The organism is Streptomyces sp. NPDC052396 (assembly GCF_044593195.1).
Classification (GTDB): Bacteria; Actinomycetota; Actinomycetes; order Streptomycetales; family Streptomycetaceae; genus Streptomyces.
This window is the reverse complement of record NZ_JBIUAW010000008.1, coordinates 113,349-169,277: the sequence shown is the minus strand read 5'-3', so window position 1 is coordinate 169,277 and position 55,929 is coordinate 113,349. Positions and strand designations below refer to the sequence as shown.

50 protein-coding genes, 8 tRNA genes and 2 pseudogenes (2 of these 60 running past the window's edge) are annotated in these 55,929 nt (G+C 71.3%); 43 read left to right on the top strand and 17 right to left on the bottom strand.

The features are described 5' to 3' along the window. From cobT to ACIHFE_RS22245, 3 genes are all read left to right on the top strand, one after another. Nucleotides 1-3,519, top strand: partial view of a nicotinate-nucleotide--dimethylbenzimidazole phosphoribosyltransferase gene (gene cobT / locus ACIHFE_RS22255; protein ID WP_400108926.1) — the 3' portion only. The gene continues 66 nt to the left of window position 1, outside the view; the window shows 3,519 of its 3,585 coding nt (coding positions 67-3,585); its start codon lies off the left edge, out of view; its stop codon occupies nucleotides 3,517-3,519. Nucleotides 3,520-3,724: 205 nt separating this feature from the next. Beyond that, complete coding sequence (gene cobA / locus ACIHFE_RS22250; RefSeq protein WP_400109288.1) at nucleotides 3,725-4,981, top strand: uroporphyrinogen-III C-methyltransferase; 1,257 nt, start codon at nucleotides 3,725-3,727, stop codon at nucleotides 4,979-4,981. Nucleotides 4,982-5,019: 38 nt separating this feature from the next. Continuing rightward, the gene (locus ACIHFE_RS22245) at nucleotides 5,020-5,838 is read left to right on the top strand and encodes a TrmH family RNA methyltransferase (RefSeq protein ID WP_400108925.1); all 819 of its coding nucleotides are present in this window, start codon (nucleotides 5,020-5,022) and stop codon (nucleotides 5,836-5,838) included. Here the strand turns inward: ACIHFE_RS22245 and ACIHFE_RS22240 are convergent. Next, complete coding sequence (locus tag ACIHFE_RS22240; RefSeq protein ID WP_400109286.1) at nucleotides 5,805-7,052, bottom strand: protein kinase; 1,248 nt, start codon at nucleotides 7,050-7,052, stop codon at nucleotides 5,805-5,807. The genes ACIHFE_RS22245 and ACIHFE_RS22240 overlap by 34 nt on opposite strands. Nucleotides 7,053-7,253: 201 nt before the next feature. On the opposite strand from ACIHFE_RS22240, the pseudogene ACIHFE_RS22235 reads away from it, so the two are divergent. Both ACIHFE_RS22235 and ACIHFE_RS22230 read left to right on the top strand, forming a co-directional pair. Continuing rightward, nucleotides 7,254-7,505: pseudogene (locus ACIHFE_RS22235) on the top strand (hypothetical protein); the annotation flags it as partial. A gap of 254 nt (nucleotides 7,506-7,759) precedes the next feature. Next, nucleotides 7,760-7,972, top strand: coding sequence for a hypothetical protein (locus ACIHFE_RS22230; RefSeq protein WP_400108924.1), 213 nt, complete (start codon nucleotides 7,760-7,762; stop codon nucleotides 7,970-7,972). A 210-nt stretch (nucleotides 7,973-8,182) separates the two neighbouring features. On the opposite strand, the gene ACIHFE_RS22225 is transcribed toward ACIHFE_RS22230, so the two are convergent. The 6 genes from ACIHFE_RS22225 to ACIHFE_RS22200 form a co-directional block, all read right to left on the bottom strand. Further along, a tRNA-Val gene (locus ACIHFE_RS22225) sits at nucleotides 8,183-8,254 on the bottom strand. 20 nt (nucleotides 8,255-8,274) lie between these two features. Next, nucleotides 8,275-8,349: transfer RNA gene (locus ACIHFE_RS22220), tRNA-Val, on the bottom strand. Nucleotides 8,350-8,360: 11 nt separating this feature from the next. Then, nucleotides 8,361-8,432, bottom strand: a tRNA-Val gene (locus ACIHFE_RS22215). Nucleotides 8,433-8,452: 20 nt separating this feature from the next. Further along, nucleotides 8,453-8,527, bottom strand: a tRNA-Val gene (locus ACIHFE_RS22210). 1 nt (nucleotide 8,528) lies between these two features. Continuing rightward, nucleotides 8,529-8,602, bottom strand: a tRNA-Cys gene (locus ACIHFE_RS22205). A 33-nt stretch (nucleotides 8,603-8,635) separates the two neighbouring features. Next, nucleotides 8,636-8,708, bottom strand: a tRNA-Gly gene (locus ACIHFE_RS22200). Nucleotides 8,709-8,879: 171 nt separating this feature from the next. On the opposite strand from ACIHFE_RS22200, the gene ACIHFE_RS22195 reads away from it, so the two are divergent. The 3 genes from ACIHFE_RS22195 to ACIHFE_RS22185 all read left to right on the top strand — a co-directional run bounded on the left by ACIHFE_RS22195 (nucleotide 8,880) and on the right by ACIHFE_RS22185 (nucleotide 11,675). Continuing rightward, a complete protein-coding gene (locus ACIHFE_RS22195) occupies nucleotides 8,880-9,947 on the top strand; it encodes a chorismate-binding protein (RefSeq protein WP_400108923.1) in 1,068 nt (355 codons plus the stop codon). Beyond that, nucleotides 9,944-10,771 (top strand): aminotransferase class IV, encoded by an 828-nt coding sequence (locus tag ACIHFE_RS22190; RefSeq protein ID WP_400108922.1) that lies wholly within the window; start codon nucleotides 9,944-9,946, stop codon nucleotides 10,769-10,771. The genes ACIHFE_RS22195 and ACIHFE_RS22190 overlap by 4 nt, the downstream gene beginning before the upstream one ends. 79 nt (nucleotides 10,772-10,850) lie before the next feature. After that, nucleotides 10,851-11,675 (top strand): GNAT family N-acetyltransferase, encoded by an 825-nt coding sequence (locus ACIHFE_RS22185; protein WP_400108921.1) that lies wholly within the window; start codon nucleotides 10,851-10,853, stop codon nucleotides 11,673-11,675. Here ACIHFE_RS22185 and ACIHFE_RS22180 read toward each other — a convergent pair. Beyond that, nucleotides 11,672-12,178 carry a DsbA family protein gene (locus ACIHFE_RS22180; protein ID WP_400108920.1) on the bottom strand — a complete coding sequence of 169 codons (507 nt, stop codon included), beginning with the start codon at nucleotides 12,176-12,178 and terminating at the stop codon, nucleotides 11,672-11,674. The two genes, ACIHFE_RS22185 and ACIHFE_RS22180, sit on opposite strands and share 4 nt — an antisense overlap. A 166-nt stretch (nucleotides 12,179-12,344) precedes the next feature. Between ACIHFE_RS22180 and ACIHFE_RS22175 the strand changes: the two genes are divergently transcribed. After that, complete coding sequence (locus ACIHFE_RS22175; protein ID WP_400108919.1) at nucleotides 12,345-12,785, top strand: hypothetical protein; 441 nt, start codon at nucleotides 12,345-12,347, stop codon at nucleotides 12,783-12,785. Nucleotides 12,786-13,010: 225 nt separating this feature from the next. Here ACIHFE_RS22175 and ACIHFE_RS22170 read toward each other — a convergent pair. Next, nucleotides 13,011-13,577 (bottom strand): annotated as a pseudogene (locus tag ACIHFE_RS22170) (CGNR zinc finger domain-containing protein); the annotation flags it as partial. 220 nt (nucleotides 13,578-13,797) lie between these two features. Continuing rightward, entirely contained in the window at nucleotides 13,798-14,211 is a 414-nt protein-coding gene (locus ACIHFE_RS22165; RefSeq protein WP_004942301.1) for an SsgA family sporulation/cell division regulator, read from the bottom strand. A 279-nt stretch (nucleotides 14,212-14,490) separates the two neighbouring features. Between ACIHFE_RS22165 and ACIHFE_RS22160 the strand changes: the two genes are divergently transcribed. From ACIHFE_RS22160 to ACIHFE_RS22150, 3 genes are all read left to right on the top strand, one after another. Beyond that, nucleotides 14,491-14,565, top strand: a tRNA-Val gene (locus tag ACIHFE_RS22160). 64 nt (nucleotides 14,566-14,629) lie between these two features. After that, nucleotides 14,630-15,094 (top strand): SRPBCC family protein, encoded by a 465-nt coding sequence (locus tag ACIHFE_RS22155; protein WP_400108918.1) that lies wholly within the window; start codon nucleotides 14,630-14,632, stop codon nucleotides 15,092-15,094. Nucleotides 15,095-15,157: 63 nt separating this feature from the next. Beyond that, nucleotides 15,158-15,229: transfer RNA gene (locus ACIHFE_RS22150), tRNA-Val, on the top strand. Between the two features lie 54 nt (nucleotides 15,230-15,283). On the opposite strand, the gene ACIHFE_RS22145 is transcribed toward ACIHFE_RS22150, so the two are convergent. After that, complete coding sequence (locus tag ACIHFE_RS22145; protein ID WP_400108917.1) at nucleotides 15,284-16,009, bottom strand: exonuclease domain-containing protein; 726 nt, start codon at nucleotides 16,007-16,009, stop codon at nucleotides 15,284-15,286. A gap of 166 nt (nucleotides 16,010-16,175) precedes the next feature. Here ACIHFE_RS22145 and ACIHFE_RS22140 point away from each other — a divergent pair, with 166 nt between their 5' ends. The 6 genes from ACIHFE_RS22140 (at nucleotide 16,176) to ACIHFE_RS22115 (ending at nucleotide 22,695) form a co-directional block, all read left to right on the top strand. Then, nucleotides 16,176-16,769 (top strand): DUF4365 domain-containing protein, encoded by a 594-nt coding sequence (locus ACIHFE_RS22140; protein WP_400108916.1) that lies wholly within the window; start codon nucleotides 16,176-16,178, stop codon nucleotides 16,767-16,769. After that, nucleotides 16,769-17,917, top strand: a complete 1,149-nt coding sequence (locus tag ACIHFE_RS22135) for a hypothetical protein (RefSeq protein WP_400108915.1) — start codon at nucleotides 16,769-16,771, stop codon at nucleotides 17,915-17,917. Before ACIHFE_RS22140 ends, ACIHFE_RS22135 begins: the two co-directional genes overlap by 1 nt. 83 nt (nucleotides 17,918-18,000) lie before the next feature. Continuing rightward, nucleotides 18,001-19,977 (top strand): threonine--tRNA ligase, encoded by a 1,977-nt coding sequence (gene thrS, locus ACIHFE_RS22130; protein ID WP_400108914.1) that lies wholly within the window; start codon nucleotides 18,001-18,003, stop codon nucleotides 19,975-19,977. A gap of 73 nt (nucleotides 19,978-20,050) precedes the next feature. Beyond that, nucleotides 20,051-20,611, top strand: coding sequence for an HIT family protein (locus ACIHFE_RS22125; protein ID WP_400108913.1), 561 nt, complete (start codon nucleotides 20,051-20,053; stop codon nucleotides 20,609-20,611). A gap of 75 nt (nucleotides 20,612-20,686) precedes the next feature. Continuing rightward, entirely contained in the window at nucleotides 20,687-21,484 is a 798-nt protein-coding gene (locus ACIHFE_RS22120; protein WP_400108912.1) for a polysaccharide deacetylase family protein, read from the top strand. Further along, on the top strand, nucleotides 21,481-22,695 hold the full coding sequence (locus tag ACIHFE_RS22115) for a hypothetical protein (protein ID WP_400108911.1): 1,215 nt from the start codon (nucleotides 21,481-21,483) through the stop codon (nucleotides 22,693-22,695). The genes ACIHFE_RS22120 and ACIHFE_RS22115 overlap by 4 nt, the downstream gene beginning before the upstream one ends. A gap of 25 nt (nucleotides 22,696-22,720) precedes the next feature. On the opposite strand, the gene ACIHFE_RS22110 is transcribed toward ACIHFE_RS22115, so the two are convergent. Together ACIHFE_RS22110 and ACIHFE_RS22105 are read right to left on the bottom strand one after the other, a co-directional pair. Then, nucleotides 22,721-24,370, bottom strand: coding sequence for a hypothetical protein (locus ACIHFE_RS22110; RefSeq protein ID WP_400108910.1), 1,650 nt, complete (start codon nucleotides 24,368-24,370; stop codon nucleotides 22,721-22,723). A gap of 120 nt (nucleotides 24,371-24,490) precedes the next feature. Further along, nucleotides 24,491-26,698 carry an elongation factor G-like protein EF-G2 gene (locus ACIHFE_RS22105; RefSeq protein WP_400108909.1) on the bottom strand — a complete coding sequence of 736 codons (2,208 nt, stop codon included), beginning with the start codon at nucleotides 26,696-26,698 and terminating at the stop codon, nucleotides 24,491-24,493. A 300-nt stretch (nucleotides 26,699-26,998) separates the two neighbouring features. Between ACIHFE_RS22105 and pgsA the strand changes: the two genes are divergently transcribed. From pgsA to ACIHFE_RS22090, 3 genes are read left to right on the top strand one after another with little or no spacing between them, the layout of a single operon-like run. Further along, complete coding sequence (gene pgsA, locus ACIHFE_RS22100) at nucleotides 26,999-27,661, top strand: phosphatidylinositol phosphate synthase (RefSeq protein WP_400108908.1); 663 nt, start codon at nucleotides 26,999-27,001, stop codon at nucleotides 27,659-27,661. A gap of 11 nt (nucleotides 27,662-27,672) precedes the next feature. Next, nucleotides 27,673-28,608, top strand: coding sequence for a phosphatidylinositol mannoside acyltransferase (locus ACIHFE_RS22095; RefSeq protein ID WP_400109285.1), 936 nt, complete (start codon nucleotides 27,673-27,675; stop codon nucleotides 28,606-28,608). Continuing rightward, nucleotides 28,605-29,804 carry a glycosyltransferase family 4 protein gene (locus ACIHFE_RS22090; protein ID WP_400108907.1) on the top strand — a complete coding sequence of 400 codons (1,200 nt, stop codon included), beginning with the start codon at nucleotides 28,605-28,607 and terminating at the stop codon, nucleotides 29,802-29,804. Before ACIHFE_RS22095 ends, ACIHFE_RS22090 begins: the two co-directional genes overlap by 4 nt. A 203-nt stretch (nucleotides 29,805-30,007) precedes the next feature. Here ACIHFE_RS22090 and ACIHFE_RS22085 read toward each other — a convergent pair whose 3' ends face one another. Next, a complete protein-coding gene (locus ACIHFE_RS22085) occupies nucleotides 30,008-30,712 on the bottom strand; it encodes a VC0807 family protein (protein WP_400108906.1) in 705 nt (234 codons plus the stop codon). A 170-nt stretch (nucleotides 30,713-30,882) separates the two neighbouring features. On the opposite strand from ACIHFE_RS22085, the gene ACIHFE_RS22080 reads away from it, so the two are divergent. From ACIHFE_RS22080 to ACIHFE_RS22025, 12 genes are all read left to right on the top strand, one after another. Then, nucleotides 30,883-31,437, top strand: coding sequence for a hypothetical protein (locus tag ACIHFE_RS22080; RefSeq protein ID WP_400108905.1), 555 nt, complete (start codon nucleotides 30,883-30,885; stop codon nucleotides 31,435-31,437). Between the two features lie 103 nt (nucleotides 31,438-31,540). After that, on the top strand, nucleotides 31,541-32,446 hold the full coding sequence (gene pdxS, locus ACIHFE_RS22075; protein ID WP_400108904.1) for a pyridoxal 5'-phosphate synthase lyase subunit PdxS: 906 nt from the start codon (nucleotides 31,541-31,543) through the stop codon (nucleotides 32,444-32,446). A 75-nt stretch (nucleotides 32,447-32,521) separates the two neighbouring features. Then, nucleotides 32,522-33,127: a pyridoxal 5'-phosphate synthase glutaminase subunit PdxT gene (gene pdxT, locus ACIHFE_RS22070; protein WP_400108903.1), complete on the top strand. Its 606-nt coding sequence runs from the start codon at nucleotides 32,522-32,524 to the stop codon at nucleotides 33,125-33,127. A 49-nt stretch (nucleotides 33,128-33,176) separates the two neighbouring features. Next, entirely contained in the window at nucleotides 33,177-33,929 is a 753-nt protein-coding gene (locus ACIHFE_RS22065) for a YebC/PmpR family DNA-binding transcriptional regulator (protein ID WP_400108902.1), read from the top strand. 121 nt (nucleotides 33,930-34,050) lie between these two features. After that, entirely contained in the window at nucleotides 34,051-34,599 is a 549-nt protein-coding gene (gene ruvC, locus ACIHFE_RS22060) for a crossover junction endodeoxyribonuclease RuvC (RefSeq protein ID WP_400109283.1), read from the top strand. Further along, the gene (gene ruvA, locus ACIHFE_RS22055; protein WP_400108901.1) at nucleotides 34,596-35,213 is read left to right on the top strand and encodes a Holliday junction branch migration protein RuvA; all 618 of its coding nucleotides are present in this window, start codon (nucleotides 34,596-34,598) and stop codon (nucleotides 35,211-35,213) included. Before ruvC ends, ruvA begins: the two co-directional genes overlap by 4 nt. Nucleotides 35,214-35,271: 58 nt before the next feature. Next, nucleotides 35,272-36,348 (top strand): Holliday junction branch migration DNA helicase RuvB, encoded by a 1,077-nt coding sequence (gene ruvB, locus ACIHFE_RS22050; RefSeq protein ID WP_400108900.1) that lies wholly within the window; start codon nucleotides 35,272-35,274, stop codon nucleotides 36,346-36,348. A 165-nt stretch (nucleotides 36,349-36,513) separates the two neighbouring features. Beyond that, nucleotides 36,514-37,005, top strand: coding sequence for a preprotein translocase subunit YajC (yajC, locus tag ACIHFE_RS22045; RefSeq protein ID WP_400108899.1), 492 nt, complete (start codon nucleotides 36,514-36,516; stop codon nucleotides 37,003-37,005). 148 nt (nucleotides 37,006-37,153) lie between these two features. Further along, on the top strand, nucleotides 37,154-38,857 hold the full coding sequence (gene secD, locus ACIHFE_RS22040) for a protein translocase subunit SecD (protein ID WP_400108898.1): 1,704 nt from the start codon (nucleotides 37,154-37,156) through the stop codon (nucleotides 38,855-38,857). A gap of 1 nt (nucleotide 38,858) precedes the next feature. Beyond that, nucleotides 38,859-39,989: a protein translocase subunit SecF gene (secF, locus tag ACIHFE_RS22035; RefSeq protein WP_400108897.1), complete on the top strand. Its 1,131-nt coding sequence runs from the start codon at nucleotides 38,859-38,861 to the stop codon at nucleotides 39,987-39,989. Beyond that, nucleotides 39,986-40,534, top strand: a complete 549-nt coding sequence (locus ACIHFE_RS22030) for an adenine phosphoribosyltransferase (RefSeq protein WP_400108896.1) — start codon at nucleotides 39,986-39,988, stop codon at nucleotides 40,532-40,534. Before secF ends, ACIHFE_RS22030 begins: the two co-directional genes overlap by 4 nt. 159 nt (nucleotides 40,535-40,693) lie before the next feature. After that, nucleotides 40,694-43,174: a RelA/SpoT family protein gene (locus tag ACIHFE_RS22025; RefSeq protein ID WP_400108895.1), complete on the top strand. Its 2,481-nt coding sequence runs from the start codon at nucleotides 40,694-40,696 to the stop codon at nucleotides 43,172-43,174. A gap of 61 nt (nucleotides 43,175-43,235) precedes the next feature. On the opposite strand, the gene ACIHFE_RS22020 is transcribed toward ACIHFE_RS22025, so the two are convergent. Together ACIHFE_RS22020 and ACIHFE_RS22015 are read right to left on the bottom strand one after the other, a co-directional pair. After that, the gene (locus ACIHFE_RS22020; protein ID WP_400108894.1) at nucleotides 43,236-44,465 is read right to left on the bottom strand and encodes a DUF349 domain-containing protein; all 1,230 of its coding nucleotides are present in this window, start codon (nucleotides 44,463-44,465) and stop codon (nucleotides 43,236-43,238) included. Between the two features lie 249 nt (nucleotides 44,466-44,714). Further along, nucleotides 44,715-45,560: a peptidylprolyl isomerase gene (locus tag ACIHFE_RS22015; protein WP_400109281.1), complete on the bottom strand. Its 846-nt coding sequence runs from the start codon at nucleotides 45,558-45,560 to the stop codon at nucleotides 44,715-44,717. A 140-nt stretch (nucleotides 45,561-45,700) separates the two neighbouring features. Between ACIHFE_RS22015 and ACIHFE_RS22010 the strand changes: the two genes are divergently transcribed. From ACIHFE_RS22010 to ACIHFE_RS21995, 4 genes are read left to right on the top strand one after another with little or no spacing between them, the layout of a single operon-like run. Next, complete coding sequence (locus ACIHFE_RS22010; protein ID WP_400108893.1) at nucleotides 45,701-46,420, top strand: MBL fold metallo-hydrolase; 720 nt, start codon at nucleotides 45,701-45,703, stop codon at nucleotides 46,418-46,420. A 13-nt stretch (nucleotides 46,421-46,433) separates the two neighbouring features. Next, a complete protein-coding gene (gene hisS / locus ACIHFE_RS22005; protein ID WP_400108892.1) occupies nucleotides 46,434-47,696 on the top strand; it encodes a histidine--tRNA ligase in 1,263 nt (420 codons plus the stop codon). A gap of 56 nt (nucleotides 47,697-47,752) precedes the next feature. Next, a complete protein-coding gene (locus ACIHFE_RS22000; RefSeq protein WP_400108891.1) occupies nucleotides 47,753-48,415 on the top strand; it encodes a vitamin K epoxide reductase family protein in 663 nt (220 codons plus the stop codon). A gap of 47 nt (nucleotides 48,416-48,462) precedes the next feature. Beyond that, complete coding sequence (locus ACIHFE_RS21995) at nucleotides 48,463-49,824, top strand: replication-associated recombination protein A (protein WP_400108890.1); 1,362 nt, start codon at nucleotides 48,463-48,465, stop codon at nucleotides 49,822-49,824. A gap of 124 nt (nucleotides 49,825-49,948) precedes the next feature. On the opposite strand, the gene ACIHFE_RS21990 is transcribed toward ACIHFE_RS21995, so the two are convergent. Next, complete coding sequence (locus ACIHFE_RS21990) at nucleotides 49,949-50,644, bottom strand: DUF2470 domain-containing protein (RefSeq protein ID WP_400108889.1); 696 nt, start codon at nucleotides 50,642-50,644, stop codon at nucleotides 49,949-49,951. Nucleotides 50,645-50,832: 188 nt separating this feature from the next. Here ACIHFE_RS21990 and rpsD point away from each other — a divergent pair, with 188 nt between their 5' ends. The 6 genes from rpsD to mltG all read left to right on the top strand — a co-directional run. Further along, a complete protein-coding gene (rpsD, locus tag ACIHFE_RS21985; protein WP_400108888.1) occupies nucleotides 50,833-51,447 on the top strand; it encodes a 30S ribosomal protein S4 in 615 nt (204 codons plus the stop codon). A gap of 199 nt (nucleotides 51,448-51,646) precedes the next feature. After that, nucleotides 51,647-52,078 (top strand): DUF948 domain-containing protein, encoded by a 432-nt coding sequence (locus ACIHFE_RS21980; RefSeq protein WP_400108887.1) that lies wholly within the window; start codon nucleotides 51,647-51,649, stop codon nucleotides 52,076-52,078. 8 nt (nucleotides 52,079-52,086) lie between these two features. Beyond that, nucleotides 52,087-52,413, top strand: coding sequence for a DUF6167 family protein (locus tag ACIHFE_RS21975; RefSeq protein ID WP_400108886.1), 327 nt, complete (start codon nucleotides 52,087-52,089; stop codon nucleotides 52,411-52,413). Continuing rightward, the gene (alaS, locus tag ACIHFE_RS21970; RefSeq protein ID WP_400108885.1) at nucleotides 52,413-55,079 is read left to right on the top strand and encodes an alanine--tRNA ligase; all 2,667 of its coding nucleotides are present in this window, start codon (nucleotides 52,413-52,415) and stop codon (nucleotides 55,077-55,079) included. Before ACIHFE_RS21975 ends, alaS begins: the two co-directional genes overlap by 1 nt. Before the next feature lie 3 nt (nucleotides 55,080-55,082). Then, nucleotides 55,083-55,547 (top strand): Holliday junction resolvase RuvX, encoded by a 465-nt coding sequence (gene ruvX / locus ACIHFE_RS21965; RefSeq protein WP_400108884.1) that lies wholly within the window; start codon nucleotides 55,083-55,085, stop codon nucleotides 55,545-55,547. A 126-nt stretch (nucleotides 55,548-55,673) separates the two neighbouring features. Next, nucleotides 55,674-55,929, top strand: partial view of an endolytic transglycosylase MltG gene (gene mltG / locus ACIHFE_RS21960; RefSeq protein WP_400108883.1) — the 5' portion only. It continues 1,433 nt past the right edge of the window; 256 of the gene's 1,689 nt are visible here — the first part of the coding sequence; it begins with the start codon at nucleotides 55,674-55,676; its stop codon lies beyond the right edge, outside the window.

Sequence of the window (55,929 nt, the reverse complement as noted above, 5' to 3'; positions counted from 1 at the left end):
CCGGACTCCGGAGACGCCGCGACTCCTGCCAGAACCGGACTTCCTTCCACCTACAGCTTTCTTGACTCCGGGGACTCCACGGACGATGACGACCTGCTGCTGATGCCGGGCGCCCAGGGTGCCTGGATCGAGCAGCCCCAGGCCGGCACGCAGGAGACGGGCGGCCAGGACGAGCCGCATACGCCGCCCGCCGCGCCCCGGCGCCCGCTGCACATGGGTCCGCCGGTGCCGGACAACTCGGGTGGCGTGGTGCGCTCCCTCGCCGACCGTGGCCCCGCCACCTCGCCGCAGCCGGTCGGCTCTCCCGTTCCGCAGCCCACGGTGCAGGCTCCGGCCGCCGAATACCCGGAGGTTCCGGGCCCCGAGGCACAGCCGGTGCCGCCGGCCCCCGCCGCCGAGACTCCGGCGCAGCCCGGCATATGGGACGCCCAGCCGCAGCAACCGGTGCCCGCCGAGGCCCCCGCTCCCGTACCCGCCGCCCGGACCGAGGCGCCCGCGCCGGCGCCCGCCGAGCCGGCGGAAGCCTTCGTTCCGGCCCAGAACGCCGGCGACGCCGTTGCCGCCGAGCAGCCAACCGCCGCCGCCGCGGCGCCCGCTGACGCCCCGCAGGAGGCGGCGGCCCAGGCTGTGGCCCAGGACATTGCCCCGGTACCCGGACAGCCGGGACCGGCCGAGCCGCCGGCGGCGCCCGCCGCGGGCGGCCCCGAGAGCGCGCCGCAGGCGGTCGCGCCGGAGCAGCCCACGCAGGCCGTGGTGGAGCAGGCCGTCGCCGCGCCGGCACCGGCGAGCCCCGCCGCGCCGGCCCAGGAACCTGTTGTTGCCGCCGAGGCCGCGCCGGAGCCCGTCACGGTCCCGGCCGCCGAGACCCCGGAGCCCGTCGCCGAGCCCGTGGCCGTCACCGCCGAGCCGGTCATGACGCCCGCCGAAATCCCCGCCGGCATCGACGAGTCCGCCGCCGCGCGGCAGCCGGCCGTGGACGGCGCGGCCCCGGCACCGTCTCCCGCCGTCGAGGCGGCCGGTGATGTGCCGCAGCACGCACCCGTGGCGCCGTCGCCGGCCGTCGCCGAACCGCAGCCGGCCGTGCCCGCGCCGGTGGCGGAGGCCGCCCAGGCCCAACTCGCCGCTCCCGCCGAGGAGATCGCCGAGCCCGCCCCGGCCGTTGTGGAGCCGGTGGCGCAGCCGGCCCCCGAGGCCGTCGCTCCGCAGGTCCAGCCGGTTCCGCCGGTCGCCGAGGACGCCTTGGCGGAACAGGCGGTGCCGCAGGCCCCCGAGACCGTCAGCGCGGAACCGGCCCCGCCGGTTCCGGACGTCGCCGCCCAGCCCGTCACCGTCCCGGCCGCCGGTCCGGAAGCAGTGGTTCCGGCACCCTCGGCCGTCGCTGAGCAGCAGGCCGCCGCGCCTGCCGCCATCGAGCACACCAGGGCCGCGGACGCCGCCCCGGCCGCCGAACCGGTCATCGCCCCGGAGCCGGTCGCCACCCCGGAACCGGCCGCGGCCGCCATGCCGGCCGCCGTCGCCGAACCGGCTGCCGCCACCGTTCCCGACGCCGAACCGGTTCCCGCCGTCGAGCAGGCCCCGGCCGCCGCCGAGCCCGCACCGGTGGCCGCGCAGCCGGAGCCGGCCGAGGCCCCCGCGCCGCAGCCGGCCGAGCCGGAAGCCGCCCCGGCCGCCGAGCCCGCCGCGCCCGTCGTCGAGACCACCCAGCCGGAGACCCAGGACGAGCCGCAGCAGCCGGCCGCCCCGGACACCGCCGAGCAGGAGGCGGCCGAACCGGTGGCCACCGAACCCCCGGCTCCGGCCTACGACGACACCGAACGGGCCGCCGTCCACCGGGTCATCCGCGAACGCCGGGACATCCGCAACGGCTTCCGCACCGACGCCATCCCGCACGATGTGCTGCTGCGCGTCCTGGAGGCCGCGCACACCGCGCCCAGCGTCGGGCACTCCCAGCCCTGGGACTTCGTGGTCATCCGCTCCGCCGAGACCCGCAAGGCGGTACACGAACTCGCCACGCGACAGCGGCAGGCGTACGCGCAGTCGCTGCCCAAGGCCCGGGCCAAGCAGTTCAAGGAACTGAAGATCGAGGCCATCCTCGAGACCCCGGTCAACATCGTGGTCACCGCCGACCCGACCCGGGGCGGCCGCCACACCCTCGGCCGGCACACCCAGCCGCAGATGGCTCCGTACTCCTCCGCGCTCGCGGTCGAGAACCTCTGGCTCGCGGCCCGCGCCGAGGGGCTCGGCGTCGGCTGGGTCAGCTTCTTCGACGAGCGCGAACTGGTCCGCGAACTCGAGCTGCCCGACCACCTCGAGATCGTGGCCTACCTGTGCATCGGCTATGTGGACGAGTTCCCCGACGAGCCCGAGCTGATGCAGGCGGGCTGGGCCAAGCGCCGCCCGCTGTCCTGGGTCGTCCACGAGGAGACCTACGGCCGGCGCGCCCTGCCCGGCGAGGACCCGCACGACCTGCTCGCCGAAACCCTGCGCGGCATCCGCCCGCTGGACGCCAAGGCGCTCGGCGAGGCGTGGGAGCGGCAGAAGCGGATGACCAAGCCGTCCGGCGCGCTGGGCATGCTGGAGATCATCTCCGCCCAGCTGTGCGGCCTGTCCCGCAAGTGCCCGCCGCCCATCCCCGAGCCCGCCGCGGTCGCCATCTTCGCCGGGGACCACGGGGTGCACGCCCAGGGCGTCACGGCCTGGCCGCAGGAGGTCACCTCACAGATGGTGGCCAACTTCCTGGGCGGCGGGGCGGTCTGCAACGCCTTCGCCAACCAGGTCGGTGCCGAGGTGTGCATCGTGGATGTCGGCGTGGCCGCCGAACTCCCCGCCACCACCGGCCTGCTGCCCCGCAAGGTCCGGGCTGGCACGGCGGACTTCACCACCGGCCCCGCGATGACCCGCGAAGAGGCGCTGCGCGCCATCGAGGTGGGCATCGAAACCGCCCGGGACCTGGTCACCGCGGGCAACAAGGCACTGCTGACCGGTGAGATGGGCATCGCCAACACCACGGTGTCAGCCGCCCTGATCTCCGTCTACACCGGCACCGACCCGGCCGAGGTCACCGGCCGCGGCACCGGTATCAACGACGAGATGCACGCCCGCAAGATCGACGTGGTCCGGCGCGCGCTGGAACTGCACCAGCCCGACCTCAAGGACCCGATCGGGGTGCTGGCGGCCGTCGGCGGACTGGAGCACGCCGCCCTGGTGGGCCTGATCCTGGGCGGCGCCTCCCTGCGCACCCCGGTGATCCTGGACGGCGTCAGCGCCGGAGCCGCCGCGCTGGTCGCCCGGGCCATCGCCCCCGAGGCGCTGGCCGCCTGTATCGCGGGCCACCGTAGCGCCGAACCCGGCCATGTCGCGGCGCTCACCAAACTGGGGCTACGCCCGCTGGTCGACCTGGACCTGCGGCTGGGCGAGGGCACCGGTGCCTTGCTGGCCCTGCCGGTGGTGCAGAGCGCGGCCCGCGCCATGCATGAGGTCGCCACTTTCGACACCGCCGGCGTCACCGAGAAGAGCTGACGGCGGCAGAGCGTCCGCCGGCCGCCCGAACCGGCGGCAGGAGAAGGGGCGGTACGAGCCCGGCCGGGCCCGTACCGCCCCGTCCCCTACCCACCCGACCGGCACCGCCCCATAGGGTGTCCCCGGGGGCCGTGCCCCATCCCACCGCCGCTCCACTGTCGCAGCGGCGAGCGCAGCGCACATGTACGAGGAGAGCCGCACCGCCATGGCCGAGCATGCCGAGCACGCCCCATCCGCTGCGCCCGCCTACCCGGTTGGACTGCGCCTGGCCGGACGGCGGGTGGTCGTCCTGGGCGCGGGCCAGGTCGCCCAGCGCCGGCTGCCCGCCCTGCTGGCCGCCGGCGCCGACGTCCTGCTGATCTCGCCGTCCGCCACCCCCTCGGTGGAGGCGATGGCCGAGACCGGCGAACTGCGCTGGGAACGCCGCCGCTACCGCGAGGGCGATCTCGAAGGCGCCTGGTACGCGCTGATCACCACCGATGACGACAAGGCCAACCAGGCCGCGTCCGCCGAGGCCGAGGCCCGCCGGGTCTGGGCGGTACGCAGCGACGACGCGGCGGCCGCCTCCGCCTGGACCCCTGCCACCGGCCGCAGCGAGGGCGTCACCGTGGCGGTGCTGACCGGACAGGACCCCCGCCGCTCCGCCGCCGTACGGGATGCCATCGTCGAGAGCCTGCGCGACGGCTCGCTGACCGCACCGCACTACCGGGCTCGTCCCGGCGCCGGAACCGGGCATGTCGCCCTGGTCGGCGGCGGACCCGGCGACCCCGATCTGATCACTGTGCGCGGCCGCCGCCTGCTCGCCGAGGCCGATGTGGTCATCGCCGACCGGCTCGGCCCCCGCGACCTGCTCGATGAACTCCCCCCGCATGTCCAGGTGATCGACGCGGCGAAGATCCCCTACGGCCGGTTCATGGCCCAGGAGGCCATCAACAACGCGCTCATCGAACACGCCAGAGCGGGCAAGACGGTGGTCCGGCTCAAGGGCGGCGACCCCTATGTCTTCGGCCGCGGCATGGAGGAGGCGCAGGCCCTGGCCGAACACGGCATCCCCTGCACCGTGGTGCCCGGCATCTCCAGCTCCATCAGCGTGCCCGGCGCGGCCGGCATCCCCGTCACCCACCGGGGCGTATCCCATGAGTTCACCGTCGTCAGCGGCCATGTGGCCCCCGACGACCCCCGCTCACTGGTCGACTGGCAGGCACTCGCCGCGCTCCGTGGCACCCTGGTGCTGCTGATGTCGGTGGCCAACATCGGCGCCATCGCCGCCACCCTGATCCGGCACGGACGCCCCGTCGGCACCCCCGTCGCGGTGATCCAGGAGGGCACCACGGCCGCCCAGCGCCGTCTTGACGCCACCCTGGAGAACGTGGGGGAGCGGGTCGGCACCGAGGGCATACGCCCGCCCGCCGTGATCGTGATCGGCGACGTCGTCACCGTCGGCCCGGAAACCGGCCGCTAGCAGCACCGTTCGCATCCACCAAGGCAAGGCAGTAACCCGTGGCCGACCTCATCACCATCGACGACCCCGACGACCCGCGCCTGCACGACTACACCGGGCTCACCGACGTCGAACTGCGGCGCCGCCGCGAGCCCGCCGAGGGCCTGTTCATCGCCGAGGGCGAAAAGGTCATCCGCCGTGCCCGGCACGCCGGATACGCGATGCGGTCGATGCTGCTGACCCCCAAGTGGGTCGATGTGATGCGCGATGTCATCGAGGAGAGCCCGACCCCGGTCTACACCGTGACCCCCGACCTCGCCGAGCGGGTGACCGGCTATCACGTGCACCGCGGGGCCCTGGCCTCCATGGCCCGCAAGCCCCTGCCCCAGGCCGCCGAACTGCTGCGCACCGCCCGGCGCGTGGCGGTCATGGAAGCGGTGAACGACCACACCAACATCGGAGCGATCTTCCGCAGCGCTGCCGCCCTGGGCATGGACGCCGTGCTGCTCTCCCCGGACTGCGCCGACCCGCTCTACCGGCGGTCGGTCAAGGTCTCCATGGGCGCCGTCTTCTCGGTGCCCTACGCCCGGCTGGAGAGCTGGCCGCAGGACCTCGAGACGGTACGCGCGGCCGGTTTCCGGGTACTCGCCCTCACCCCCGACGCCAAGGCCGTCCCCATGGACGTCGCGGCCCCGCACCGGCTGGAACGGGTAGCCCTGATGCTGGGCGCGGAAGGCGACGGACTGTCGACGCGGGCCCTGCGGGCGGCGGACGAATGGGTCCGCATCCCCATGGCCCACGGCGTCGACTCGCTCAATGTGGGCGCGGCGGCGGCCGTCGCCTTCTACGCGGTGGCCTCCGGGCGCCCGCAGGACTGAGCCACCGCGGGGCAGGAACGCCCCGTGCCGGACTGCTTCTTGGGGCCCTGGCAGCCCTGCGCCGCCGCGATGCCCAAGGCCACCAGCAGCGTCACCACCACAAAGACGATCAGCCGCTGCCGCAGCAGCCGCCGGTCGGGCCCCCGCCGGGGCGCGGCCGCGCCGGAACGGGAGCCGGTACGCGCCGCCGGCCGTGCCCCGCCGCGCCCCGCGGGCCGTTTGGGTCCCTGTGGCCCCTGCGGACGGGATGCGGGACGAGGAACCGCGGGGCGCGGCACGGTGGCCTCGGCCGGCTGCGGTTCGGTGCGCTGCTCCGCGTACTCCTCGGCTCGCCGGCCGGCCGGCCGTTCCGGCGTCCGGCGCACCGGTGACCGGCGGCCCTCCGGCAGGCCGTGCGCCTCACGGGCCGCGATCTCCTTCAGCCGCAAGGACAGTTGGAGGGTGCTGGGCCGCTCCTCCGGATCCTTGGCCAGACAGGCGTGCACCAGCGGGGCCAGTGCGTCCGGCACGCCCAGCAGCTGCGGTTCCTCGTGCACCACGCGGTAGAGCATGACCTCCGAACTGCCTTGTCCGAAGGGCGAGTCCGCGGTGCAGGCATAGGCCAGAGTGGCGCCCAGCGCGAAGACGTCGGTGGCCGGCGTGACCGTGGCGCCGCGCACCTGCTCGGGCGCCAGGAAGCCGGGCGAGCCGACGGCCGTGCCCACATGCGTCAGGGTGCTGGCACCGGTCGCCCAGGCGATGCCGAAGTCAATGATCCGGGGGCCCTTGGGGGAGAGCAGGATGTTCGACGGCTTCAGATCGCGGTGCACCACCCCGGCGTCGTGCACCGCCAGCAGTCCCTCCGCCAACGCGGCCCCGATGGAGGCCGTCTGAGCCGCCGACAGCGGCCCTTCCTCGTTGACCTTGTCGTGCAGTGAGGGGCCGGGCACATACTGGGTGGCGAACCACGGCCGCTCCGCGTCCAGATCCGCAGCCACCAGCCGTGCCGTACAGCCGCCCCGGATCCGCCGCGCGGCCGACACCTCGCGCGCGAACCGCGAACGGAACTCCTGGTCCTCGGCGAGATCCGGCCGGATCACCTTCAGCGCCACCCGCTGGCCGCGCCGGTCCGAGCCCAGGTACACCACGCCCATGCCGCCCGCTCCCAGCCGGCGGTGAAGCCGGAACGAGCCGACGACTCGCGGGTCCTCGCGCCGGAGCCGCATCATCGTCATCTTCATCCCCGCTGCCGGTCCGTCTGACGAGCCACAGCTTACGGACTGACGGCCAGGCGTGCTGAGAGGCGGCGCATGCGTCGGCAAGGGGATTGTCAGTGGGCCGTGGGAACCTCGGAGAGCGGTCATGGAGCGGGAGCTACGCGGCCGGGGGGATGAGGCATGTCCTCAAACAGCAGACAGTAAAGGGGGATTGATGCCATGAAGGGCGACCGGGTGGAGATCGTGGTGGACGCCGGAGCCACGACTCGAACGTATGAAATGGTGGCCAGCAAGGCGGGCCGCAAAGTGAAGATCACCACCCATGGCGATGTCATGGAGGTGAGCGAACTCACTAGGGGTGGCACGGTCGTTCGCGTTGCGCGCTTTATGACCGCCCGGGTGGTGGCTCTGGTGGAACGGCCGGCCGGCAGAACGCGCCGGACCAGCGCTCGCGGGCCGGCGCGCGCTCCTTCGGCGACCCCCCAGGGGGCGAACGCGCCGATCTCCACCCAGGGGAGTAGCCCGGCCGAGGCCGCGTCATCCTCCGGGAGGCCGTGCAAGGGGTACGCGGGCATGACGCCCTCGCCCGCGGCGGCACCTAGTGTGGGATTCAAGCGGCGGGCGTATCACTCGTCCCCCGAGGTCAGACGCCCGTCGCTGCCGGACTTCACCACTTGGGGCACGGCAGGGGCACACCAGGGGCCGAGCACGTCGGGAGAGGGACGATGGCGCAGAAGGGGCCACGGTCGGTCCGCACGCCCGGCCGGGCGTACGGAGCGGAGGCCGCGGACGCCTTTGGGCAGCCGTCGGAGACTCGCCATCCACTGGTCGCCCTGGTGATGGTGCTGCCGTTCGCGGTGCTCCTCGCCGTGCTCTTCGGCGGCTGGGATGCCGTCGTCACTCAAGCGTCGTCCGTGGTCGGCCTGCTGGGGCGCTGAGCGCTCCGGACCCGGGAGAGCGGCCCGGGTCGGGGACGAGCCGGCCATAACCCCGTGGGGACGGGGGTGCGGCGGACGGCACCGCCGGCCGGGTACCTGGGGAGGTACCCGGCCGGTCCTCAACTCCCGGGCAGGGCAGGCCGGACGTGCAACCGGACATGCAAAAGGCCGCGGACCGGAGCTCAACGCCCCGGCCCACGGCCGATGATGTGCGCGATACTGGGATTGAACCAGTGACCTCTTCCGTGTCAGGGAAGCGCTCTCCCGCTGAGCTAATCGCGCGGAAAGGTCGGTGAAGACCCTGGTGGACGATACTGGGATTGAACCAGTGACCTCTTCCGTGTCAGGGAAGCGCTCTCCCGCTGAGCTAATCGTCCGGGATGTCGCGTGCGCGATACTGGGATTGAACCAGTGACCTCTTCCGTGTCAGGGAAGCGCTCTCCCGCTGAGCTAATCGCGCAGAAGGGTCGGTGAAGACCCTGGTGGACGATACTGGGATTGAACCAGTGACCTCTTCCGTGTCAGGGAAGCGCTCTCCCGCTGAGCTAATCGTCCTTGGAGGTGGAGACGGGATTTGAACCCGTGTAGACGGCTTTGCAGGCCGTTGCCTCGCCTCTCGGCCACTCCACCAACAGAGCGGGGGGTCGGGAAGATCCCCCACAGAGCGGACGACGAGATTCGAACTCGCGACCCTCACCTTGGCAAGGTGATGCTCTACCAACTGAGCCACGTCCGCATGCCTCCCCCGGACCAGGTCCGAGAGCTGCTCTCGCCGTTTCGCTTCCGCGTCCCGGCGACGTGTTGAACTCTAGCGGATTCCAGCGCCAGCTCAAATTCCGTTTCCGCAGCGTGCTGCCCTGTTCGCCGGCCCGCCCGGCCCCGGTGACCGCGCCATAGACTCGTTGACGTGCACCACCTGCCTCCGATGGCCCGCTTCGGCGGCCTCCTCGCCACCGATCTGCGCGATGTCACCAGCGACCCCGAAGCCCTGGAATCCACGGGCTGGTGGGCGGTGGTCGCCGACTTCGAAGGCGGCCTGAGCTGTGCCCGCTTCGCGGACGTACGGCCGGACCCGGCACCCGGACCCACGTCCGGCCGGTGGCTCGGCCCGTACCAGGAGAGCTGGACCACCTCGCTGGACCGCGCCGCCTATACCGCGGGCGTACGGCGCATCCGTGAACACATAGCGGCGGGCGAGGTCTACCAGGCCAACCTCTGCCGGGTACTGAGTGCTCCGCTGCCCGACCCGGGCGCCGCAGATGTGGATGCCCTCACCGCCCTGCTGGCGCACGGGAACCCCGCGCCGTTCGCAGGAACGATTCGGCTGCCCGCCCACGGCCTGGAGGTGGCCACCGCCTCGCCCGAGCTCTTCCTGCGCAGGCAAGGACGCACCATCGAGTCCGGGCCGATCAAGGGCACCGGCCGCACCGCCGCCGACCTGCTGGAGAAGGACTACGCCGAGAACGTGATGATCGTGGACCTGGTCCGCAACGATCTCGGCCGGGTCTGCGCCACCGGATCGGTCAGCGTGCCCGGCCTCTGCGTCACCGAACCCCATCCCGGCCTGGTGCACCTGGTTTCCACCGTGCGCGGCGAGCTGGCGGACGGGGCGGGCTGGGCCGAGCTGCTGGCCGCCACCTTCCCGCCCGGCTCGGTCACCGGCGCACCCAAGGCCAGCGCGCTGCGGATCATCGACTCCTTGGAGACCTCGCCGCGCGGGCCCTACTGTGGAGGAATCGGCTGGGTGGACGCCGACCGGGGCACCGGTGAGCTGGCCGTCGGCATCCGCACCTTCTGGATCGACCGCACCGCACCCGGCGGCGCGGCACTGAAGTTCGGTACCGGAGCCGGCATCACCTGGGGCTCCGACCCGGAGCTGGAATGGGCCGAGACCGAACTCAAGGCAGCCCGCCTGCTCGCGATAGCTTCACAGGCTTCCCAGGCACATCGGCCGCTCGGAGGGACGAAACGGTGACCATTTGGCTCAATGGCGCACTCCGCGACGAGAGCAGCGCCTTTGTCTCGGTCTTCGATCACGGTCTCACGGTCGGCGACGGGGTCTTCGAGACCGTCAAGACCGTTCACGGGCGCCCCTTCGCCCTGACCCGCCACCTCATCAGACTCGCCACATCCGCCCGTGGTCTCGGTCTGCCCGAGCCGGATCCGGAGGAGGTGCGCCGGGCCTGCGCCGCCGTGCTGGAAGCCAACCCCATGCCGCTGGGCCGGCTGCGCATCACCTACACCGGCGGAATCTCCCCACTGGGTTCCGACCGCGGCAGCACCGGCCCCACTCTGCTGGTCGCCCTGGGCGAGACCCTGCGGCGGCCGGACACCACGGGCGTGATCACCGTTCCCTGGACGCGCAATGAGCGCGGTGCCCTGGCCGGCCTGAAGTCCACCTCGTACGCCGAGAATGTGATCGCGCTCGCCAGGGCCCAGCAGCAGGGCGCCAGCGAGGCCCTGTTCGCCAACACCGCCGGAGCCCTGTGCGAGGGCACCGGCTCCAATGTCTTCGTCGTCCTGGACGGCGAGCTGCACACCCCGCCGGTCAGCTCCGGCTGTCTGGCCGGCATCACCTGCGCCCTGGTCGTGGAGTGGGCCGGCGCCAGGGAGACCGACCTGCCCATGGACGCCCTGGACCGGGCCGAGGAAGTCTTCCTGACCTCCAGCCTGCGGGACGTCCAGGCCGTGCACGCTGTCGACGGCCGCCGGCTGCCCGGCGCCCCGGGCCCGGTGACCGTCAAGGCCATGCGGATCTTCGAGGAGCGCTCCGCCGCCGACATCGATCCCCTGCCCTGACCCGGCAAGGCCCGACCGGACAGGACCTGATCCGACAAAGCCCGTGACGCGGCCCGGGCGGGCCCGGTACAACATCACCGTGACCACCACCCTGCGCCCCACCACGCCCGAGCAGCGCACCGAGGACGGCGGCAGGTCCCGCTCGTACGACGTCTGTGTGAACGGCAGGCCCGTCGGCGGAGTGGACCTGTCCACACACCCCGGTTTCGGGCCGGCAATCGGCCGGATAGCCGGACTGGCCATCGACGAACGGGACCGGCACCGAGGACGCGGTACGGTCGCCGCCCTCGCCGCCGAGGAAGTGCTGCGCGGCTGGGGCTGCGAACGGGTCCAGGTCAGCGTCCCGGCCACCGCCAGGGCGGCCCTGGCCCTGGCCACAGCCCTCGGCTACACCGAGGACAGTCGGCGGCTGTCCAAAACGCTCACCACCGCACCCGCATTGCCCGCCGGCGCCGTGACCCGGCCCATGAGCCAGGAGGAGTTCCCCGCCTGGCAGGCGGCGGAGCTGGCGCACTACACCCGGCATTGGGCGGAACGCGGGGTGCCCCGCGCCCGGGCCGAGGACAAGGCCCGGCGTGACCACGCCGCCTTCCTGCCGCAGGGCGCGGCCACGCCCGGCACCGTCCTGCGCATCCTGGTCCACCGGGGTGCGGACGTCGGCACGCTCTGGCTGGCCACCCGGCTCGACGGCGGCGGCTATGTGCTGAGCGTGGAGGTGGCCGCCGGCCATCGGGGGCACGGCCACGGCCGGACCCTGATGCTGCTGGCCGAGCGCGAGACCCTGGCGGCCGGTGCCCGCCGGCTGGCCCTCAATGTCTTCACCACCAACACGGTGGCCCGGCGGCTGTACGAGTCACTGGGCTATCAGCCGACGGCCGTCAGTCTGCACAAGGCGCTGCTCTAGCCGGCCAGCAGCCGGTCGGCGATCTCCTCGATCCGCTCCCGCAGCCCCTCCTGGCTCTTGCCGCCGTCCAGCCGTTCGCCGCCGATGACATAGGTGGGGGTGCCGGTCACCCCGATCGCCTTGCCCTCGGCCTGGTCCGCGTCGACGACCAGCAGGTGCCGCCCGTCGATCAGCGCGGTGTCCATTTCCTCGGCGTCCAGGCCGAGCTCGCCCGCCACCTCGGTCAGGACCCGCTCGCCGCGCTCGCCCAGTTCCTCGGCGCGGGCCAGCACCGCCTCGACGTACGGCCAGCCCCGCCCCTGTACGGCCGCCTCCTCGGCGGCCTGGGCGGCGGCGTAGGCGTGCTTGTGCTTCTCCAGGGGGAAGTGCCGCAGCTGGATCTCCAGCCGGTCCCCGTAACGGGCGCGCAGGGCGCGGAGGTCGTCCAGGGCGGTCCGGCAGTCGGGGCACTGCAGCTCGCACCAGACGTCGAGTACGGCCCGGGGGGTGGTGGTCTCGCTCATGGGGCCAGTCTTCCAGCCCCGGCGGCCGGAGGAGATCTCGGTCCGGGGGAGGAGCACGACCCTGAACCGACCCGGAGTTCTCCCTGAGCCCCGCCGGGATCGTGGCCTGCGCCGCCGGCGCCGGTGCAGGATGGATGAAGATGACCGTCATCGGCAGGAGGACCGGATGCTGACCTCGACCGTATGCGCCGCGGTGTCCGCGGGCGGCCTGGGCATCGCCCTGCTGACCGCCTACCGCAAGCGCTTCCTCGCCGCGACCCGGATAGCGGCCTACTCCCTCATCCCCATCGGGCTGGTCATGACGGGGATCATCGACTGGGTCACCGGTCTGGTCTTCAAGCCCACCGTCTGGGCGGGCTTCGGCGTCCTCGCGCTGTCCGCCCTGCTGTTCATGGTGAGCAGGACGGCCGAGCGCCGCGGCGGCGGCAGCCGCAAGGAGCGCCGGGCGGCGGCCGCCGCGGGCCGTGAAGTGGCGGCCCCCGGAGCCTCGGCTCCATCCCTGGGGCCGGCGCGCCCGGCAGACCGCTCGAAGATCAAGTCCAAGCCACAATCGGCCGGTGACGACTTCTCAGACATCGAGGCGATTCTCAAGAAGCACGGAATCTGACAACTCCTGTACGTAACGCACAAGTTGTGAAGCCGCCATGGCGCCCTGCGCCATGATCTGCCGGAGATGAACAATGAACCGGCAGACACCGCCGAGGAATCCCGCGGCTGTCTATTCGCCCTGTCCCAGCCGCCATTGATGCTCTTCCTCACCCTGGTGGCCACGTTGATCCTGCTGACTGCCGTGCATGACCTGTACCGCTGGTGAGGCGCTCGCGCACTCCGTGGCCTCCCGGCGGCGTGCCCGGTAGGCGGCAACATGAAGCCGGTTGCCGCAGGTGCGGCCGTCGCAGTAGCGGCGGGAGCGGTTGCGGGACAGATCGACGAAGGCACGTCCGCAGCCCGGCCCCTGGCAGCGCCGCAGCCGCTCCCGTTCGCCTGCCACCAGCAGGAAGGCCAGCGCCATGCCGCCGTCCGCCGCCAGGTGCTGGGCCAGGGAAGCGCCCGGCGCGAAGTAGTGCACATGCCAGTCGTAGCCGTCGTGGTCGGTCAGCCGGGGCGTGGTGCCGGCCTCCGCGACCAGGGCGTTGAGCAGCTCGGCGGCCCGGTGCGGGGCCGGGGTGTCAAAGATCCGGGCGAGCCGGTCCCGCACCGACCGCACGGCGGCCAGGTCCTTCTCCCGGAGGTCCTCCGCGCCCCGGATGCCATGGCGCTGGACAAAGGCCCGCAGCGAGGCCAGGTCCGGCAGGCCGTCGCGGGCCGTGCCGTCCGGGGCCGGGGGAGAGCCCGGCCCGGTGTTGAGCAGATCGACGACGGTATTGAGCGCGTACCGGGTGTCGTGGTTGATCAGCACGGTTCGTTCGCTCCCTGGCCAGGCGGATAGGGCGGCAACTGTTCGATTGCGGCCACCGACCTTACTGGCTTCCGCGCCGTCCGAAAGCGCCGATGCCGCCGCCGTGCTCCTCCACGGCGGCGGCATCGGCGAGATGCCCTATGCGAGACGAATGCGAGATGAGTGCGTGAGTGGTGCGCCCCGCCTCCCCGAGTGGGCGGTGCGCTTCCCGGGCGCCGGTCTAGCTCTCGGCCAGGATGTGCGAGAGCTCGGTGTCCAGGTCGAAGTGCCGGTGCTCGGTGCCCGGCGGGACGGCGGCGTCGGTTCGCTTCAGGAACGACTCCAGGGCTCGCGCCGGAGCCTCCAGCAGGGCCTCGCCCTCGGGAGAGCTCAGCGCGATGCACACGACGCCCTGGCCGTGGCTGCGGGACGGCCATACACGGACGTCGCCGGTGCCGGTGGGCCGGTGCAGGCCCTCGGCGAGCAGGTCCCGGGCGAAGACCCATTCGACCGTTTCTTCGGCTCCGGTGTGGAAGGTGGCGTGCACCGCATACGGATCGGAAGTGTCGTACCGCAGACCTGCGGGTACAGGCAGTGACGATTCGCTCGACACAACGAGGCGCAGGTGCAGCTCACAGCTGACCGTGGTGTTCATAAGCGCCAGGGCCTTTCGCTCAGTGTGCGCTCGGGGATTCGCACGTCGGCGAAATCGACATGCCACCTACGGTGCCGTTGTAAACCCCTCTGACCGTTTTGACAGTGTTCGTATACCCCGGACGGCCGACCGTCTTCGCCGCCGAAGCGCCCATTCCGGTGAGATCCGGCAGCCGCCGATTTACCGGCGGCCCGGTTACTCGGCGTGACGGTCGGTGCGTCATGGTGCCGGGGTGGTTCTGGGTAGGGCCTGACATGGGGTAATGTTTGCGGTGCGCCCGGGCGATTAGCTCAGCGGGAGAGCGCTTCGTTCACACCGAAGAGGTCACTGGTTCGATCCCAGTATCGCCCACCATGAACCGAGGGTTCGTGAGGTCAAGTACCTTGCGGACCCTCGGTTTTTCGTATGCGCTGACGGCATGGCCCGCCACCACTACCGCTTCCACGACGACTGGCCGCTGGACGCGCCCCCGGACACGGTCTACCGCCTCCTGGAGGACGCCCCGCGCTATCCCTCCTGGTGGCCGCAGATCAGAGCGGTGACCGTGCACCCCGGCGGGCTCAGCGGCACCGTGCGGATGCGCTCCGCCCTGCCCTACGGTCTGACCCTCACCGCGTGTCAGAGCCGCCGCGACCCGCGGACCCGGGTCCTGGAGATCACCGTCGGCGGCGACCTGGAGGGCTGGGTGCGCTGGACCGTACTGCCGCGCGGCGCTGGCGGCAGCACCGCCCGTTTCGAGCAGGAGGTCGAGGTGCGCAAGCCGCTGATGCGGTGGCTGGCCGTGCCCGGCCGCCCCGTCTTCATCGCCAACCACGCCTGGATGATGCGCCGCGGCCGGCGGGGGCTGCGGGCCCTGCTGGACCGCGGTTCGGAAGGGATTTGATGAAGAGCCGCCGCAGCCTGTATTGTTCAGTGCGTTCCCGGGGGAAACCCCGAAGGGGACGAGGGGCGATTAGCTCAGCGGGAGAGCGCTTCGTTCACACCGAAGAGGTCACTGGTTCGATCCCAGTATCGCCCACCGCCCCAAGGCCGGTCCGTCAACTGACGGACCGGCCTTGTGCGTTGCCCGGACTCAGGCCGCCGCGGACAGCCGTGGGCGCAGCGGCCAGGCCGGATCGCACTCCTCGTTCGATCCGTTGCGGGCGAACCATGCCTGCAGCCCGCGCGCCTGCGCCGCGTGCCACACCGTCTGCCGGGCGTGCAGTTCCGCCGGGCTGAGCCGGTCCAGCCGGGAGGCGAACCGGCGCCCTATCGCCCGGACCAGCTCCAGTGCCGCCACCGCGTCCGCGGCCGCGTCATGCGCGCCGGCCAGTTCGACGCCGTAGTGCAGGCACAGGTCTCCGAGCGTGCGGTGGCCCTTGCGGTAGCGGTCGAGGTGCTTGTCGAGCACCCAGGGGTCCAGGACGCACAGCGGGGTGCCGTTGAGGTAGCCGGCCAGCGGCTGGGCCCGGTGCCGGCGCAACTCCCGGTCCAGCAGGGTCAGATCGAAGGGCGCGTTCATCACCGCCAGCGGGATGCCGCCCGCCGTCTGTTCCGCCAGCGCCCGCGCCAGCTCCTCCATCACTGGGGCCGGCCACCTCCCGTGCCGCTGGAGATGGGCGTCCGTCAGACCGTGTATCGCCGTCGCCCCCTCCGGCACCGGTATCCCCGGATTGATCAGCCAGCGGGTGACCAGGGGCGCGGCCCCCGCCTGTGACTGCACCACGAGGGCCGCCGACACGATGCGGTCATGCTCCACATCGACTCCGGTGGTCTCGGTGTCGAACGCGGCAAGAGGCCCCTCGAACCAGCACCGCATGTCACAACTCCTCGCGCTTGCCCGGCAAATGGCGTGTTTCCCCCTCCCGGCAGGTGATACCCGGTCATCCCGCGACCCGAACCGCCGTCGTTTGCGCGGGAGTTCGGGTGGAGACAACACACTTGTACGGAGCAATGGGACGATGGTCCCGGAAGGCGTTTCGGACATGGCGCTCGCCCAGCCCGACCCGGCCGCGCCGGTCAGGGAACCGGCGGCCGGGCGGCCCGCGGCACGGCGCGGTGCGCTGGCCGTCACCGCGTGCATGGAGACTCTCCAGGTCGGCTATCTGCATGCCGTCGCGGCCGCGGCGGGCTGCTCGCTGGCACAGCCCTTTCCCGACTACGGCATCGACTGGCACCTCAGCCACAGCACACCCGGCCACACCGTGGACGATGAGGTCACCATCAAGGTGCAGCTCAAGTGCACCTACCAACTGGCCGCCCGCACGGCCCGGTTCGGAACGCCTGCCGCAACGTTTCCCTTCACGCTGGACAACGACCACCTCGCCAAGCTGGCCCGCACCCCGGTGTCCGTGCACAAGATTCTGGTGGTCATGGTTGTCCCCCGGTCCCAGGACGACTGGCTGCGCGGCGGCCATGACCGGCTGGAGCTGCGGCACTGCTGCTACTGGACCAACCTGGCGGGCCATCCGGTCACCGGCCGGCGCAGAACCACGGTGCGGATCCCCACCTCGCATGTCTTCGACGACCACGCCCTCTGCGAGATCATGACGCGGGTGGGGGCGGGAGGGAGACCCTGATGGCACGCCCCGCCGAGCCGGCCGACCCTGCCGTACTGGGTGCCCTGCTGGCCCGGCACGGCTGGCGGCGGCGCGGCTCCGCCGCCGGGCACTACGGCCGCTGGACGCCCCCCGAGGGGTCGGGGACCAGTGTGCTGGTGCCGGACAGCCGCGCCTTCCCCGACAGCGCCGACCTGATCGCCGAGGCGCTCACCGCGCTGGAGCGCAGCCCGGCCCCCTCCGCCCGTCAGGTGCTGATCGCCCTGCGGGTGCCCAGCGATGAGCTCCGCTGGTACCGGGACATCCCGGAGCCGGCCGCGCCCGCCGCCCTGTGGAGTGCGCAGGAACGGTTACGCGGCGGGGCACGGGCGATGCTGCTGGCCGGGGCGCTGGCCGCCGGGCGGCGGGCCCGCTTCCACGGCGCCCGGGGCCGCCGGCAGGCCGAGGCGATACTGGACGGGGCCCTGGTGGGGCCGGTGCGCTCCGGCCGGGAGCTGGCCGTGTTCCTGCCGGTGGGCACCGAGCCGGACGGGCGGCCGGTCGTCGCCGCGCTGCTGCGGGCGCTGTACGCCGCCCGGGACGCGACCGACTACCAGCGGGCGACCGGCCGGGCCGAGGCCTTCGAGGCGGCGGTGGAGGCCGGGGTGTGCCAGGAGCTCACCGAGGCGGTCGTGGCGCTGGCCGGTGGCTCGGCGGGGGTGCGGATCCGGGCCGAGTGGGCGCCGGCCGCCGGGCCGCCGGCGGGATTCGCGGCCCGTCCGGAGCCGGTGGAGTTCTCCCCGGGTGACCTTCCGGTGCTCCGGGAGGCCGGCGCCCGGTATGTCCGGCAGGAGCCGTCGCCGCCGGTGCGGATCACCGGGACCGTGGTGCGGATGTGGCGGGACGCCCCCAGCGGGCCCGGGGTGGTGCGGCTGCGGGTGCTGGACGGGGCCGAGGTGGCCGAGGTCCGGGTGGAGCTGGACGAGGACGACTACCGGACCGCCGGCCAGGCCCATCTGGTGGGGCTGCCGGTGGTGGTCGGCGGGCGCCTGGAGAGCCGCGGCGGATTCCGGCGGCTGACCGGCGGGGGCGTGGTGCCGGCGGCGGTCGACGAGGCGGAGCGCGACCGGCTGCTGAAGTCGTTGCAGGTGAGCCTGGACGCCCTGGGGGAGAAGGGCGGGGAGGACTAGGCGTTTAGCGGTCGGGCGGCGGGGCTCGGTACGATTCAGGCGCACAGCGTCCGCTGTCGCATCCCATGAGTCAGGAGAGTCCGGTGTCAGACGTCCGTGTGATCATCCAACGCGATTCCGAGCGGGAAGAGCGCGTGGTGACCACGGGCACCACGGCGGCCGACCTGTTCCCGGGTCAGCGCACCGTCGTCGCCGCCCGGGTCGGCGGTGAGCTGAAGGACCTGGCCTACCAGCTCGCCGACGGTGATGAGGTCGAGCCGGTGGAGATCTCCTCCGAGGACGGCCTCAACATCCTGCGCCACTCCACCGCGCATGTCATGGCCCAGGCCGTGCAGGAGCTGTTCCCCGAGGCCAAGCTGGGCATCGGCCCGCCGGTCCGGGACGGCTTCTACTACGACTTCGACGTGGAGAAGCCCTTCCACCCCGATGACCTCAAGCTCATCGAGAAGAAGATGCAGGAGATCATCAAGCGGGGGCAGAAGTTCTCCCGCCGGGTGGTCACCGACGAGGCGGCCCGCGAGGAGCTGGCGGACGAGCCGTACAAGCTGGAGCTGATCGGGCTCAAGGGTTCTGCCTCGCATGACGACGGCGCAGACGTCGAGGTGGGCGCCGGCGAGCTGACCATCTACGACAACCTGGACCCCAAGACCGGCGACCTGTGCTGGAAGGACCTCTGCCGGGGTCCGCACCTGCCCACCACCCGGAACATCCCGGCGTTCAAGCTGATGCGGAACGCGGCCGCGTACTGGCGGGGCAGCGAGAAGAACCCGATGCTCCAGCGCATCTACGGCACCGCCTGGCCGTCCAAGGACGAGCTGAAGGCGCACCTGGAGTTCCTCGCCGAGGCCGAGAAGCGCGACCACCGCAAGCTCGGTGCCGAGCTCGACCTGTTCTCCATCCCGGAGCAGATCGGCTCCGGCCTGGCGGTCTTCCACCCCAGGGGCGGCATCATCCGCCGGGTGATGGAGGACTACTCGCGCAAGCGGCACGAGGAGGAGGGGTACGAGTTCGTCTACACCCCGCACGCCACCAAGGCCAAGCTTTTCGAGACCTCGGGGCACCTCGACTGGTACGCCGACGGTATGTACCCGCCCATGCAGCTCGACGAGGGCGTGGACTACTACCTGAAGCCCATGAACTGCCCGATGCACAACCTGATCTTCGATGCGCGGGGCCGTTCCTACCGTGAACTCCCGCTGCGCTTCTTCGAGTTCGGCACGGTGTACCGGTACGAGAAGTCGGGTGTGGTGCACGGCCTGACCCGGGCCCGCGGCTTCACCCAGGACGACGCGCACATCTACTGCACCCGTGAGCAGATGGCGGAGGAGCTCGACAAGACGCTCACCTTCGTGCTGGACCTGCTGCGCGACTACGGTCTGAACGACTTCTACCTGGAGCTGTCCACCAAGGACGAGCAGAAGTTCGTCGGCACCGATGAGGCGTGGGAGGAGGCCACCGAGACGCTGCGCAAGGTGGCCGAGAAGCAGGGCCTGGAGCTGGTCGCCGACCCGGGTGGCGCGGCCTTCTACGGACCGAAGATCTCGGTGCAGGCGCGAGACGCGATCGGCCGTACCTGGCAGATGTCCACCATCCAGCTGGACTTCAACCTGCCCGAGCGCTTCGACCTGGAGTACACCGCCGCGGACGCCTCGCGCCAGCGGCCGGTCATGATCCACCGGGCCCTCTTCGGCTCGATCGAACGTTTCTTCGCGGTGCTGCTGGAGCACTACGCCGGTGCGTTCCCGGCGTGGCTGGCCCCGGTGCAGGCGGTGGGCATCCCGATTGGTGACGCCCATGTGCCGTACCTGCAGGAGTTCGCGGCCGAGGCCAAGCGGCAGGGTCTGCGGGTCGAGGTGGACGCCTCCTCGGACCGGATGCAGAAGAAGATCCGCAATGCCCAGAAGGCCAAGGTGCCGTTCATGATCATCGCGGGCGATGAGGACGTGGCCAATGGCGCGGTCAGCTTCCGCTACCGCGACGGGTCGCAGAAGAACGGGATTCCGCGGGACGAGGCCCTGCGGGAGCTCGTCGACGTGGTGGAGCGCCGCGTCCAGGTGTGATGCGCGCTCCGGGTGAGCGTGGGTTGAGGGGCGGCTCCAGGGCCGCCCCTCTTCGCGTCGAGGACCAGGGAATATGCTGCACAGCATGACGAGTGAGCCGGAGCAGCAGATCGGGGTCGGGATCCCGGACGCCTTCCAGCGGCTGTGGACGCCGCATCGGATGGCCTACATCCAGGGAGAGAACAAGCCGACCGGCCCGGGGGCCGGGGACGGTTGTCCGTTCTGCTCGATTCCGGAGAAGTCCGATGAGGACGGCCTGATCATCGCCCGGGGCGAGCGGGTCTACGCCGTGCTGAACCTCTACCCGTACAACGGCGGTCATCTGATGGTGGTCCCGTTCCGGCATATCGCCGACTACACGGATCTGGACGAGGCCGAGACGGCCGAGCTGGCCGACTTCACCAAGCGGGCCATGCGTGCGCTGCGCGCCGCCTCCGGTGCCCATGGGTTCAATGTGGGCATGAACCAGGGCGCGGTGGCCGGTGCCGGTATCGCCGCCCACCTGCACCAGCATGTGGTGCCCCGGTGGGGCGGGGACACCAACTTCCTTCCGGTGATCGGCCACACCAAGGTGCTGCCCCAACTCCTCGCGGACACCCGCAAGATGCTGGCGGATGCCTGGCCCGCCGAGTAGGGCGCCAGGGGACACGAATCACCCGACAAACCGGAAAATCGACACAAATCCAGACATAAAGGCTCTAATGGTGCGGTGACCTTCCCGCACCGCCGTGCCGTGCTGCGTGCAGCCGCGAGCGGTGCCCTCGCCGGAGTGGCGGGGGCACCGCTCGCGGGCTGTGACAAGGAGCGCGCGGCCCGGTCCGCGGAGCAGGTCAGGGGCCGGGCGTCCGCCTCGCCCATGGCGCCGGGGCCGGTGCCGCCCCGGCTGCCCGCACTGCCGGCCGGGCTGCCGGCGCAGATCGAGCACGGTTCCCGGCAGAGCAAGGCGGTGGCGCTCACCTTTCACGGCCGCGGTGACGCCAGGTCGGCCACCGGTCTGCTGGCCGAGGCCGAGCGGGCCGGGGCCCGGATCACCGTGCTGGCCGTAGGCGACTGGCTGGACGCCCAGCCGCAGCTGGCCCGCCGGGTGCTGGACGGCGGGCATGAGCTGGGCAACCACACCATGCGCCACCTGGACATCTGCGCGATGAGCGCCCAGGCCGCCTATGCCGAGATCACCCAGTGCGCCGACCGGCTGCGCAGGCTCACCGGCGGCATCGGCCGCTGGTTCCGTCCCTCCCGGGCGCGGCGGGCGACCCCCCAGGTGCTGCGGCTGGCGCGCAAGGCCGGATATCCGCATGTCCTGTCCTATGACGTGGACTCCCTCGACTTCACCGACCCGGGCGCGGCGGCGGTCCGGCGTACCGTCATGGACGCGGTACGGCCCGGGTCGGTCGTCAGTCTGCACTTCGGGCACGCCGGCACGGTGGCCGCGCTGCCCGCGATCCTCGACGGCCTGCACCGCCGCGGTCTGCGAGCGGTGACGACTACGGAGCTGCTGACCGGATGATCCAGTTCTCGCGTAAGAGCCCCCGTACCCGACTGAGCGGCGTCCGCCGGGCCGTGTTGTGGGCCGCCGCCGGCGCGCTGCTGGCCACGGCCGGCTGCTCCGGAGGCGGCGACGATCTGGAGGCGGCCGGCCGGCAGCCGCACGGGCACACCAGCCAGGGTGCGGCGCGGGGCGTGCCGCAGGGGCTGCCGGGGATGCCGCCGCTGCTCGACCCCAATGATGTGTACGCCGCCGACCGGCCCAACGCCCTCTCGCCGGTGGTCAGGAACTTCCCGTCCCGGGTCTATGTGCCCAACACCGAGTCGGACACGGTCAGTGTGATCGACCCCAAGACCTACAAGGTCATTGAGACCATTCCGGTGGGCAACCAGCCGCAGCACGTGGTGCCCTCCTGGGACCTGAAGACGCTGTGGGTCAACAACGACCGGGGCCATACGCTCACTCCGATCGACCCGGCCACCGGGAAGGCGGGCAAGCCGGTCGACGTCCATGACCCCTACAACCTCTACTTCACCCCGGACGGCAAGTACGCGGTGGTGATGGCCTCAATGGACCGGGAGCTGGTGTTCCGGGACGCGCACACCATGAAGCGGAAGAAGACCGTTCCGGTGAGCTGCCTGGGCGTCAATCACGCCGACTTCTCACCGGACGGGCGGTACTTCATCGTGTCCTGTGAGTTCTCCGGCGAACTGCTCAAGGTGGACACCGCCAAGATGCAGGTGATCGGGCAGCGGAAGCTGCCGTTCGACGGGGCGATGCCACAGGATGTGAAGATCGCCTCGGACGGCAGGACCTGGTACATCGCCGACATGATGGCGGACGGGCTGTGGGTGCTGGACGGCGACCGGTTCAACGAGCCCTGGCTGATGCCCACCGGCAAGGGGGCGCACGGCCTCTATGTGAGCCGGGACTCCAAGTCGATGTATATCTCCAACCGGGGCGAGGGCTCGATCTCCGTGCTCGACCTGGCCACCCGGAAACTGGTGCACAAGTGGGAGCTGCCGGACGGCGGCAGCCCCGACATGGGCGGGGTGTCGGCGGACGGCAAGGTGCTGTGGCTCTCGGGGCGCTACAACAGCGAGGTGTACGCCATCGACACCACCGACGGGCACCAGATCGCCCGTATCCCGGTGGGTGCCGGGCCGCATGGGCTGGCCGTCTATCCGCAGCCGGGACGCTACTCGCTGGGCCACACCGGGATCTTCCGGTGAGGCCCGGCGACGGCGGGCGGGCGGTTCAGGCGTTGTAGACGTCGGCCTGGCGCGGGGTGGGGTCCTGGACGGCGCCGCTGAGGAAGGTGGCCCGGTTGCCGAACCGCTCGGTATTGACGCCGTGTTCGGCCAGCACCCGCAGCGCCGCCTGGTGTACCACGCGCAGCACCGGGGTGGCGGCGCGCAGCGCGTCGTCGGCCATGAAGCGGTGGCGCCAGGGCTTGTCGGCCCAGGCGTGCCGCAGCCCGAAGGGCTCGGGCAGCACCAGCTTGCCGCCCCAGTACTCCAGTAGCGGCGGGTACCAGGTCAGCGGGGCCCGGGCGGCCAGGCGGACCACCTCACGGGCCTCGACCACCGGCAGGGTGCGTTCCCAGGTCTCCCAGAACTTGATGCCCTTGCGGAAGGACTTGGTGCGGTTCTTGGGCTTGCCGTTGAAGACGGGGTGGATGGGGCCGAGGGCGTGGCCGGTGATCTCGATGCGCAGGGTCTTGTGCAGCACGGTGACATTGATCAGCAGGGTGATCACCAACTGGCCGTCCCAGAGCACGAACTGCACGCCCAGGTAGTGCCGGTCGCCGCTGCCGAAGTGCTGTTCGTTGCAGATCTTCTGGAGTTCGGCGCCCCTTATCTGGAAGGAGCCCTCGTCACCGGAGGACCGGGAGACGGAGTCGGCGCCCTCGCCGATGGGGGAGACCACCCAGTGCTCCACAAACGGGGCGGTGAGACCACCGGTGTTGACCGGGGTGCGCTCCAGCAGCCGTAGCTGGTCGTGGACCGCGCGCATGATGTCCCAGCTGCGGAAGGGGTTGATGTCCTTGCCGGGCTCGGCGGACACCAGCTCCTCGGCGAGCTGCCAGCTGCCCCAGCGGGTGCCCATGCCGAGTATGCCCTTGGGGCCGGCGTAGAAGACCACATTGCTCTTCTGCTCGGCGGACAGCCGCTCCAGGCTCTGGCGGAGCTGTTCGGCGGCGCTCTCACCGGGGGCCTGGGGCACCGCCTCGGGGATCTTGGCGCCGACGCCACCGCCGGAGAGCAGGCCGGTCCAGCGCTCCCGGAGGTCCTGGGCGGTGCGCTCGCAGATGAGCTTGGCCCAGTACCAGCCGATGACCGGGGCGACCAGCATGGCCCGCAGATAGATGCCCCAGAAGCCGGTGAACGGCAGCTTGATCATAAAGATCACGCCGACCACGGCGAGCAGGCCGAGCAGGGCGGTGCCCAGGGCCCCGGCCCGTTTGTTCTGGGCACCGGCGATGGTGCGGCGCAGCTGGAAGGAGCCCAGCCACACCAGGACCCCGGGCAGGAAGAGCAGCCCGAACACCACCATGATCAGGGTGAGCCGGACATCGCGGAGTTTGCGGATACGGGTGGCGGCCAGGCAGTGCTCGACGATGACCTGTGGTTCGGTGCCAAAGGACTGGATGAGCGGTTTGCGGCCCTCGCCCAGCATCCGCAGCTGGACGGCGCGGGAGAACGCCTCGCCCAGATTGGGTTCGAAGAGCGATATGCGCGGTTTCTTGATGGAGGAGACGGTCCACTCGGAGTTGGCCTTGAGCAGTTCGTCCATGGGGCCGTCGCGGTAGGCGGCCGAGGCCAACGCCTGTGTCGCGGCGGTCTGTCCGGCACCGCCCGCGATCGGGACCTGTGCCCCCGGACTGAAGTCGAAGCCGTCTGCCACTGCTGCCCCCAATGCCGCGCACCCGTCGCACCGTCCAGGGTAGTGGCGCGGCCCGCCGCCTGTCGTCGAAAGATCCGAATGCCGCCCGCCCGGGGCGGGTTGGGGCGGGCGGCTTATGAACTATGCGCCGTTTTCGGCCTGTTCGCGGATCCGGTCGGTGAGCTGGGGCGGCATGGGCTCGTGCCGGGCGTAGGAGCGGCTGAACCGCCCGGTGCCATGGGACAGCGAGCGCAGGTCCACCGCGTACCGGCCGATCTCTATCTCCGGGACCTCGGCCCGTACCAGGGTCCGCCCGCCGGCGGCCTGCTCGGTGCCCACCACCCGGCCGCGCCGTCCGGACAGATCGCTCATCACCGGGCCCACATACTCGTCGGCCACCAGCACCTGGACATCGGCCACCGGTTCCAGGAGGTGGATACGGGCCTCGGCGGCGGCTTCGCGCAGGGCGAGGGCACCGGCGGTCTGGAAGGCCGCGTCCGAGGAGTCCACCGAGTGCGCCTTGCCGTCCAGCAGGGTGACCCGGATGTCCACCAGCGGATAGCCGATGGCAACGCCCTTGGCGGCCTGGGCGCGTACGCCCTTCTCCACGGACGGGATGAACTGCCGGGGCACGGCGCCGCCGACGACCTTGTCGATGAACTCGATGCCGGATCCGCCCGGCAGCGGCTCGACTTCGATCTCGCAGATGGCGAACTGGCCGTGCCCGCCGGACTGTTTGACGTGCCGGCCGCGACCGGCGGCCTTGGCGCCGAAGGTCTCCCGCAGCGCGACCAGGTGCGGCACGGTGTCGACCTGGACGCCGTAGCGGGTGCGCAGCCGCTCCAGGGCGACGTCGCGGTGGGCCTCGCCCAGGCACCACAGCACCACCTGGTGGGTGTCCTGGTTGTGCTCCAGCCGCATGGTGGGGTCCTCGGCCACCAGCCGGGCCAGGCCCTGGGAGAGCTTGTCCTCGTCCGCCTTGCTGTGCGCCCGGATGGCCACCGGCAGCAGCGGATCGGGCATCAGCCAGGGCTCCATGCGCAGCGGGTCGCCGCCGGCGGAGAGGGTGTCGCCGGTCTCGGCCCGGCCGAGCTTGGCGACACAGGCGATGTCCCCGGCGACGGCCTGGCCCAGCTGGCGCTGCTGCTTGCCGAAGGGAGAGGACAGGGCGCCGATCCGCTCGTCCGCCTCATGGTCCTCGTGTCCGCGGTCGGCCAGACCGTGGCCGGAGACATGCACGGTGGCATCGGGGCGCAGGGTGCCGGAGAAGACGCGCACCAGCGAGATCCGGCCCACATAGGGGTCCGAGGCGGTCTTGATCACTTCGGCGGCCAGCGGGCCGGCCGGATCGCAGCTCAGCGGGGGCCGCGGGGTGCCGTCCAGGGTGGTGACCGCGGGCACCTCGCGCTCGGCGGGGGTGGGGAAGCCGCCGGTGACCAGCTCCAGCAGTTCCACGGTGCCCAGGCCCTGCCGGGCGCCCTCGGGTGCGGGGGCGGCGGCCAGCACGGGGTGGAAGGTGCCGCGGGCGACGGCCCGTTCCAGGTCCTCGATGAGGGTCTTGACGTCGATCTCCTCGCCGCCGAGATAGCGGTCCATCAGCGTCTCGTCCTCGCTCTCGGCGATGATCCCCTCGATCAGCCGGTTGCGGGCCTCCTCGATCATGGGCAGCTGGTCGCCGGCCGGCGGGGCCTCGGTGCGCGTGCCGGAGGAGTAGTCGTAGACCTGCCGGGAGAGCAGGCCGATCAGCCCGGCCACCGGACGGTGGCCATCGGGGCCCTCCGGGCCGTGCAACGGGAGGTAGAGCGGCAGCACGCTCTCCGCGGAGTCGCCGCCGAAGGCGGCGCGGCAGGTCTCCGTGAGCTCCGCGAAGTCCGTCCGGGCCGTCTCCAGATGGGTCACCACGATGGCGCGGGGCATGCCCACCGCCGCGCACTCCTCCCAGAGCATCCGGGTGGCACCGTTGACGCCCTCGGTGCCCTCGGCCGCCGAGATCACGAACAGGGCCGCGTCCGCCGCGCGCAGCCCGGCCCTCAGCTCACCGACGAAATCGGCGTACCCGGGGGTGTCCAGCAGATTGATCCTGATGCCGTCCCACTCCACCGGGACCACGGAGAGCTGGACCGAGCGCTGCTGCCGGTGTTCCATCTCGTCGTAGTCGGAGACCGCACCACCGTCCTCCACGCGCCCCGCCCGGCTGATCGCGCCGGTGGCCAGCGCCAGCGCCTCGACCAGGGTGGTCTTGCCGGATCCGGTGTGGCCGACCAGCACCACATTGCGTATGTCGCCGGGCCGGTCGACCGCCACTGCTCTGCCGGCGGCCCCTGGGTGGACAGTCGTCTTCTCGCCCATGTGCCTCGCCTTCCGGTTGACACCTGCGGTCCTTCGAGCTTTCCACCGTGGTCACGCTGCGTCCATACGTCGCACACGCAGGCGCAACCATCCGCCCCCGGCGTGAACCGCGGACGGGCGCGGCGGACGGCACCGCCATTCGGGTGGCGCGGCGGCCGGGGCGGCCGGCCGGCACGGCGGTGACGAGGGACGGAAGCCTTGGGCGCGATGTGCGCGCGGCGGGCCCCGGCGGCCTGGCTACGATGGGCCAGCCGGTGGCCCTTCGACCACCCGGCCCGCACACGACCCTCCGGGAAGGCCATGCTGAACAAGTACGCGCGTGCGTTCTTCACGCGTGTTCTCACGCCGTTCGCCGCCCTGCTCATCCGACTCGGCGTCAGCCCCGACACGGTGACCCTCATCGGCACCGGGGGCGTGGTGGCGGGTGCGCTGGTCTTCTATCCCCAGGGCGAGTTCTTCTGGGGCACGGTCACCATCACCCTGTTTGTCTTCTCGGACCTGGTGGACGGCAACATGGCCCGCCAGCTGGGCCGGTCCAGCCGGTGGGGGGCCTTCCTGGACTCCACCCTGGACCGGGTCGCCGACTCGGCGATCTTCGGCGGGCTGGCGCTGTGGTACGCCGGGCGCGGTGACGACCTGGCGCTGTGCGCGGTGTCGATCTTCTGCCTGGCCAGCGGACAGGTGGTGTCGTACACCAAGGCGCGCGGCGAGAGCATCGGGCTGCCGGTGAAGGTCAACGGCCTGGTCGAGCGGGCCGAGCGACTGGTGATCTCCCTGGTGGCCTGCGGGCTCTCGGGCCTGCACAAGTTCGGGGTACCGGGCATCCAGATCCTGCTGCCGATCGCGCTGTGGATCGTGGCCGTGGGCAGCTTCATCACCCTGATCCAGCGGGTGGTGACGGTACGCCGCGAGGCGGCCGAGGCGGACGCGGCCCTGGCGGCCGGCCCGGGAGACGCTGCGTGAAGGGACGCCGGGTGGGGGAGGCGCTGACCGACGCGCTGTACGGGCTGGCCTGGGGGACGGTCAAAAAGCTTCCCGAGCCGGTGGCCGACGCCCTGGGCCGGACGGTGGCCGACACCGCCTGGCGGCGCCGTGGCAAGGGTGTGCTGCGACTGGAGGCCAATCTGGCCCGGGTGGTCCCCGATGCCTCCCCGGCCCGGCTGGCCGAGCTGTCCCGGGCCGGGATGCGCTCGTATATGCGCTACTGGATGGAGTCCTTCCGGCTGCCGGCCTGGAGCAAGGACCGTATCCGCGGCGGCTTCGCCCCCCAGGACCTGCACCATCTGACGGATGGGCTGGCCGGCGGGCGGGGAGTGGTGCTGGCGCTGCCGCACATGGCCAACTACGACCTGGCCGGGGCCTGGGTCACCACCAAACTCGGGGTGCCCTTCACCACGGTGGCCGAGCGGCTGAAGCCGGAGACGCTCTACGACCGGTTTGTGGCCTACCGCGAGGGGCTGGGCATGGAGGTGCTGCCCCACGCGGGCGGCAGCGCCTTCGGCACCCTGTCGCGGCGGCTGCGGGCCGGTGGACTGGTCTGCCTGGTCGCCGACCGTGACCTGTCGGCCTCCGGGGTGGAGGTCGACTTCTTCGGGGAGCGGGCCAAGATGCCCGCCGGGCCCGCCCGGCTGGCGCTGCAGACCGGCGCGCTGCTGCTGCCGGTGACCCTCTGGTACGACCGGTCGCCGGTGCTGCAGGGCCGGGTGCACCCGCCCATCGAGGCGCCGCCCGGCGGCACCCGGGCCGAGCAGGCCGCGGCGATGACCCAGCAGCTGGCCGACGCCTTCGCCTCCGGCATCGCCGAGCACCCCCAGGACTGGCATATGCTGCAGCGGCTGTGGCTGGCCGACCTGGCGCCACGCCCGGCCGGCGGCCGCCCCGACCAGAGCCCGGGAACGGAGAAGCCTTGAGGATCGGGATCGTCTGCCCGTACTCGTGGGACGTCCCCGGGGGCGTCCAGTTCCACATCAGGGACCTGGCCGAGCACCTGATCCGGCTGGGACACCAGGTCTCGGTGCTGGCACCGGCGGATGACGAGACTCCGCTGCCGCCCTTCGCGGTCTCCGCGGGCCGGGCGGTGCCGGTGCCCTACAACGGCTCGGTGGCCCGGCTGAACTTCGGCTTCCTGTCCGCCGCGCGGGTGCGGCGCTGGCTGCACGAGGGCGACTTCGATGTCATCCACATCCATGAGCCGACCTCGCCGTCGCTGGGACTGCTGACCTGCTGGGCGGCGCAGGGGCCGATCGTGGCGACCTTCCACACCTCCAACCCCCGGTCCAGGGCCATGATCGCGGCGTATCCGATCCTGCAGCCGGCACTGGAGAAGATCAGCGCCCGGATCGCCGTGAGCGAGTACGCCCGCCGGACGCTGGTGGAGCACCTGGGGGGTGACGCGGTGGTGATCCCCAATGGCGTGGACGTGGACTTCTTCGCCCGGGCCGAGCCCCGGCCGGAGTGGACGGGCCGGGACGGCACCGGTGAGGGCATGGCCGGCCGCCGGCAGGGGACCATCGGCTTCATCGGCCGCATCGACGAGCCGCGCAAGGGGCTGCCGGTGCTGATGCGGGCACTGCCGAAGATCCTCGCCGAGTACCCGGACACCCGGCTGCTGGTGGCCGGACGGGGCGACGAGGAAGAGGCGGTGGCCCAGCTGCCGCCGACGATGCGCGACCGCGTCGAGTTCCTCGGCATGATCAGCGACGAGGACAAGGCGCGGCTGCTGCGCAGCGTGGACGTCTATGTGGCGCCCAACACCGGCGGGGAGTCCTTCGGCATCATCCTGGTCGAGGCGATGTCGGCCGGTGCGCCCGTGCTGGCCAGCGATCTTGACGCGTTCGCCCAGGTGCTCGACCAGGGCGCAGCGGGCGAGCTGTTCACCAACGAGGACGCCGATGCGCTGGCGGCGGCGGCCGTCCGGCTGCTGGGCGACCCCGCCCGGCGGGCCGAGCTCAGTGAGCACGGCAGCCGGCATGTGCGTCGCTACGACTGGTCCACGGTCGGGGCCGACATTCTCGCCGTGTACGAGACGGTGGCGGCGGGCGCGGCCTCGGTGGCGGCGGACGAACGCATCGGGCTGCTCGCCCGGCTGGGGCTGGGCCGGGACTGAGCCGGCCTGGACCGGGACCGAGCGGGCCCGGACCGGGACCGAGCGGGCCCGGACCGCGTGATCACCGGGTGCGGGTGCCCCTGCCGTGTTGTGGTCGCGGCCAGTCCACGGCTGGTGGCGCCCGTGCGGCGGAGGTGTATGACACTGCCGCCCCGCGGTCCTTATGGGGCCCCGGGCCGCCGTCCCCATGGCGGCCCGGGGGTTCAGACGCGGTCGGCCACCGCGTCCGGCGGCTGTCCGGCGGGGACGTGCCGGGTGCCGAACAGCGATATCCCGTAACGGTCGTGGAAGCGGTGGGCGCGGCGGAAGGTGAGCCAGACGACCAGGCCGATCAGGGCGATCGACTGGAAACGGCCGATCAACGGGACCGAGTCCACCGGGAAGGTCAGGGCCTCGACGGTGCTCAGCGCGGCGTCCAGGAACTGGCCGCAGGCCCAGAGCAGGGTGAGGGAGCGCAGGGCGTCTCGGTACGCCGGGGAGTCCGTCCACTGCCGCTCGGCCGTCGCGGACGCCTCGGGCGTCCGCAGTTGCCTGCCCATCTGGTAGGTGAAGGGCCGCGCGGCGAACAGCGTGCCCGCGATCCACAGCCCCAGCACCGCCGGTATCGCGGCGTCCTTCAGCAGCAGCACCCGGGGGTCCCCGCTGATCGCCGAGGTGCCCGCGGACACCGCCAGCAGCACCAGGATCAGCAGGTCGAAGTACTCGGCCCGGCGCCGGAGGACAGCGGTGGCCAGGGCGTGCAGGGCAGGGGGCGCACTGCTGATCAGCAGCGCCTGCCACTGCGGGACACCCTGCCCCCGGAGCACGTAGTACACGGCGAGCGGAAGCGCGATATTGACGGTCAGGGTGGCGAGGAGGGAACGTCCGGCCCGCGACCGGCGCTCAGGCTGATGATCTTGCCTTTCCATGGTGTGCTTCCCTTGCTGGGAGATCCGGCGTCCTGCCCCACTGACGCTAGGGGCCCGCAGGGTGCAGAAGGATCGGCGCCAGGGTCGAATCCGGGCCGGCGCCGCTCCACCCTGTCGTCCACCTCCGGGTGGAGCGGAGCCCGGCGGGCGGCCCGGTACTGTGACCCGGCGTGACTGGTTCTCTATGGGGTCTCTTCTGGGCCACGGCCGCGCTCATCCTGATCGGCGTCTATCTGAGCTGGACCGCGGGCCGGCTGGACCGGCTGCACAGCCGCATCGACGCAGCCCGCGCCGCCCTGGACGCCCAGCTGCTGCGGCGCGCCTCGGTGGCACAGGAACTGGCCACCGCCGGAGTGCTGGACCCGGCCGCCTCGATCGTCCTCTACCAGGCCGCCCACGCAGCCCGGCAGGCCGAGGAGGAGCAGCGGGAGGTGTCCGAGAGCGAGCTGAGCCAGGCGCTGCGGGCGGTCTTCGCCGAGCCGCCGCAGGTGGAGGCGGTTCGTCAGGCGCCCGGCGGCGAGGAGTCGCTGGGTGAGCTCAACCAGGCGGTGCGCCGGGTGCCGATGGCCCGGCGGTTCCACAACGACGCGGTGCGCGCGGCCCGGGCGGTGCGCACCCACCGGGTGGTGCGCTGGTTCCGGCTGGCCGGGCACGCGCCGTTCCCGCTGGCCTTCGAGATGGACGACGAGCCGCCCTCGGCGCTGGCCGACCCGACAAGCCACTGACCTCTGATTGGCCCTTTCTCACGCGCTTGGGCCATGGGTTTGATGACGCTGCGGCGGTCCGGCCGCCGCTGCAGCGTCACCGCCCTTGATAGTGAGGTCACACGTGTCCATTTCCCCCACCCAGGCCCCCGAGACCGGTACCGCGCGCGTCAAGCGCGGCATGGCCGAGCAGCTCAAGGGCGGCGTGATCATGGACGTCGTCACCCCCGAGCAGGCCAAGATCGCCGAGGACGCCGGCGCCGTCGCGGTGATGGCCCTGGAGCGGGTGCCCGCCGACATCCGCAAGGACGGCGGAGTGGCCCGGATGTCCGACCCGGACATGATCGAAGGCATCATCAACGCCGTGTCCATCCCGGTGATGGCCAAGTCCCGCATCGGCCACTTCGTCGAGGCCCAGGTGCTGCAGTCGCTGGGCGTGGACTACATCGACGAGTCCGAGGTCCTCACCCCCGCCGACGAGGTCAACCACAGCGACAAGTGGGCCTTCACCACCCCCTTCGTCTGCGGTGCCACCAACCTGGGCGAGGCCCTGCGCCGCATCGCCGAGGGCGCGGCCATGATCCGTTCCAAGGGTGAGGCCGGCACCGGCAACGTGGTCGAGGCCGTCCGCCACCTGCGCCAGATCAAGAACGAGATCGCCAAGCTGCGCGGCTTCGACAACCACGAGCTCTACGCCGCGGCCAAGGAGCTGCGCGCCCCCTACGAGCTGGTCAAGGAGGTCGCCGAGCTGGGCAAGCTGCCGGTGGTGCTGTTCTCCGCCGGTGGCGTGGCCACCCCGGCCGACGCCGCGCTGATGCGCCAGCTCGGTGCCGAGGGCGTCTTCGTGGGCTCGGGCATCTTCAAGTCCGGTGACCCGGCCAAGCGGGCTGCCGCCATCGTCAAGGCCACCACCTTCTACGACGACCCGAAGATCATCGCCGATGCCTCCCGCAACCTCGGCGAGGCCATGGTCGGCATCAACTGCGACACCCTGCCGGAGACGGAGCGCTACGCCAACCGCGGCTGGTAACGCAGGACTTCACCGGTGGGCGGTCCGCATGGTGCGGGCCGCCCACCGCTGGTACATCGGAAAGGCAGTGCTGCTGTGTCCACCCCCACCATCGGCGTCCTGGCCCTGCAGGGCGACGTCCGCGAGCATCTGGTCGCCCTCGCCGCGGCCGACGCCCTGGCCCGCCCGGTCCGCCGCCCCGAGGAACTGGCCGAGGTCGACGGGCTGGTGATCCCGGGCGGTGAGTCCACCACCATGTCCAAGCTGGCGGTCATCTTCGGCCTGCTGGAGCCGCTGCGCGAGCGGATCCGGGCCGGGCTGCCGGTCTACGGCACCTGCGCGGGCATGATCATGCTCGCCGACAAGCTCCTGGACGGCCGGGAGGACCAGGAGACCCTGGGCGGCATCGACATGATCGTCCGCCGGAACGCCTTCGGCCGGCAGAACGAGTCCTTCGAGGCGGCCATCGAGATGGCCGGTGTCGACGGGCCTCCGGTGGAGGGCATCTTCATCCGCGCGCCCTGGGTGGAGTCCACCGGCGCCGGCACCGAGGTGCTGGCCACCTACGACGGTCACACGGTGGCGGTCCGGCAGGGCAATGTGCTGGCCACTTCCTTCCACCCGGAGCTCACCGGTGACCACCGGGTGCACGCCCTGTTCGTGGAGATGGTGCGGCAACGGGCAGCAGCCGGATCCCGGTAGGATCACAGGCGTTCGTACAGAAACTTGGTTACGCGAAGGAGACAGGCGGATGTCCGGCCACTCTAAATGGGCTACGACGAAGCACAAGAAGGCCGTGATCGACGCCAAGCGCGGCAAGCTCTTCGCGAAGCTCATCAAGAACGTTGAGGTCGCGGCCCGGATGGGCGGCGCCGACCCGGAGGGCAACCCGACTCTCTACGACGCCATCCAGAAGGCGAAGAAGCAGTCGGTTCCCAACAAGAACATCGACTCCGCGGTCAAGCGCGGTGCGGGCCTGGAGGCCGGCGGCGCCGACTACGAGACGATCATGTACGAAGGCTACGGCCCCAACGGCGTCGCGGTGCTCATCGAGTGCCTCACCGACAACCGCAACCGCGCCGCCGGTGACGTCCGGGTCGCCATGACCCGCAACGGCGGCTCGATGGCCGACCCGGGCTCGGTGTCCTACCTCTTCAACCGCAAGGGCGTGGTGATCGTCCCCAAGGGCGAGCTCACCGAGGACGACGTGCTCGGCGCGGTCCTGGACGCCGGTGCCGAGGAGGTCAACGACCTCGGCGAGAACTTCGAGGTCATCAGCGAGGCCACCGACCTGGTCGCGGTCCGCACCGCCCTCCAGGAGGCCGGGATCGACTATGACTCGGCCGAGGCCAACTTCGTCCCGACCATGCAGGTCGAGCTGGACGAAGAGGGTGCCAAGAAGATCTTCAAGCTGATCGACGCGCTGGAGGACAGCGACGACGTGCAGAACGTCTTCGCCAACTTCGACGTCTCCGACGCCGTCATGGCCAAGGTCGACGCCTGACACAGCCGGTATGTACGGGCCGACGGGAACACCTCCCGTCGGCCCGTCGCGTTGTCGGTGCGCGCCGTTGTCAGTGGCGGCCGATAGCCTGCCGGAACAGTTGACCGAAGGGAGGGGCGCGATGCGGGTGCTGGGGGTCGACCCCGGGCTGACGCGCTGCGGCGTCGGGGTGGTGGAGGGCGTGGCCGGCCGGCCGCTGCGGATGGTCGGCGTGGGTGTCATACGGACCCCGGCGGAGGCCGACATCGCCGAGCGGCTGCTGCTGGTGGAGCAGGGCCTGGAACGCTGGCTGGACGAGCACCGGCCCTCCTATGTCGCGGTGGAACGGGTCTTCAGCCAGCACAATGTCCGCACCGTGATGGGCACCGCCCAGGCCAGCGCGGTGGCCATGCTGTGCGCCGCCCGGCGCGGGCTGCCGGTGGCCCTGCACACCCCCAGCGAGGTCAAGGCCGCCGTCACCGGCTCCGGCCGGGCCGACAAGGCCCAGGTCGGCGCCATGGTCACCCGCCTGCTGCGGCTGGACGCCCCGCCCAAGCCGGCCGACGCCGCCGACGCCCTGGCCCTGGCCATCTGCCATATCTGGCGGGCTCCGGCCACCAACCGCCTCCAGCAGGCGGTGGCCGCCCACCGCCGCACCGCCGAAGCACCACTGATGAAGGGCACCCGATGATCGCCTTCGTTTCCGGCCCCGTCGCGGCCCTCGGCCCGGACACCGCCGTGGTGGAGGTGGGCGGCATCGGCATGGCCGTGCAGTGCACCCCCGACACCCTCTCCCGTCTGCGGGTGGGCGAAGCGGCCCGACTGGCCACCTCCCTGGTGGTCCGCGAGGACTCGCTGACCCTCTACGGCTTCGCCGACGACGACGAGCGCCAGACCTTCGAACTGCTGCAGACCGCCAGCGGAGTCGGCCCCCGCCTGGCCCAGGCCATGCTCGCCGTGCACTCCCCGGACGCGCTCCGCCGGGCCTTCGCCACCGGCGACGAGAAGGCACTCACCGCCGTCCCCGGCATCGGCAAGAAGGGCGCGCAGAAACTCCTGCTGGAGCTCAAGGACCGGCTCGGCGCGCCGACCGCCGTCTCCGCCGGGGTGCCCCGCCCGGCCTCCGGCGGCGCCGCCTCCTGGCGGGAGCAGCTGCACGCCGCGCTGGTGGGGCTGGGCTACGCGGCCCGCGAGGCGGACCAGGCGGTGGAGGCGGTGGCCCCCCAGGCCGAGGCGGCCGGCGGCACCCCGCAGGTCGGGCAGCTGCTGCGGGCCGCGCTGCAGAGCCTGAACCGGGCCCGCTGAACGGCCCCGACCGCGCCCCCCGACCGGCCCGACCGCCAAGAAGCATGAGGTTTCACCCGTGAACTGGGACGAAGGATCCACCCCCGCCACCCACCCCGGCGACCGCGTCGTCAGCGGCACCGCCGACGGCGACGACCAGGCCGTCGAGGCGGCGCTGCGGCCCAAGGACCTCGGCGAGTTCGTCGGCCAGGAGCGCGTCCGCGAACAGCTCGACCTGGTGCTGCGCGCCGCGCGCGGCCGCGGGGCCACCGCCGACCACGTCCTGCTCTCGGGCGCGCCCGGCCTGGGCAAGACCACTCTGTCGATGATCATCGCGGCCGAGATGGGCGCCCCCATCCGCATCACCTCCGGCCCGGCCATCCAGCACGCCGGCGACCTCGCCGCCATCCTCTCCTCGCTCACCGAGGGCGAGGTCCTCTTCCTCGACGAGATCCACCGGATGTCCCGGCCCGCCGAGGAAATGCTCTATATGGCCATGGAGGACTTCCGGGTCGACGTGGTGGTCGGCAAGGGCCCCGGTGCCACCGCCATCCCGCTGGAACTGCCGCCCTTCACCCTGGTCGGGGCCACCACCCGGGCCGGACTGCTGCCGCCCCCGCTGCGCGACCGGTTCGGCTTCACCGGCCATATGGAGTTCTACAGCCCCGATGAGCTGCGGCGGGTGATCAACCGCTCGGCCCGGCTGCTGGACGTGGACATAGCGGCCGACGGCGCCGCCGAGATCGCCGGGCGCTCCCGCGGCACCCCGCGCATCGCCAACCGCCTGCTGCGCCGGGTCCGCGACTACGCCCAGGTCAAGGCGGACGGAGTGATCACCGGCGAGGTGGCCGCCCGGGCCCTGGAGGTCTACGAGGTGGATGGCCGCGGCCTGGACCGGCTGGACCGCGCGGTGCTGACCGCCCTGCTCAAGCTGTTCGGCGGCGGCCCGGTCGGGCTGTCCACCCTCGCCGTGGCGGTCGGGGAGGAGCGCGAGACGGTGGAGGAGGTCGCCGAGCCGTTCCTGGTGCGGGAGGGACTGCTGGCACGTACCCCCAGGGGCCGGGTGGCCACCCCGGCCGCCTGGTCGCACCTGGGCATGGTGCCTCCCCAGCAGGTCACGGGCGGCCCCGGCCAGCAGGGACTCTTCACCGAGTGACGGCGCGGGGGCTTCAACAGCCAGGAACCGGAGTGCCATGCTGGGCGTTGTTCCTTAGGCGTGGACTCGCTTAGACTCCGCCGATGCCGTCCGTAACGGTGCGGCATGACCACCCCCGTAGACCAGGCCGCGGACCACGCGGTCGTGTGAAGGAAACCCCGTCCCGTGAATATCGTGACTCTCCTGCCGTTCATCGTGCTTATCGGGGCCATGTTCCTGATGACCCGGTCGGCCAAGAACAAGCAGCGCCAGGCTGCGCAGATGCGCGACCAGATGCAGCCGGGCACCGGTGTGCGGACGATCGGCGGCATGTACGCCACCGTCAAGGAGGTCAGCGAGGACTCGGTGCTCCTGGAGGTCGCGCCCGGTGTGCACGCGATCTACGCCAAGAACGCCATCGGCGCCGTCCTGGACGACGACGAGTACAACCGCATCATTCACGGCATCGAGGCGGCGGAGTCCGGCACTCCTGTCGTTCCGGACGACCTGTCCTCGCTGACCGAGGGCGAGGCTGCCGAGCCGGCCGAGGAGAAGAAGATCGACCTCGGCAAGGAAGCGGCCGGCGAGAAGGCGGAGAAGGCCGAGAAGGCCGAAGAGGCCGAGCCGAAGGACGCCAAGCGGGACGACAAGGGTGAGGGCGACACCGGCGCCAAGTAAGCGCATCGGTCGGCCGCGGCACGCCTACCGCTCGGCGTGCCGCGGCCGGCCGACGGTCTAGGCTCCGGCGGGGGCAGGTCCCCACAAACTTCGTGGCCGCCTGGCGAACACCTTCGGGCCCGGCGGTTGGACAGGGAGAAACGACAAGGTGGCAGCACCGAAGAAGGGCCGCAGGTCCCCGGGCGGCCAGGGCAGGCCAGGCAGAGTCCTGGCCTTCATCCTGCTCGTCATGGTGGCGCTCACCGGGGGGATGTTCGCCTATGGGCACTTCACCCCGCGGCTGGGCATCGACCTTGCGGGCGGCACCAGCTTCACGCTGGGGGCGAAGAACCAGCCGGGCCAGCCCAATGCGATCACTACGACCAATATGAACACCGCCGTGGGCATCATCGAGCGGCGTGTGAACGGTCTCGGTGTGTCCGAGGCCGAGGTCCAGACGCAGGGCAAGAACCACATCATCGTCAACATCCCCAAGGGGACGAACGCCGAGCAGGCCCGGCAGCAGGTGGGTACCACCGCCCAGCTGTCGTTCCGGCCCGTGCTGGTGGCGGCCCCGGCGGCCAAGCTGCCCGAGCCCACGCCCACGCCCAGCGCCTCGGCCGGCGGCAAGGACAAGAAGGGCGGTGACAAGAGCGGGAAGAACAGCCCCTCCGCCACCCCCGGCGGCCAGGGACGGGCGGTCACCGACGCGCTGAAGGCCCCGCAGGCGCCCAAGCCCACCCCCACGCCCGCCGCCCCCTCCCAGGACCTGCAGAAGCGGTTCGCGGCCCTGGACTGCTCCACCAAGGTGGGACGGTCCAACGCCGCCACGGCCGCCAGCGCCGCCAAGCCCACCGACCAGGTGGTGGCGTGTGACAAGGACGGCAAGGAGAAGCTGCTGCTGGGCCCGGTCGCGGTCGACGGCAAGGACGTCTCCGGCGCCAAGGCCGTGCTGGACACCCAGCAGGCCGCGGGCTGGATGGTGCAGCTGAAGTTCAACGGCAAGGGCAGCAAGACCTTCGGTGATGTCACCGGCAAGCTGGCCTCGCAGCCCGACCCGCAGAACCGCTTCGCGATCGTGCTGGACGGCGAGTCCGTCTCCGCGCCCTCGGTGCGCCAGGCCATCGATGGCGGCAGCGCCCAGATCACCGGCAACTTCGACCAGTCCAGCGCCAATGACCTGGCCAACGTTCTGGCCTACGGTTCGCTGCCGCTGTCCTTCGAGATCGCCGACGAGAGCACGGTCAGCGCCGCGCTCGGCGGTGAGCAGCTGCACGCCGGTCTGCTCGCCGGAGCCATCGGCCTGGCCCTGGTGGTCATCTACCTGGTCGCCTACTACCGCGGCCTGGCCCTGGTGGCCCTGGCCAGCCTGGCCTGCTCGGCGATCCTCACCTACACCCTGATGGTGCTGCTCGGCCCGGCCATCGGCTTCGCGCTGAACCTGCCGGCCGTCTGCGGTGCGATCGTGGCCATCGGTATCACCGCCGACTCCTTCATCGTCTACTTCGAACGCATCCGGGACGAGATCCGCGAGGGACGCACCCTGCGCCCGGCGGTCGAGCGCGGCTGGCCGCGCGCCCGACGCACCATCCTGGTCTCGGACTTTGTGTCCTTCCTGGCCGCCGCGGTGCTGTTCGTGGTCACCGTCGGCAAGGTGCAGGGCTTCGCCTTCACGCTGGGTCTGACCACGCTGCTGGATGTGGTGGTGGTCTTCCTGTTCACCAAGCCGCTGATGACGATCCTGGCCCGGCGCAAGTTCTTCGCCAGCGGCCATCCCTGGTCCGGGCTGGACCCCAAGCGGCTCGGTGCCCGCCCCCCGCTGCGGTCCTCCCGCCGCCGTCCCTCCGCCAGCGTCGAACCGAAGGAGGCGTGAGATGTCGCGACTCGGCGCGCTCGGCGCCCGGCTGTACCGAGGCGAGGTCGGCTATGACTTCGTCGGCAAGCGGAAGATCTGGTACGGCATCTCGATCCTGATCACCATCACGGCCATCGTGGGCCTGGCGGTGCGCGGCCTGAACATGGGCATCGAGTTCAAGGGCGGTGCCGTCTTCACCACGACGCACAAGACCTCGGTCAGCGTGGACGACGCCAAGCGGACCGCGCAGGACGCCTCGGGCCACACCGCCATCGTCCAGAAGCTCGGCGGTGGCAAGCTGCGCATCCAGGTCAGCGAGCTGACCACGGAGAAGTCCCGGGCCACCCAGCAGGCCCTGGCCAAGAAGCTCAACGTCTCCACCAACGACATCAACACCGACATCGTCGGCCCCAGCTGGGGCGATGAGATCGCCAACAAGGCCTGGACCGGCCTGGGGATCTTTATGGTCCTGGTGGTGATCTACCTGGCCATCGCCTTCGAGTGGCGGATGGCCCTGGCCGCGCTGATCGCCCTGATCCATGACCTCACCATCACCGTGGGCGTCTACGCCCTGGTCGGCTTCGAGGTCACCCCGGGCACCGTGATCGGCCTGCTGACCATCCTCGGTTACTCGCTCTACGACACCGTGGTCGTCTTCGACGGCCTCAAGGAGAGCGCCAAGGACATCACCAAGCAGACCCGCTTCACCTACAGCGAGATCGCCAACCGCAGCCTCAACGGCACCCTGGTGCGCTCCATCAACACCACCGTGGTGGCGCTGCTGCCGGTCGCCGGTCTGCTGTTCATCGGCGGCGGCTTCCTGGGCGCGGGCATGCTCAACGACATCTCGCTGGCGCTGTTTGTCGGTCTGACCGCCGGTGCCTACTCCTCGATCTTCATCGCCACCCCGCTGGTGGCCGAGATCAAGGAGCGCGACCCGCAGATGAAGGCCCTGGCCAAGCGGGTGCACGCGCGCCGTGCCGCCCAGGCGGCCAAGGCGGACTCCACGGACGCCCCGGACAACGAGGCAGCCGAGCCCGAGGACGAGGAGCCCGAGGACGCGCCGTCGGCCGGGCTGGTCGGACAGCGCCGTCAGCCGGCGAGCCGGGGCCGTGGCGGCCGCGGCCGGACCCAGGGGAAGCGCCGATGAGCACCGACCAGGAACTGCGGGACCTGCTGGTCAGCCGGATCACCGACGTCCCCGACTACCCCAAGCCGGGCGTGATGTTCAAGGACATCACCCCGCTGCTGGCCGATGCCAAGGCCTTCGCCGCGCTCACCGACGCCCTGGCGGCGCTGTGCGAGCGCCACCGGGCGGACAAGATCGTCGGCCTGGAGGCCCGTGGCTTCATCCTGGCCGCCCCGGTGGCCGTCCGCGCGGGCGTCGGCTTCGTCCCGGTGCGCAAGGCGGGCAAGCTGCCCGGTGCCACCCTCTCCCAGGCCTATGAGCTGGAGTACGGCACCGCCGAGATAGAGATCCACGCCGAGGCGCTGGGCGTCGGCGAGCGGGTCCTGGTGATCGACGATGTGCTGGCCACCGGCGGTACCGCCGAGGCCTCGCTGAAGCTGATCCGCCGGGCGGGCGCCGAGGTGGCGGGCGTCGCGGTGCTGATGGAGCTCGGTTTCCTGGACGGCCGCAAGCGGCTGGAACCCGTCCTCGACGGAGCGCCGCTGGACGCGCTGATCCAGGTCTGACCAGGTCCGCGGACCATAAGGCGGGCCCCGGGGAAAGCCCCGGGGCCCGCCTTCGGCGTTCCCGGCCCCCGGCGGGCGGGCGGCACCCTACCGCCCGGGCTCGATACCATGGCAGTCCGGACCTGTTCGGGGGGCCGGTACCGCGCATGAGGAGTGCTCTTGCCAGACAAGGCCCAGCCGCTCACCACCCAGCCGGACACATCGACTCCACCGGCCGCGGCGGCCGCGGGCACGCCCAAGGGGCAGGACGCACCCGCCGCCCGCCCCAAGGCGGAGCCGCAGGAGAAGGCCGCGCCGCCGGCGCCCGCTCCCGCCCGCCCCCCGTCGGCCGGCACACCCTCGCGCTCCGGCTCCTCCAGCCGGGTGCGGGCCCGGCTCGCCCGGCTGGGCGTACAGCGCCAGAGCCCGTACAACCCGGTGCTGGAACCGCTGCTGCGCATTGTGCGCGGCAACGACCCCAAGGCCGACGCGGCCACCCTGCGCCAGCTGGAGCGCGCCTACCAGGTGGCCGAGCGCTGGCACCGCGGCCAGAAGCGCAAGAGCGGTGACCCGTACATCACCCACCCCCTCGCGGTCACCACCATCCTGGCCGAGCTGGGCATGGACCCGGCCACCCTGATGGCCGGGCTGCTGCACGACACGGTGGAGGACACCGAGTACGGCCTGGAGGACCTGCGCCGGGACTTCGGCGACCAGGTGGCCCTGCTGGTGGATGGCGTCACCAAGCTGGACAAGGTCAAGTTCGGCGAGGCCGCGCAGGCCGAGACGGTGCGCAAGATGGTCGTCGCCATGGCCAAGGACCCCCGGGTCCTGGTGATCAAGCTGGCCGACCGGCTGCACAACATGCGCACCATGCGGTACCTCAAGCGGGAGAAGCAGGAGAAGAAGGCCCGCGAGACGCTGGAGATCTACGCCCCGCTGGCGCACCGGCTGGGCATGAACACCATCAAGTGGGAGCTGGAGGACCTCGCCTTCGCGATCCTCTACCCCAAGATGTACGACGAGATCGTGCGGCTGGTCGCCGAGCGGGCCCCCAAGCGGGACGAGTATCTGGCGACCGTCATCGACGAGGTGCAGTCCGACCTGCGCGCCGCCCGGATCAAGGCCACCGTCACCGGGCGCCCCAAGCACTACTACAGCGTCTACCAGAAGATGATTGTGCGCGGCCGCGACTTCGCCGAGATCTACGACCTGGTGGGCATCCGGGTCCTGGTGGACACCGTCCGCGACTGCTACGCCGCGCTGGGCACCGTGCACGCGCGGTGGAACCCGGTGCCGGGGCGGTTCAAGGACTACATCGCGATGCCCAAGTTCAACATGTACCAGTCGCTGCACACCACGGTGATAGGCCCCAGCGGCAAGCCCGTTGAACTCCAGATCCGCACCTTCGACATGCACCGGCGTGCGGAGTACGGCATCGCCGCGCACTGGAAGTACAAGCAGGAGGCCGTCGCGGGCGCCTCCAAGGTCCGTACCGATGTGCCCAAGCACGCCGGCAAGAACCAGGACACCGTCAATGACATGGCCTGGCTGCGGCAGTTGCTGGACTGGCAGAAGGAGACCGAGGACCCGGGCGAGTTCCTGGAGTCGCTGCGCTTCGACCTCTCCCGCAACGAGGTCTTCGTCTTCACGCCCAAGGGCGATGTGATAGCCCTCCCGGCCGGGGCCACCCCGGTCGACTTCGCCTACGCGGTGCACACCGAGGTCGGCCACCGCACCATAGGCGCCCGGGTCAACGGACGGCTGGTGCCACTGGAATCCACCCTGGACAACGGTGACTTGGTGGAGGTCTTCACCTCCAAGGCGCCCGGCGCCGGACCGTCACGGGACTGGCTGGGCTTCGTCAAGTCCCCCCGCGCCCGCAACAAGATCCGCGCCTGGTTCTCCAAGGAGCGCCGGGACGAGGCGATCGAGCAGGGCAAGGACGCCATCGCCCGGGCCATGCGCAAGCAGAACCTGCCCATCCAGCGGATCCTCACCGGCGACTCGCTGGTGACCCTGGCGCATGAGATGCGTTACCCGGACATCTCCTCGCTCTACGCGGCCATCGGCGAGGGCCATGTGGCGGCCCAGGGCGTGGTGCAGAAGCTGGTGCAGGCGCTCGGCGGCGAGGACGCGGCCACCGAGGACATCGAGGAGAGCGCCCCCATCCGCACCCGCGCCAAGCGGCGCTCCAGCGCCGATCCGGGCGTGGTGGTCAAGGGTGTTGACGATGTGTGGGTCAAACTGGCCCGCTGCTGTACGCCCGTTCCCGGCGACCCCATCATCGGCTTTGTCACCCGGGGCAATGGCATCTCGGTGCACCGGGCGGACTGCGTCAATGTGGACGCGCTCTCCCAGCAGCCGGAGCGGATCATCGATGTGGAGTGGGCGCCCACCCAGTCCTCGGTGTTCCTGGTCGCCATCCAGGTGGAGGCGCTGGACCGTTCCCGGCTGCTGTCGGATGTCACCCGGGTGCTGTCCGACCAGCACGTCAACATCCTCTCGGCGGCGGTGCAGACCTCCCGGGACCGGGTGGCCACCTCCCGCTTCACCTTCGAGATGGGCGACCCCAAGCACCTGGGGCATGTCCTGAAGGCGGTGCGCGGTGTGGAGGGCGTCTATGACGTCTACCGGGTCACCTCGGCCCGCAGACCGTAACAGCGCATGAGAAGGGCCCCGGGGTGCTCCCCGGGGCCCTTCTCATATGTCTGACGAGGCGTCAGCCACCGAACTCCTCAAGGCCCTTCAGCGCCTGGTCCAGCAGCGCCTTGCGGCCCTCCAGCTCCTTGGCCAGCTTGTCGGCCTTGGCCTGGTTGCCCGCCGCACGCGCCTTGTCGGCCTGCTCCTGCAGCTTGTCGACCGCCGCCTGCAGCTGCCCGGTCAGACCGGCCGCGCGGGCCCGCGCCTCGGGGTTGGTGCGCCGCCACTCGGCCTCCTCGGCCTCCTGGATGGCGCGCTCCACGGCGTGCATCCGCCCCTCGATCTTCGGCCGGGCGTCGCGCGGCACATGACCGATCGCCTCCCAGCGCTCATTGACCGAACGGAACGCCGCCCGCGCCGCCTTGAGGTCGGTGACCGGCAGCAGCTTCTCGGCCTCGACGGCCAACTCCTCCTTGAGCGTGAGGTTCTGCTGCTGCTCGGCGTCGCGCTCGGCGAACACCTCGCCGCGCGCCTGGAAGAAGACGTCCTGGGCGCCGCGGAAGCGGCCCCACAGCTCGTCCTCCGCCTCGCGCTGGGCGCGCCCGGCGGCCTTCCACTCGTTCATCAGCTCGCGGTAACGGGCCGCCGTGGCACCCCAGTCCGTGGAGCCGGACAGCGACTCGGCCTCGGCGACCAGCTTCTCCTTGGCCTTGCGGGCGTCCTCGCGCTGGGCGTCCAGCGAGGCGAAGTGCGCCTTGCGCCGCTTGGAGAAGGCCGAGCGGGCGTGCGAGAAACGGTGCCAGAGCTCGTCGTCGGTCTTGCGGTCCAGCCGGGGCAGGCCCTTCCAGGTGTCGACCAGGGCGCGCAACCGCTCGCCCGCCGACCGCCATTGCTCGCTGGCCGCCAGTTCCTCGGCCTCCGCGACCAGGGCCTCCTTGGCGGTACGAGCCTCTTCGCCCTGCTTGGCCTTGGCGGCCTTGCGCTCCTCGCGGCGCGTGCCGACCAGGGCGACGAGCTGGTCCAACCGGCCGCGCAGCGCGTCCAGATCGCCGACCGCGTGATGCTCGTCGACCTGGCTGCGCAGGTGCTCGATCGCGGTCAGGGCGTCCTTGGCGGACAGGTCGGTGGTCTTGACCCGGCGCTCGAGGAGGCCGATCTCCACGACCAGGCCCTCGTACTTGCGCTCGAAGTAAGCGAGAGCCTCCTCGGGACTCCCCGCCTGCCACGAACCGACGACCTGCTCGCCATCGGCCGTACGCACGTACACCGTCCCCGTCTCATCGACGCGGCCCCATCGGTCGCTGCTCACAGCGCCTCCTCCACATGATGCCGGGGCCGGTTCACGGCCCTCGAAGCATCGTCCACAGGTGTCCCGGCGGGGCCGTGCCCCAGCCGGTCCGACGGCTTGATCAGTTGAGTGGTGATTCCTGTGCAGACCCGGTTCCCGCAGCCGTCGGAGCAGGCACCCTGCACAACGCCAACATAGGCGAACGGTGGCCCGGCTGTCCGTATCCCGCGCGAACGGAATTTCCGACCGCGGTGATCTCGGGCCGCCCGCTCAGGACTTGGTGACGGTCGCCTTGTCGATCACCGCGGTGGCGTTGGGCGCACCATCGCCCGGGTTGCCCTGCGCACCCGGCTGGGCACCCGCCCCGGCGATCTTCTGTACCGCCTTGAGACCCTCGGCGTCCATGGTGCCGAAGGGGGTGTACGAGGGGGCCAGCGGGCTGTCCTTGTAGACCAGGAAGAACTGGCTGCCACCGGTGTTGGGGCCGGCGTTGGCCATGGCCACGGTGCCCGCGGGGTAGATCACTCCGCCGCCCGCCGGGTCCTGCTTCAGCCGGGTGTCCTTGAGGTTCTCATCCGGGATGGAGTACCCGGGGCCGCCCTGGCCGCTGGCCGTGGGGTCACCGCACTGGAGCACATAGATACCCTGCGTGGTCAGGCGGTGACACTTGGTGTGGTCCAGAAAGCCCTGCGCGGCAAGGAAGTTGAAGGAGTTGACCGTGTGCGGGGCCTTGTCGGCGTCCAGCTTGATGCCGACCGATCCACAGGTGGTCTGCAGATTCATGGCGTACGAGGCCGACTTGTCGATGCTCATCGACGGCTCGGACTTCCACTGCTTGGTGGAGGGGGAGCCGGCGGCCGGCTTCTTGCAGGGGTCCGGGCCCTTGGTGGGTGTGGGGGTGTCCGCGGCGTCCGCGGCGCTGTCCTTCTTGCTGTCGCCGCCGCTCAGGGCCCCGGTGGCGTACGCGGTGGCGCCGCCCGCCAGCACCACGGCCAGGCCGGCCGCGATCACCGCGTTGCGGCGGCGGCCCTTGCGCCGCTCCGCGTCGCGGCGCTCCTGCTGGCGCTCGAACTTCTCCCGGGCGAGCTGCCGCCGCCGCTGCTCGTTACTGACCACCGGGTCGTCTCCTCGTACCGTCTCGTCCGACATAGCACTGCGTTGCGAGTGTGCCCGTACCGTATACGGGTTCGCGGCGGCGGGAGTGCCGCCGGTAGGCTCTGATCCGCCGAGACACTCACCGATCGATAAGGACGAACGTGCTGATTGCCGGGTTCCCCGCCGGGGCCTGGGGCACCAACTGCTACCTGGTCGCCCCCGCCGCAGGCGAGGAGTGCGTGATCATCGACCCGGGCCATCAGGCCGCCCAGGGCGTCGAGGAAACGCTGAGGAAGCACCGTCTCAAGCCCGTCGCCGTCGTCCTCACCCATGGCCATATCGACCACGTCGCCTCGGTCGTCCCGGTGTGCGGGGCGCATGACGTGCCCGCCTGGATCCACCCCGCGGACCGCTACATGATGAGCGACCCGGCCAAGGCGCTCGGCCGCTCCATCGGCACCCAGCTGATGGGCGAGCTGACCGTGGGCGAGCCGGACGACGTCAAGGAGCTCTCCGACGGCAGCCGGCTGGAGCTGGCCGGACTGGAGTTCACCGTCGCGCACGCGCCCGGCCATACCAAGGGGTCGGTGACCTTCCGGCTGCCCGAGACCAGCGACATTCCGTCGGTGTTCTTCTCGGGCGACCTGCTGTTCGCCGGCTCCATCGGACGCACCGACCTGCCCGGTGGCGACCATGCCGAGATACTCGAGTCGCTGGCCCGTGTGTGCCTGCCGCTCGACGACTCGACCGTGGTGCTGTCCGGCCACGGTCCCCAGACCAGCATCGGCCAGGAACGCGCCACCAACCCCTATCTGCGGCAGGTGGCCCGGACGCGGTCCGGCCTCGGAGACGGCACCCCGGCTCCGCGACGAGGAATGTGACGAGAGACTTCCAGTGAGCATCTTCAAGGCCCCCAAGGGCACCTATGACCTGCTTCCGCCTGATTCCGCCACGTATCTGGCGGTTCGCGAGGCCATCGCCACGCCGCTCAAGCGCGCCGGCTACGGCTATGTCGAGACACCCGGCTTCGAGCAGATCGAGCTGTTCTCCCGCGGTGTCGGTGAGTCCACCGACATCGTGACCAAGGAGATGTACACCCTCACCCAGCGCGGCAGCGAGCAGCTGGCGCTGCGCCCGGAGGGCACCGCCTCGGTGCTGCGCGCCGCGCTGGAGGCGAACCTGCACAAGCAGGGCAATCTGCCGGTCAAGCTCTGGTACTCCGGCTCCTACTACCGCTATGAGCGCCCGCAGGCCGGACGCTACCGGCACTTCTCCCAGGTCGGCGCGGAGGCCATCGGCGCCGAAGACCCGGTGCTGGACGCCGAGTTGATCATCCTTGCGGTGGACGCCTACAAGTCGCTGGGCCTGCGCAACTTCCGGCTGCTGCTGAACTCGCTCGGCGACCAGGAGTGCCGCCCCGCCTACCGGGCGGCCCTGCAGGACTTCCTGCGCGGTCTGGAGCTGGACGAGGACACCCGGCGCCGGATCGAGATCAACCCGCTGCGGGTGCTGGACGACAAGCGCGAAGCAGTGCAGAAGCAGCTGGTGGGCGCCCCCATGCTGCGGGACCACCTGTGCCAGGCGTGCAAGGAGTACCACGAGCAGGTCCGCTCGCTGCTGACCGCGGCGGGCGTGGAGTTCCAGGACGACGAGAAGCTGGTGCGCGGCCTGGACTACTACACCCGTACCACTTTCGAGTTTGTCCACGACGGCCTGGGCGCCCAGTCCGCGGTCGGCGGCGGCGGCCGCTACGACGGACTGTCCGAGATGATCGGCGGACCGGCGCTGCCGTCGGTCGGCTGGGCGCTGGGTGTGGACCGCACCGTGCTGGCGCTCAGGGCCGAGGGCGTCGAGCTCCAACTGCCCGCGCCCACCCAGGTGTTCGCGGTGCCGCTGGGCGAGGAGGCGCGTCGGGCGCTGTTCTCCGTGGTCACCGAGCTGCGCCGGGCGGGCGTGGCCACCGACTTCGCGTTCGGCGGCAAGGGCCTGAAGAACGCGATGAAGTCGGCCAACCGCTCGGGGGCGCGCTGGGCGCTGGTGCTGGGTGAGCGCGACCTGGCCGAGGGTGTGGTGCAGTTGAAGGACCTGGCCAGCGGAGAGCAGACGCCTGTCGCGCTGGACGCGGTTGTGGGTGAACTCCTCGCCAACCAGGCCTGACCGTCTGCCGCTTGGTGCAGAATGGGCGGCAACCTACTGATGGGACCGATACCGCTATGACCACCTCGGCACTGGACCGCTCCGACACCGATGACGTGGAGCGGGACGGTCCCGCCACGGGCGCCGTGGGCGGCAGCCGGGCATTCGCCTGGCTGCTGGTGGTCACCGGCGCGATGGGGCTGCTGGCGGCCTGGGTCATCACCATCGACAAGAACAAGATCCTTGAGGCCAAGGTGGCGGGGAAGTCCTACACCCCCGGCTGCAGCCTCAACCCCATCGTGTCCTGCGGCAACATCATGGAGAGCAAGCAGGCCCATGTCTTCGGGTTCCCCAACCCGATGCTGGGTCTGGTCGCCTACGGCATCATCATCTCCATCGGCCTGGGCCTGATCGCCGGAGCGCGCTACCGCCGCTGGTACTGGCTGGGCATGCAGGCCGGCTGCCTGTTCGGCGTGGGCTTTGTGACCTGGCTGCAGTACCAGTCGCTGTATGTCATCGGCTCGCTCTGCCTGTGGTGCTGCCTGGCCTGGGTGGCCACCATCGTCATGTTCTGGTACGTGACCCTGCAGAACGTCCGGCACCGCTTCATCCCGGCGCCGGACGGGCTGCGGCGGGCGCTGCTGGAGTTCCACTGGGTGGTGCCGGTGCTGTGGATCGGCGTGATCGGCATGCTGATCCTCACCAGGTGGTGGGACTTCTGGACCGGCAGCGGGGCCTGAGCGGCGGGGGCCTGAGCACTGTCAGAGGGGTGACATAGGGTTTCCATGTGGAACCCGACCTGTTCACCGCAGCCGCAGAGGACCGCCAGGAGAAGGACCCGGCAGGCAGTCCGCTGGCCGTCCGTATGCGTCCGCGCACCTTGGACGAGGTGGTGGGCCAGGGGCATCTGCTCAAGCCGGGCTCACCGCTGCGCCGCCTGGTGGGCGAGGGCAGCGGCGGCCCGGCCGGCCCGTCCTCGGTGATCCTCTGGGGGCCGCCGGGCATCGGCAAGACCACGCTGGCCTATGTGGTCAGCCAGGCCACCAACAAGCGCTTTGTCGAGCTGTCCGCCATCACCGCGGGGGTGAAGGAGGTGCGGGCGGTCATCGACGGCGCCCGCCGCGCCTCGGGCGGGTACGGCAAGGAGACGGTGCTCTTCCTGGACGAGATCCACCGTTTCAGCAAGGCCCAGCAGGACTCGCTGCTGCCCGCGGTGGAGAACCGCTGGGTGACGCTGATCGCGGCCACCACCGAGAACCCCTATTTCTCGGTCATCTCCCCACTGCTGTCCCGTTCGCTGTTGCTGACGCTGCAGGCGCTGACCGATGACGATCTGCGGGGCCTGCTGCGGCGGGCGCTCACCGATGAGCGCGGGCTGGCCGGGGCGGTGACGCTGCCCGAGGACACCGAGGCGCATCTGCTGCGGATCGCCGGGGGAGACGCCCGGCGGGCGCTGACCGCGCTGGAGGCGGGGGCCGGGTCGGCCATCGCCAAGGGCGAGACCGAGATCAGCCTGCAGACCCTGGAGGAGACGGTCGACCGCGCCGCGGTGCGCTACGACCGCGATGGCGACCAGCACTATGACGTGGCCAGCGCGCTGATCAAGTCCATCCGCGGCTCGGATGTGGACGCGGCGCTGCACTATCTGGCCCGGATGATCGAGGCGGGGGAGGACCCCCGGTTCATCGCCCGGCGGCTGATGATCTCGGCCAGCGAGGACATCGGGATGGCCGATCCCACCGCCCTGCAGACCGCCGTCGCGGGAGCGCAGGCGGTGGCGCTGATCGGCTTCCCGGAGGCGCGGATCGTGCTGGGCCAGGTGACGGTGGCGCTGGCGCTGGCCCCCAAGTCCAATGCTGCCTACCTGGCGGTGGACGCCGCCCTGGCCGATGTCCGGGCCGGGCTGGCCGGCCCGGTGCCGCCGCATCTTCGGGACGGGCACTACAAGGGCGCCGAGAAGCTGGGCCACGCACAGGGCTATGTCTATCCGCACGACCTGCCGGGCGGTATCGCCGCCCAGCAGTACGCGCCGGACGCGGTCCACGGCAAGCGGTATTACGAGCCGACCCGGCATGGGGTCGAGGCGCGGTACGCGGATGTGGTGGAGCGGGTGCGGGGCCGCTTGCGCGGGGAGTCTGCGGGGGAGTAGCGCGATCTGTCGCCGGGTGCCCCCGGGCATCGCTTTCGGCTGCGGGCCGTCCGTGGCCGCTCGCGCCCACGCGGCGGAGCCGCATTCAGCCGCTGCCCCGCGCCCCTGGGGGCGCGCCCGGACCTCAGTCGTGGGCCGCCGCCTCGAAGAGCCGGTGCATGGCCCGGCGCAGCCCGGGGATGTCGTTCACCGGCTCCGGGAAGTCGAAGCGGGCGTCGAAGGAGCCCGCGGCGCGGACGAAGCGGACGCGCAGGCCGAAGCGGTCCAGCGCCAGCGGAATCACCCGGTCCGCAGGGGTCCAGGACTGCGGTCCGCTGAGCAGACTCCGCAGGGACGAGACCTGGTCCCCGTGCCCGGAGTGCAGGTGCTGCAGCAGTTCCGCCTCGTGTCCGGCCAGCGGGTCGGCCTCGGCGGCGGCGAAGGCGGCCGCGTCCACCCGCTCGGTGCCCCACAGGTCGTCCACATGGGCCTCGCCGAACTCCAGCCGCACCAGCGCCCGGCCCGGATCGGCCGTCGCCCCGGGCACGGTGGTGAGCCAGCCGGAGATCCAGGCCCGGCCCCGGATACGGTGGGGGACCGCGACCGGGGCCACATCGGTGAGCTCCAGTACCGCCGGCACCTCGTCGTCCTGGGCATGGGTGGCGGTGCGCACGGCGGGGGAGTCGGCCGGGAAGAGCAGGAACACATCGCCGTCCGGTCCCACGCTGCGGACCTTGGGCAGCAGCTGCTCGGGGCGGACCGAGTCCAGGCCGGGGATCAGCAGCACCGCGGAGCATGTACCCTGTACGAGAGTTCGTGTGCGCTCGGCTGCTGACGGCATCCGTGCGATTTCAAGTCCGCTGGGACGCGGCTGACCACGATCTGATCGGACCTCCGTCGCTTCGACGCCCTGGATGGCGTCGGTCTTCTTTGTGCTGTCCGTGATGTGACTGGTGTTCCCAGGGCGAGACATACGATCTCCTTGAGTAAGGTGAGCCTAACCTAACCTATTTCGGAGGTCTGGAGAACGTGCCTAACCAGTCGCGTCCCAAGGTCAAGAAGTCTCGTGCGCTCGGCATCGCGCTGACGCCGAAGGCCGTCAAGTACTTCGAGGCCCGTCCCTACCCGCCGGGTGAGCACGGCCGTGGCCGCAAGCAGAACTCGGACTACAAGGTCCGTCTGCTCGAGAAGCAGCGTCTGCGCGCCCAGTACGACATCAGCGAGCGCCAGATGGCGCGCGCCTACGACCGTGCCAAGAAGGCCGAGGGCAAGACCGGCGAGGCGCTGGTTGTCGAGCTCGAGCGTCGTCTGGACGCCCTGGTGCTGCGCTCCGGCATCGCCCGGACCATCTACCAGGCCCGTCAGATGGTCGTGCACGGCCACATCGAGGTCAACGGCGGCAAGGTCGACAAGCCGTCCTTCCGCGTCCGTCCCGACGACGTGGTGACCGTCCGCGAGCGCAGCCGTGCCAAGCACCCCTTCCAGGTTGCCCGCGAGGGTGGCTACGCCGGTGAGGGCGAGACCCCGCGCTACCTGCAGGTCAACCTGAAGGCGCTGGCCTTCCGCCTGGACCGTGACCCGAACCGCAAGGAAATCCCGGTCATCTGCGACGAGCAGCTCGTCGTCGAGTACTACGCCCGCTGACCCGGCCGTAACGCTCTTTGCCCAGCCCGTCGTCTCCCCGGCCTCCGCGGCCGGGAAGCCGGCGGGCTTGTGCGTTCTCCGGGCCCGGTCATGGGCCGGAAACCGGGCACAAAACGCGGTACAGGCGCCGGTGTCCGGCGCGATAAGGTCGGTATCCGACGTCCAACGACCAGCGACGATCAGCAGGGAGCGGTGCATCGTGTCCGGTGGAGAGGTGGCCGGGATCCTTGTGGCCGTCTTCTGGGCGATCCTGGTGTCCTTCATCGCCCTGGTCCTGGTGCGTCTCGCGCAGACGCTCAAGGCGGCCACCAAGCTGGTCGCCGAGGTCACGGAGCAGGCCGTTCCGCTGCTCGCCGACGCCTCCGCGACCGTACGCTCCGCCAACAGCCAGCTCGCCCGCGTCGACTCGATCGCCGCGGACGTCCAGGAAGTGACGGCCAACGCCTCCGCGCTCTCCTCGACCGTCTCCACGGCCTTCGGCGGCCCGCTGGTCAAGGTGGCCGCCTTCAGCTACGGGGTGCGGCGGGCGATGGGCCGCAGGACGGAGCCGGACCAGGCCCGCACCGTGATCGTCGGCAAGCAACTGCCGTCCGCCCGGCGCGGCGGCCGTCGTACCCGTGGGAAGGGCTGACCCGAGAAATGTTCCGCCGCGCTTTCTGGTTCACCTCCGGTGTGGCCGCCGGTGTATGGGCCACCACCAAGGTCAACCGCCAACTGAACAAGCTGAAGCCGGAGAGCCTGGCCCTGCAGGCGGCAGACCGGGCCGTCCTGGCCGGCCGCCGGGTCAAGCTCTTCGCCCTGGACGTGCGCGACGGCATGGCGCACCGGGAGGCGGCGCTCAAGGACGCCCTCGGCCTGAGCGCCGGGCCGGAGCCCGAGCGCCGGGAACTCCCCGAGCAGCGCCGGCTGGTCGCACTCGAACAGCAGCACCCCTACCACTCGCTCACCCGGAAAGAGGACCACTGATGGAGTCGGCTGAAATCCGCCGCCGCTGGCTGCGCTTCTTCGAGGAGCGCGGGCACACCGTCGTCCCGTCGGCGTCGGTCATCGCGGACGACCCGACCCTGCTGCTGGTCAACGCCGGCATGGTGCCCTTCAAGCCGTACTTCCTCGGCGAGGTCAAGCCGCCCTTCACCCGCGCCACCAGCGTGCAGAAGTGCATCCGCACCCCTGACATCGAAGAGGTCGGCAAGACCACCCGCCATGGCACCTTCTTCCAGATGTGCGGCAACTTCTCCTTCGGTGACTACTTCAAGGAAGGGGCCATCAAGTACGCCTGGGAGCTGCTGACCGCTTCCGTGGCGGACGGTGGCTACGGGCTGGACCCGGAGAAGCTCTGGATCACCGTCTATGAGCAGGACGACGAGGCCGAGCGCATCTGGCGCGATGTCATCGGCGTGCCCGCCGAGCGGATCCAGCGTCTGGGCAAGGGCCCCAACTTCTGGTCCATGGGCGTCCCCGGCCCCTGCGGCCCCTGCTCCGAGATCAACTACGACCGCGGCCCCGAGTTCGGCGTCGAGGGCGGCCCGGCCGTCAACGACGAGCGGTATGTGGAGATCTGGAACCTGGTCTTCATGCAGTACGAGCGCGGCGCCGGCGAGGGCAAGGAGGACTTCCCCATCCTCGGCGACCTGCCCGCCCAGAACATCGACACCGGCCTCGGTCTCGAGCGCCTGGCGATGATCCTGCAGGGCGTGCAGAACATGTACGAGACCGACACCCTGCGCGTGGTCATCGACAAGGCCACCGAGCTGACCGGCGTCCGCTACGGCTCCTCGCATGACACCGATGTCTCGCTGCGCGTGGTCGCCGACCATATGCGCACCTCGGTGATGATGATCGGCGACGGCGTCACCCCCGGCAACGAGGGCCGTGGCTATGTGCTGCGCCGCATCATGCGCCGCGCCATCCGCAATATGCGCATCCTGGGCGCCACCGGGCCGGTGGCCGCCGAGCTGCTGGACGTGGTCATCACGACCATGGGGCAGCAGTACCCGGAGCTGGAGACCGACCGCAAGCGCATCGAGACCGTCGCGCTCGCCGAGGAGGCGGCCTTCCTCAAGACGCTCAAGGCCGGCACCAACATCCTGGACACCGCGGTCACCGAGACCAAGACCGCCGGCTCCACCGTGCTGCCGGGCGACAAGGCGTTCCTGCTCCATGACACCTGGGGCTTCCCCATTGACCTCACCCTGGAGATGGCCGCCGAGCAGGGCCTGTCCGTGGACGAGGCCGGCTTCCGCCGCCTGATGAAGGAGCAGCGGGAGCGCGCCAAGGCCGACGCCAAGGCCAAGAAGACCGGCCACGCCGACCTGTCCGCCTACCGCGAGCTGGCCGACACCGCCGGGGAGACCGACTTCACCGGTTACCTCCGGACCGAGAACGAGGCCACCGTGGTCGGCCTGCTGGTGGACGGCGTGCCCTCGCCCGCCGCCACCGAGGGCGACGAGGTGGAGGTCGTGCTGGACCGTACGCCCTTCTACGCCGAGGGCGGTGGCCAGCAGGCCGACCAGGGCCGGATCAAGCTGGACAACGGCGCGGTCATCGAGGTCCGCGACGTCCAGAAGCCGGTGCCCGGCGTCAATGTCCACAAGGGCGTCGTCCAGGTAGGTGAAGTGACGGTGGGCGCTTCCGCGTACGCCGTCATCGATGTCACGCGCCGCCGGGCCATCGCGCGCGCCCACAGCGCCACCCACCTCACCCACCAGGCGCTGCGCGACGCCCTGGGCCCGACGGCCGCCCAGGCCGGTTCGGAGAACGCCCCGGGCCGCTTCCGTTTCGACTTCGGCTCGCCGGCGGCCGTGCCCGGCACCGTGCTCACCGATGTGGAACAGCGGATCAACGAGGTGCTCTCCCGGGAGCTCGATGTCACCGCCGAGGTCATGAGCCTGGACGAGGCCAAGAAGGCCGGTGCCATCGCCGAGTTCGGCGAGAAGTACGGCGAGCGGGTGCGGGTGGTCACCATCGGCGACTTCTCCAAGGAGCTGTGCGGCGGTACCCATGTGCACAACACCGCCCAGCTGGGCCTGGTGAAGCTGCTCGGCGAGTCCTCCATCGGCTCCGGTGTGCGCCGGGTGGAAGCCCTGGTCGGCGCCGACGCCTACAACTTCCTGGCCCGGGAGCACACGGTGGTCGCCCAGCTCACCGAGCTGGTCAAGGGCCGCCCGGAGGAGCTGCCGGAGAAGATCTCCGGGATGCTCGCCAAGCTCAAGGACGCCGAGAAGGAGATCGAGCGCTTCCGCGCCGAGAAGGTGCTGGCCGCCGCCGCCGGTCTGGCCGAGGGCGCCAAGGATGTGCACGGGGTGGCCCTGGTCACCGGGCAGGTGCCGGACGGCACCGGCGCCGACGACCTGCGCAAGCTGGTGCTGGACGTCCGCGCCCGGCTGGCTTCACGCCCGGCCGTGGTGGCGCTGTTCACCGTGGCCAACGGCCGTCCGCTGACCGTCATCGCCACCAACGAGGCCGCCCGTGAGCGCGGGCTCAAGGCCGGTGACCTGGTGCGCACCGCCGCCAAGACGCTGGGCGGCGGGGGCGGCGGCAAGCCGGACGTGGCCCAGGGCGGTGGCCAGAACCCGCAGGCCGTGGGCGAGGCCATGGCCGCCGTGGAGCGGCTCGTCGCGGAAGCGGTCTGAGCCGTGCGACGAGGCAGGCGCATCGCCATCGACGTCGGGGACGCCCGGATCGGGGTCGCCAGCTGCGACCCCGACGGGCTGCTGGCCACCCCGGTGGAGACCGTGCCCGGCCGGGATATCCCGGCCGCGCACAAGCGGCTGGTGGCGATCGTCGAGGAGTACGAGCCCATCGAGGTGGTCGTCGGCCTGCCCCGCTCGCTCAGCGGGCGGGAGGGGCCGGCGGCCGCCAAGGTGCGCACCTTCGCCAAGGAGATGGCCCGGCGCATCGCCCCGGTGCCGGTGCGGCTGGTGGACGAGCGGATGACGACCGTCACCGCCGCCCATGGGCTGCGCGCCTCCGGGGTCAGCGCCAAGAAGGGACGTTCCTTCGTCGATCAGGCGGCGGCCGTGGTCATTCTGCAGAGCGCCCTGGAGGCCGAGAAGGTCTCCGGGCGTCCTCCCGGCGAAGCCGTCGAAGCGGTCATCTAATCGCGATACGGTAACCTTCCGCGCGACATGGCAGCTGTTCGAACGCCATCCGTACAGGACCAGACGATCGGACCCGCGCTCCCCGCGAGCGCCGAGCGGCTGCCGCTGTGCGGCTCTAGGGGACAGATGACTGAGTACGGCCGGGACTCCGGCTCCCAACCGTGGCATCCCGGCGACCCTCGCTATGGGGAACAGGGCTACGACGGGCAGCAGCAGTACCCGCAGCAGCAGCCTCAGCAGCCGTACTACGGTCACCCGGAACAGCAGCAGTACGGCTGGGATCCCGCGCAGGGCGCGGGGTCCCCTTACGGGCACGCCCCGCAGGGCGGGCCGTATCCGGGTCAGGGTGACCCCTATGCGGGGAACCCGCAGGACTACTACG

What these genes read in the sequence shown, in the direction of transcription:
- secF (WP_400108897.1), top strand. Translation starts at nt 38,859, where the DNA reads ATGTCGCGACTCGGCGCGCTCGGCGCCCGGCTGTACCGAGGCGAGGTC.
- ACIHFE_RS22000 (WP_400108891.1), top strand. Translation starts at nt 47,753, where the DNA reads ATGACCACCTCGGCACTGGACCGCTCCGACACCGATGACGTGGAGCGG.
- ACIHFE_RS22155 (WP_400108918.1), top strand. Translation starts at nt 14,630, where the DNA reads ATGGCCCGCCACCACTACCGCTTCCACGACGACTGGCCGCTGGACGCG.
- ACIHFE_RS22125 (WP_400108913.1), top strand. Translation starts at nt 20,051, where the DNA reads ATGCTGCACAGCATGACGAGTGAGCCGGAGCAGCAGATCGGGGTCGGG.
- ACIHFE_RS22145 (WP_400108917.1), bottom strand. Translation starts at nt 16,009, where the DNA reads ATGCGGTGCTGGTTCGAGGGGCCTCTTGCCGCGTTCGACACCGAGACC.
- ACIHFE_RS22175 (WP_400108919.1), top strand. Translation starts at nt 12,345, where the DNA reads ATGCTGACCTCGACCGTATGCGCCGCGGTGTCCGCGGGCGGCCTGGGC.
- alaS (WP_400108885.1), top strand. Translation starts at nt 52,413, where the DNA reads ATGGAGTCGGCTGAAATCCGCCGCCGCTGGCTGCGCTTCTTCGAGGAG.
- ruvA (WP_400108901.1), top strand. Translation starts at nt 34,596, where the DNA reads ATGATCGCCTTCGTTTCCGGCCCCGTCGCGGCCCTCGGCCCGGACACC.
- ACIHFE_RS22240 (WP_400109286.1), bottom strand. Translation starts at nt 7,052, where the DNA reads ATGACGATGATGCGGCTCCGGCGCGAGGACCCGCGAGTCGTCGGCTCG.
- cobA (WP_400109288.1), top strand. Translation starts at nt 3,725, where the DNA reads ATGGCCGAGCATGCCGAGCACGCCCCATCCGCTGCGCCCGCCTACCCG.
- ACIHFE_RS21975 (WP_400108886.1), top strand. Translation starts at nt 52,087, where the DNA reads ATGTTCCGCCGCGCTTTCTGGTTCACCTCCGGTGTGGCCGCCGGTGTA.
- ACIHFE_RS22115 (WP_400108911.1), top strand. Translation starts at nt 21,481, where the DNA reads ATGATCCAGTTCTCGCGTAAGAGCCCCCGTACCCGACTGAGCGGCGTC.
- ACIHFE_RS22140 (WP_400108916.1), top strand. Translation starts at nt 16,176, where the DNA reads ATGGCGCTCGCCCAGCCCGACCCGGCCGCGCCGGTCAGGGAACCGGCG.
- ACIHFE_RS22230 (WP_400108924.1), top strand. Translation starts at nt 7,760, where the DNA reads ATGGCGCAGAAGGGGCCACGGTCGGTCCGCACGCCCGGCCGGGCGTAC.
- ruvC (WP_400109283.1), top strand. Translation starts at nt 34,051, where the DNA reads ATGCGGGTGCTGGGGGTCGACCCCGGGCTGACGCGCTGCGGCGTCGGG.
- ACIHFE_RS22065 (WP_400108902.1), top strand. Translation starts at nt 33,177, where the DNA reads ATGTCCGGCCACTCTAAATGGGCTACGACGAAGCACAAGAAGGCCGTG.
- ACIHFE_RS22105 (WP_400108909.1), bottom strand. Translation starts at nt 26,698, where the DNA reads ATGGGCGAGAAGACGACTGTCCACCCAGGGGCCGCCGGCAGAGCAGTG.
- ACIHFE_RS21990 (WP_400108889.1), bottom strand. Translation starts at nt 50,644, where the DNA reads ATGCCGTCAGCAGCCGAGCGCACACGAACTCTCGTACAGGGTACATGC.
- ACIHFE_RS22085 (WP_400108906.1), bottom strand. Translation starts at nt 30,712, where the DNA reads ATGGAAAGGCAAGATCATCAGCCTGAGCGCCGGTCGCGGGCCGGACGT.
- pgsA (WP_400108908.1), top strand. Translation starts at nt 26,999, where the DNA reads ATGCTGAACAAGTACGCGCGTGCGTTCTTCACGCGTGTTCTCACGCCG.
- ACIHFE_RS22165 (WP_004942301.1), bottom strand. Translation starts at nt 14,211, where the DNA reads ATGAACACCACGGTCAGCTGTGAGCTGCACCTGCGCCTCGTTGTGTCG.
- ACIHFE_RS22180 (WP_400108920.1), bottom strand. Translation starts at nt 12,178, where the DNA reads ATGAGCGAGACCACCACCCCCCGGGCCGTACTCGACGTCTGGTGCGAG.
- ACIHFE_RS22030 (WP_400108896.1), top strand. Translation starts at nt 39,986, where the DNA reads ATGAGCACCGACCAGGAACTGCGGGACCTGCTGGTCAGCCGGATCACC.
- ACIHFE_RS22135 (WP_400108915.1), top strand. Translation starts at nt 16,769, where the DNA reads ATGGCACGCCCCGCCGAGCCGGCCGACCCTGCCGTACTGGGTGCCCTG.